Origin of the sequence: Rhodococcus sp. 05-2255-3B1 (assembly GCF_002258545.1) — a bacterium.
GTDB lineage: Bacteria > Actinomycetota > Actinomycetes > Mycobacteriales > Mycobacteriaceae > Rhodococcoides.
The window spans coordinates 281535-337925 of record NZ_NOZC01000031.1; the positions used below are offsets into that span (position 1 = coordinate 281535).

Below are 56391 nucleotides of genomic sequence, written 5' to 3' on the forward strand. Positions count from 1 at the left end.
GGCGAGTCGAACATGCACGTCCCGTTCTGGGTGGGTGCCGCCTGCACCGCTCTCGCCATCGTGGTCCTGGCGACCGGCCGGAAGGTGCTCGCTCATGTCGACGACCACGAACCCGCACCTCACAGCATCGACGAGGCCCGGGCCGTGACGGTCGGCGACTGAAATACCTTCACCTGAACAGGTTTTCGCGGCGGTCGAGATCTTCGGATCTCGACCGCCGTTGGCTTTCGCAATTCTCACTCGTCACATGAGTCCCATCAGTAACACTTTCATAACCAATTCTCAGGTAAAGGCTTGAACGGTTCCCGAGACCGGCCGGTTGGTTTACGGTCACGTCAACACGGTTGTTCGTGTGACTCACCAACTACACCCGTTCCGCGTGGGAGGGCGGGTGCGCGCAGCACTCTGCTGCCACTGACCGAAGGGCCACAATCTCCATGTCGCAGAAGTCGATCGCCAGGTCCAAGAGGGCGCGCCTCGCCGCTGCCGGGGCCGCCATGGCACTGTCCCTCTCCATCGCTGCACCGGGAATTGCCAGTGCGCAGGATCAGACACCCGAAAGCTCCGCAGTCGAGCAGCCGGCCACCGAGGGCGGCACCGAATCCGGAGCTCCCACCACCGAGGAGGGCGCAGCGGTCGAAGGATCCGCCACCGTCGACGCGCAGATCGAAGCACCTGCTCCGGCCGTAACCCCGGAAGACGCCGCAGCCGCAGCGGCCGCAGCCGTCCCGGCCCCCGAGCTACCGTCGACCATCCGCCCGCTGCCCCAGGTCACCGGCGGCGTCGTCTTCAACGACGACGGCACCGCGACGGTCAACCTCGACGTCATCCCGCAGCTGTCCGACGCGGAGAGGCAGGCGATCGCCGACGCCGAAGCGGCCAGCAAGCTTGCCGCCGAAGCATCTGCCGCCGCTCAGGTGCGCCTCGAGACCGCCAAGGCCGCCGACACCGCCGCGAGTAGCGACGCCACCAAGGCCGAGGTCGCTGCAGCCGAGGCCGACGTCAAGGCCAAGGCTGCCGTCACGGCCGCCGCATCGGCCAAGGTCCAAAGCGAGGCCGCGAGTGCTGCGGTCACCGCAGCCAAGAAGGACGCTGCCGAGCTCGAGACCGCGGCCGACGAGGCCAAGGCGGCAGCGGACCAGGCCGCAGCCGACGCGAAGACGGCGGAGGATCTGGCTGTCGAGCTCGAAGCCGCAGCGGTATCGGGCGACCCCGAAGCCACCGCCGCAGCTGCGGCCGCCCGCGCCGACGCGAACGCGAAGGCCGAGCTCGCCGCCAGCGCCAAGGTCGAGGCCGATGCGTCGACCAAGGCCGTCGAGGACTCCCTCCAGGCACTGCAGGACTCGTTCAAGAACTTCAACCTCGCCAAGGTCGCTGCCGCCACCAGGGCCGCAGCTGCCACCGCGGCCAAGTCGCTGGCCTTGCACATCGAGGCTCAGACCGCAGCTGCGGTGGCCGCGATGGCCGAGCAGAACGCCAAGAACCTCGAAGCCGCAGCCGAGGCTGCCGCAGGCGAGGAGACCGAATCGCAGAAGGCTGCAGCCGACGCCCGAACAGCAGCCGATGCGGCCAAGGCCGACGCCGACGCCAAGGCAGAGGCGGCAACCGCAGCCCAGGCCGCACTCGACGCCGCCCCGTCGGACGCGGACATCGCGGCACTGCAGAAGACGGCCGACGACGCCGCGCAGGCAGTTCTGGACGCCGACGCCGCGGTTGTCGCCGCCGATGCAGATCTGGCAGCCAAGACCGAGGCAGCCGCGGCAGCCAAGGCCAAGGCGACGGAGGCCGCGGACGCCCTGGCAGCCGTACAGGCCGACGTCGATGCCGCCAAGGCCGATGCCGACGCGAAGGCCAAGGCCGAGGCCGATCTGAAGGCCGCAGCAGCCGAACTGGCCGCCAGCGGACCGAAATTCGAGTGGACGATCAACCTCGGAAATGTTGTCCGCGAGGACGTTCCGGTCACCGAGATCGACGAGAACACCGTCGTCGTCGACGAGACCGGAGTGTCACTGGTCGGTGTCAGGAACGAGGACGGATCGTTCACCGTCGCGGACTACTTCACCACCGACGAGAACGGTGTCGTCAGCGTTGCCGGCGATCTGCCGCCGGTCGATCTCGCTCTCGGCGATTCCTCCGACGAGGCATCGGGCGGGTCGGACAGCTCGTCCAACACCCCGGTGATCCTGGCCGGAGTCGGCGTGGTCGTGGTCGCGGCAGCAGGCGGAGCGTTCTACCTGCGTCGCCGCAGCTCCACCGATGCCACCTCGTAGAACCCGCTGGCTGTGGACGGCGATCCTGACCCTCGCTCTACTCGTATCAGGTTGTGCGAGTGACGAAGTCGGGATCGCCGCACCCGATCGCTCGCCGGTGCAGTCACAGATCTCGGTGGCCGCACCGGCGAGCGACGTCGCTCCCGCTCAGCCGGACCACATCGAACTCCGATCCTCGGACGGCACGACCTACCTGAGCAGCCCGATCCATCCCGACCCGCTCTACCGCGGCGGCGACAGTGGCCAGGTGCTGAACCCGGTCGACGAACTGCCCGCATGGTGGGCCGAGAGCGGAATGCCGGGAACCGCGACCGAACAAACGGTAGTGGTTGCCGGACATAACTATTCGAAGCGTGACGCCCCGTTCAAGGCGTTGCGGGTAGTCACGCCGGGCGACACCGTCGTGTTGCGCACCCCGAGCGGCACCTTGCAATACACGGTCGAATCGGTCGGCCCTCTACCTAAGGGATCTCTGCTCGCGGACAACGAACTCCGACGCTCGGTACCGGGACGATTGATCCTGGCCAACTGCGACGTCCAGGGCGGCGAACCCACCGACGACAACTTCGTCGTCGTCGCGCAACTCGTTCGCTGACAAGCTCTTTCGGAGCCAGGGGTTACAGGCCGAGGTCCGCCAGGCCGAGGAGGGATCGATATTCGAGACCCTCTGCGGCGATGACCTCGTCCGCCCCGGTCGCCCGATCGACCACCGTGGCCACGCCGACGACCGTCGCTCCCGCGTCCCGCAGAGCCTGCACGGCAGTGAGCGGAGAATTTCCGGTGGTCGTCGTATCCTCCACCACCAGAACACGTTTGCCGACGATGTCCGGACCCTCGATCCGACGCTGCATGCCGTGCGCCTTCGCGGCCTTGCGCACCACGAACGCATCGATCGGACGCCCCTGCGCATGCATGATCGACATCGCCACCGGATCTGCACCCATCGTCAGACCGCCGACCGACACGAAATCCCAGTCGGCAACCAGATCACGCATCAACGAACCGATCAGCGCGCCTGCCCGATGATGCAGAGTCGCGCGACGAAGATCGACGTAGTAGTCGGCTTCCTTGCCCGACGACAACGTCACCTTCCCATGCACGACGGCAAGCTCTTTCACCAAATCGGCCAGTTCCTGCCGGTCCGAATTCGCGGCACTGTCGGCCATGTTCGGATTCCTCTCGTCGCACCACGGATCTTCGATAGGTCGGTACGAACTTACCCACCGACCCGCGCAGGCGCTCCCGCCGGCTCCGCTGATCGTTCTGCCACTAGGCAGCGATCTCGGCCGACTGCTGCTCGTCGAGCAGTTCCTTGGTTTCCACGAACGGTTCCGGTGCGGTCAACGAACGAGCCCTGGCGACGAGCGAGGACGGGAACGTGCCGATCGCCTGCGACAACCGATACGCGTTGTCGTTGTACACCCGCACCGCGCCTGCGATACGGCGCTCGGTGACGTTCAGTTCACCGGCCGGGCCTTGAAACGACCAATTGCCCAACGCGTTCCGACGCGCATCGGCATCGGCGAGCACGGCGTGAAACGCGGCGGACAGGGCGTTCTCGGCGGCGGCCTGCGCCTGCAGACCCAGGCTGCGATCGCGCACGGCCTTGGACCACGAACGTGCACCGCCGAGCTGACGCAGCAGATCAGCGGACAGCCCGGTGGCCTCCGCGGCGGCGAGGAACGGGCCCAACTGCTCGTGACGCCGATCGAGCTCGACATCGACCAGCCGCAGACTCTGCTCCGTCTGATCGCTGTATCGACCGAGTCGACGCACCGCGACCACCACGTAACCGACCACGACAATGAGGACCAGGACTGCCACGACAACACCCGAAGAAACCGTCACGAGGTACGAATTTAGCCGCGTAAGCGCGTCTGCGCCCGTAAACACGCCCGAACTTCGATCACGGCTGATTGCGTCGGCGGTCCGAGTCGAACGGAATCGGACGCGAGACGGGCGGACGTGGCACCGGACGCGACGGATTCGCCCTACTTGCGGCCTGCGGACCGGCAGCATCGGGCCTCGGCGGACGCGGCCTGCGCCCCGGCTCCTGCGGACGCGGCTCCTGCACACGCGGTTCCTGAACACGAGGTTCCTGAACACGGGGTTCCTGGATACGCGGTTCCTGGACACGGGGCTCGGCGGCGCGAGGAGGCCGCACCCTCGGCTCAGGCGTGTTGGGTGCAGGGGTTCTGGGCTCGGCGACGGGCGGCTCCGGGCGTCGAACCGCCTGAATACGGGGTTCGGCCACGCGAGGCCGAGGATTGTGTGCCACGGGTGCTTGCTGCGTGGGTGCCTCGTGCACCGACGGCCTACCGGGATCACTCCGATCATCACCGGGGCGAGCGCCGTAGACCGCGCTTCCGCGAACCGGCGGCAGCACGTGCAACATGCCCGACAGTCTCGCGACCGCGTCGATCGCGGCATCCCAATCGCGACCGACACTGCCGAGCGGCAGTGACCCGAGCGTCCAGTCCTTCTCGCTCCACAGCAGCTGCAGATTCTCCGGGATGGACTCGGTGAACGCTGCCATCCGCTGGTCGCAGACACGCCGAGCGATGTCGACGTCGGTTGCGAACACCACGCGTGGGCCGATGGAACCGAGCAGTTCCATGTCCTCGTCGCGCGGCGGTGGCGTCGAGCGGGGCCGAAGATCGATGTCGACATCCGAACCGACCGAGCGTTGCACGGCCACGATCGTGCCCGTCTCCTCGACGTCGAAGAGAACGAACTCCTCACCGCGTCGAACGCCGGTCACCACTCCGAGAGCCACGTCGAACTCCGGCTTGGACAGGGCAGCGCGCGAGAACCGCGTGACCAGTTCTCGATCGTGCGGTCGGTACTCGTATCCCTGAGCCTTGGCCCACATCTGCCGTACACGTCCGGACCGATCTCGCTTGGACCTGTCGATGTAGAGCAGGGCCACTGCACCCATCAGTGCAATTGCCGCAAGGCCGAACCACATTGCCGTCATCGCGAACCACCTTAATCGACATCGACACCTTCGCCGCCCACCACCGCCGGGGCCTGTGAACCGTCCCTACTGCGACGCGGGTTGCCTAACCACCCAGACTCGGCGTTTCGATGATGACGTTCGCGCGAATCGTTCCGTCCTCGACGGCCTCGCCCTGCACCACGACGAATGCACCGACGGTCAGCGACGCCAGATCGCTACCGGACAACGAGATTATCTGGGTCTGGGGTGTGGTCTGCACCGTGACCGGGGCCCCGTCGAGACCGTCGAGCGTCAGAGTCGAGCCGTCGTTGGCGGTGATCGTTCCCACCGACGAGCCGAGCTGGCCGAGAATCTCGGGAATTCCCCCCGGGATCAGCTCGGGTGTGGTGGCCGTGCCCGATTCGGTGGGCTGCGGCGTGGTCGTGGGCGCAGTCGAGGTGGGCGGCCGGATCGAGGTCGACGGCGCAGTCGCCGTGGTCTCGGGCTCGTCCGATCCCCCGCTCAGGAAGGAAATGCCGAACACCACGACGATGGCGAGAACGACGAGTCCGATGAGCGCCAGAACCCACGGTCGGGGCCCCTTGCTGCCGGAATCGGCGTCGTTCGGTCCTTCGGTGGGAGGTGGGGAACCGTACTCCGGCGGCTGTCCGAACTGCTGAGTGTGGCCGAACTGCTGAGTGTGGCCGTACTGCGCAGTGTCGTAGCCCGGAGCCTGCCCGTACTGCTGGGGTTGCCCGTACTGAGCAGTGTTGTACCCCGGCGCCTGGCCGTAACCCGGGGCCTGACCGTACTGCTGGGTCTGGCCGTAGGCCTGATTCGCCGCAGCCTGCTGCTCGGGGTCGTAAGGCGGAAACGCCTGCGTCGGCTGATACCCCGGCGGATACGCCTGCGGGTCCGGATTCTGGTAGGCCGCGTTCTCGTAGCCCGGGTTCTGATACGCCTGCGTCGGATATGCCTCGGTCGGGTGAGCGCCGTCGGGATTTTGCTGGGTTCCGGAGTACGGCCGACCGTCGTCCTGGGTCGGCTCGGACGACTCCGCCTGGCGTGCCGCGTCCTGATCGCGCTCTCGAGGTGACCGCGGGTCGTCCGGATTCGTCATTCCACGAGCGTACCCACCCGCTGCACCCCGGTCGAAGCACGAAACAGGCCCGCACGAGCAGCGCTCGTGCGGGCCTGTTCGGACAGGCGACCCCGGCTAGCCCAGGATCAGGTGCTCGCCATCCGGGCTGACGTTGACCGACACCACATCGCCGTCGTGGACCTCACCGGCGAGGAGCAACTTCGCCAGTTGATCCCCGATGGCCTGCTGGATCAGTCGACGCAGCGGACGCGCACCGTACAGCGGGTCGTAACCGCGCACCGCGAGCCACATCTTCGCCGGCGACGACACCTCGAGTGTCAGGCGACGAGCCGACAGACGCTTGGCCAGGAAGCCGAGCTGGATGTCGACGATCGACTCGAGCTGATCCTCGGACAACGCGTCGAACACCACCACGTCGTCGAGTCGGTTGACGAACTCGGGCTTGAACGAACGCCGCACCGCGTCCATCACCTGCTCCTTGGTACCGCCGGCACCGAGGTTGGAGGTGAGGATCAGGATCGTGTTGCGGAAGTCGACGGTCCGGCCCTGGCCGTCGGTGAGACGGCCCTCGTCGAGCACTGCGAGCAGGATGTCGAACACGTCGGGGTGTGCCTTCTCGACCTCGTCGAAGAGCACCACCGTGTACGGCCGCCTGCGCACGGCTTCGGTCAACTGTCCGCCGGCCTCGTAGCCCACGTAGCCCGGAGGTGCACCGACGAGCCGAGCGACGGCATGCTTCTCGCTGTACTCACTCATGTCGATGCGCACCATGGCCCGTTCGTCGTCGAACAGGAACTCCGCCAACGCCTTCGCCAGCTCGGTCTTGCCGACGCCGGTGGGGCCGAGGAAGAGGAACGATCCCGTCGGACGGTTGGGATCGGCCACCCCGGCACGGGAGCGCCGGACCGCGTCGGACACCGCTTGTACGGCGTCCTTCTGTCCGACGACTCGCTTGCCTAGTTCGTCCTCCATGCGGAGCAGCTTGGCGGTCTCGCCTTCGAGCATCCGGCCGGCCGGAATTCCGGTCCAGGCCGCGACGACGTCGGCGACGTCGTCCGGTCCCACTTCCTCCTTGAGCATCACCTCGCCCTGAGCAGGAGAGTCCTCGGTCTTGGCGGCGAGCTCCTTCTCGAGCGTCGGGATGCGTCCGTAACGCAGCTCGGCGGCCTTGCCCAGATCGCCGTCGCGTTCGGCGCGGTCGGACTCCCCGCGCAGGTTCTCGAGCTCCTCCTTCAGGACCCGCACCGAGTCGATGGCGTTCTTCTCGTTCTGCCAGCGGGTGCTGAGCCCGGCGAGCTTCTCCTGAAGATCGGCCAGTTCCTGGCGGAGCTTGTCGAGGCGAGCCTTCGACGCGTCGTCGGTCTCCTTCGCCAGGGCCATCTCCTCGATTTCGAGGCGGCGGACGGCCCGCTCCACCTCGTCGATCTCGACGGGGCGCGAGTCGATCTCCATGCGCAGCCGCGACGCGGCCTCGTCGACGAGGTCGATGGCCTTGTCCGGCAGGAAGCGGGCGGTGATGTACCGATCACTGAGCGTTGCCGCAGCGACCAGGGCGGAGTCCGTGATCCGGACGCCGTGGTGCACCTCGTAGCGTTCCTTGAGTCCGCGCAGGATTCCGACGGTGTCCTCGACCGAGGGCTCTCCGACGTAGACCTGTTGGAAGCGTCGTTCGAGGGCAGCGTCCTTCTCGATGTACTTGCGGTACTCCTCGAGGGTCGTCGCACCGACCAGACGCAGTTCGCCGCGGGCCAGCATCGGCTTGATCATGTTGCCCGCGTCCATCGCGGACTCGCCGGTCGCGCCGGCACCGACGATGGTGTGCAGCTCGTCGATGAACGTGATGACCTGGCCCGCGGAGTTCTTGATGTCGTCGAGCACGGCCTTGAGCCGCTCCTCGAACTCACCGCGGAACTTCGCCCCCGCGACCATGGAACCGAGGTCGAGGGAGACGACGGTCTTGCCGCGCAGGCTCTCCGGAACATCGCCTGCCACGACCCGTTGGGCGAGTCCCTCGACGATGGCCGTCTTGCCGACGCCGGGCTCGCCGATGAGCACCGGGTTGTTCTTGGTGCGTCGCGACAGGACCTGCACGACACGCCTGATCTCGGTGTCGCGCCCGATGACGGGATCGAGCTTGCCTTCGCGGGCCAGCGCGGTCAGGTCGGTGCTGTACTTCTCCAGCGCCTGGTAGGTGTTCTCGGGATCTGCGCTGGTGACCCGCGCGCTGCCCCGGACGGCCTGGAAGGCGTCGCGCAATTCGTTGGGTCCGGCTCCGTGGCCGCTCAGAAGCTTGGCTACGTCGTCGTTGCCGGTCGCCAGGCCCACCATGAGGTGCTCGGTCGAGACGAACTCGTCGTCGAGTTCGGTGGCCAGATGCTGCGCGGCGGTGATCGCGGCGAGGGTTTCACGGCCGAGTTGCGGAGTTGTGGTCGAGCCGGATGCCGAGGGCATGCGATCGACGAGGTTCTGCGCTTCTCGACGCACCGTTGCAGGGTCGACGCCGACGGCCTTCAACAAGGGTGTGGCGATGCCGTCGGTCTGATCGAGCAACGCCACCAACAAATGTGCCGGACGAATGTCCGGGTTACCGGCCGCGGATGCGGCCTGCAGGGCAGCAGAAAGCGCTGCCTGCGACTTCGTGGTGGGAGTGAAACTGTCCACCGGTCACCTTCTTTCTCGGATCGGGTTTCGTGACTGTCGCTGGGTACAACCATAGACAAGTTGAGTCTGTTCCGCTCAACCCTGATTTTCTTCGTGCGCGACTCTGCACATTCCGCACCGTGCGCGATACCCTCGATCGGTCTACTTTGGAGACGGTCGACGGCAGTGACCGGTGGGGCAATCGGTGGGGTGGAGGTAGATCGATGCTCGACGCACGCACGATCTCCCTGGTTCGCACCGGATTCAAGTCCGTCGTGGCCGCCCAGGACGGACCGGCGCGGCTGTCTCGGTCCTTCTACGGCCACCTGTTCGCCGAGCACCCCCACTTCCGCGCCCTGTTCCCCGCGTCGATGGATGCGTTGCGTGAACACTTCGTCATGGCGCTCGGGTACGTCTTCGAGCATCTCGACGACCCCGACCGCGTCGAACCGTTCCTCGAGCAGCTCGGCCGGGACCACCGCAAGCACGGAATCTCGGGCGCGCACTTCCGTGCGGGCAGCTCGGCCCTGATCAGCGCGTTCCGCACCTTCGCCGGCAACGAGGTGTGGACCGACGAGGTCGAGACGGCCTGGAACGACACACTCACCGTCGTGAGCGACGCAATGGCCGAAGCCGCCGACAACGACGAACTGCCGCCGTTCTGGAGTGCCACCGTCGTCGAACATCATCGGCTTCTCGACGACCTCGCGGTCGTGCGGCTCAAGACCGACGGCGAAATTCCGTACTTCCCCGGGCAGTACGTCAGTGTGCAGATTCCGCAGCGGCCCAAGCTGTGGCGGTATCTGTCCCCGGCCATCCCCAGCAATCCGTACGGCGAGATCGAGTTCCACGTCCGACGCGTATCCGGGGGCTGGGTGTCGCCGGCGATGGTCACCGAGACCGCGGTCGGTGATCGCTGGTCCATCAGCCCGCCACTGGGCGGGATGCACGTCGATCGCGCGATCCGCGAGGACGTGCTGATGATCGCGGGAGGTACCGGCCTGGCTCCGCTGCGCGCGCAGGTCATGGAGATGGCGCAGCGCAGCAACAATCCGCGGGTGCATCTGTTCGTCAGCGGGACGTATCCGTGCGATCTCTACGATCTGGACACGCTGTGGCAGCTGTCTCTGTCCAATCCGTGGCTGACGGTCGTTCCGGTGACCGAGGAGCTCGAGAATCCGTGGTGGTACTCGGGCACACCTCGCGAACTGCCATGGGGAATGCACCACCGTCTGCACGGCGCGGTGGGCAAGGTGGTGACCCAGTTCGGCTCGTGGGCCGATCGGCAGATTCAGATCTGTGGGTCGCCGTCGATGGTTCGGACAACGATCTACGCCCTCCGCAGGGTCGGCACACCGATGGAGCACATTCAGCACGATCCGTTCTGAATCACGTTGCGCTGCTCGGGTTTCAGCTCGACAAAGACTTCGGCGGCAGATCCTCGACGATTCCGCCCGCCACCAGGCGAGGAGTCCAGGTCTCGGTGATGAGCCTGCCGTCTCCGGTGATGATCGCGTCGGGATCGGGGTCGATCAGAATGGGATAGCCCGCGTCCGCGTCGGCCAGGACGTTCTGCACCAGAAGGTCGTTCTCGATGGTGTAGTGCACGCGAACCGGATGCAGATCCGAGTCGAAAGCCCATGGGCGGCCGATGAAGATCACCGCATCACCGGAATCGTCGAGTACCGACACCGAGCCGTCGTGCTCGAGCCGCAGGCTCCACCGAGGCGGCATGGACGTGACGAACTCGAAGCGGTGGGGCGCTCGGGTGTCGAGCAGGTGGATCATCAGCAGTGCACCGTCCCAGGGATCTCGTTGCGGGACAATCACTTCGAACGATCCACATTCGTAGAACCTGGATCCGAACGGACCCGGGATACCTGCGCCGAGATCGTCTGCGATGGCGAGTTCGAGCCGAACGAATCCGGAGCCGTCCTCGGCGCGGAGCATGATTCCCTCGGACGGGTGCGGCATGGGCGATTCGTCCCGCGGTGCGTAGGACAGCACTGCACGAAGCAGAGGCTCGACCACCTCCGCGTCACCGTCTCGTGAATCGAACGTTCGTCGTCGACGACCGGTCATCTCCACCCCCTCCGCCTGGCAAGACAGTCTGCCACCGAGGCTCCGATCACGCGCCCGATTCTGCGGAAAAGCATTCGTTCGATCCCGTTTCCCCGGGTACCCGGCCGCGCGGACTCGGCCCCGCACGTCACCCCCCTCATGAAACCGATCAGTCCGATTCTGGGACGGATTTCTGCAGGTCAGCCATGATTCGACGGGATCACGACAGCGGCTACTATGAGCCGGTTCGGTCCGTGGCGGACCGATCTGCCCGGGTGGGCAGCGGCTGTATCAGGAAGGCACACACATCCCCGATGTCCGCTGATTTCGCCGCACGTCTGAACCATCTGTTCGCCACGATCCACCCGCCCGGACGCAAGCCACACACCAATGCCGAGGTCGCCGACGCACTCGCCCTGCGCGGGCACCAGATCTCAAAGCCGTACATCTCGCAACTGCGGTCGGGGCAGCGCGTCAATCCGTCCGCCGACACCGTGGCGGCACTCGCCGCGTTCTTCAAGGTCAAGGCCGACTACTTCTTCGACAACATCTATGCGGCCAAGGTCGATCACGACCTCGAACTGCTCACCCAGCTGCAGGGATACGGCCTACGTCGCCTGTCCGCCAGGGCATTCGACCTGTCCGAGGAATCTCAGAACCTGCTCAGCTCGATGGCCGAGAAGCTGCGCGTGAGCGAAGGACTTCCAGCGGTGCCGCCGGACAGCACCGTCTAGGATCCGGCTTTCGAGGCCGATACGGGTCGTTCCGCAGGCTGCACTCCCGCGGCCGCAATTCGCGCCTGCACTTCGGGACGCCTCAGTGGCGGCACCGTCGGCGGTGGCTGACGCCGCTCCGGGAGCGCGTCGAGGAGCCGGTGCGTCGTTGCCGTCACCTCGGCGACGGCAACCTCGAAGGCGTCACGGGTGGCGTCCGAGGTCTTCTGCACACCACTGATCTTGCGGACGTACTGACGCGCGGCCGCTTCGATCTCCTCGTCGGTTGCGTGTGGTTCCAGCCCTCGCAGGGTGGTGATGTTTCGGCACATGCATCGACGATAACCCCGCAGCTCACACCTCGAGAAGACCTGCCACGGCACGTAGACACACCGCACGAACCTGTTCTCGGCTCAGAGTTCTGCGCTCCACCCAGTCCAGGCACACCGCTCGCACGAAGGCCACCCACCCGCGCAGTGCGGTGCGGACAATTTCGTCGTCGCGGAATCCTTCGGGCAGAGCAGCCAGGATCCGCTCCTGCTGGATCTCGAACTCGCGCCTGAGGATGTCGTCGATCCGTCGGTCTCCCAGCAGAGACCCGCGGTTGACGGCGCGGACGCCGTGCGCGTGCTCGTCGGTGTAGGAGATGTATGCATCGAGACCGGCGGCGATCTGCTCGAGGACCGGAAGGGAGGTGTCCGGTGCGGTGAGGTCGAGGTTTCGCTCGGATTCGGTGCGCACGACCTCGACGAAGAATTCACGCTTGGACGGGAAGTAGTGGTACATCAACCCGCGGGAGACGCCTGCGAGGTCGGCGACCTCCTCGATCCACACGTCCTCGTAGGGCCGCTCGGCGAACAGCGCCGAGCCGATCTCGAGTAGCTGCGCACGCCGTTGCGTCGGCGTCATCCGCTTACGGGGTGTGGTCATGGGACTCGAACTTTACTTGACACGGGTTCAACAGTGAGTACGGTCACTATTGGACACCGGTTCAACAGGCTTGTCTCTAAACGATGGAGTGGCGATGTCGACAGAGTTCGCGGTACGAAATGACGCTCTGCCGCATCCCCCGTACCGAGTCCCCGTGCTCGGCGACGTTCTCGGAATCAACCCGCGCACACCGGTTCAGGACTCGACCGCCATGGCCGGCCGCCTGGGCACCATGTTCGAGCGGAGCATCCTCGGCCGACGGTTCGTGTTCGCCTCGGGTGCCGATGTGGTGGGCGAACTGTGCGACGAGAAGCGGTTCGAGAAGTTTCTCCCTCCCGGCGTCGAGAATCTACGCGACATCGGAGCCGACGGTCTGTTCACCGCCTACAACCACGAACCGAATTGGCAACGCGCCCACGATCTGTTGCGTCCGGCGTTCACCGCCGGTGCCATGCGCGGTTATCACGAGATCATGGTCGACGTCGCCGACGATCTGGTTCGGCACTGGGAAGGTTGCGCACGCACCGGGGCGACGACCGACGTGTCCTCGGACATGACGAAGCTGACGCTCGAGACCATCGGTCGCACCGGGTTCAGTTACAGCTTCGGTTCGTTCGACCGAACCGAGCCGCATCCGTTCGTCTCCGCGATGGTCGGCGCACTGACCTACAACCAGCGGCGGGCGTTTCTGAAGGTCCCTGCGTTCGCCAAACCCTTGTTGGCCCGCTCGGATCGCGCGTACGCGCAGAACAAACAGTATTTGGCCGATGTCCTCGCAGACGTCGTCCGAACTCGACGCCGGTCCACCGAGAACTTCGACGACCTGCTGCAGATCATGATGAACGCGGCACGCGACGTCGAAAATCCGAATGCGTTGAGCGAAGCCAACATCGGCTACCAGATTTTGACGTTCTTGATCGCCGGGCACGAGACCACCTCCGGTGCGCTGTCGTTCGCGCTGTACTACCTGGCGACACATCCGGAGGTCTTCGAACGGGCCCGCGCCGAGGTCGACGAGGTCTGGGGTGCGGGCAAGCCCGAGTTCGGGCAGGTCCCCAAGCTACGGTACGTCCGCCGAGTCCTCGACGAATCGTTGCGCCTGTGGCCGACGGTTCCCGCGTTCGGCCGAGGAGCACGGGCCGAGACCACCGTCGGTGACGGCTACCGAATGGCGGCCGGGGACTGGGCGATCGTGCTGGTGACGGCCCTGCATCGCGATCCGGTGTGGGGCGATCGTCCCGGCGAGTTCGACCCGGACAACTTTCTACCCGACCGCATCAGGGCCAGACCGGCTCATGTCTACAAGCCCTTCGGTACCGGTGAACGTGCCTGCATCGGAAGGCAATTCGCCATTCACGAGGCGGTCCTGGTACTCGGAACCATTCTCCAGCGTTTCGATCTGCACGCCGACCCTTCGTACCGGCTTCAGGTCGTGGAGCGACTGACCATGATGCCCACGGGCTTTCGGGTGCAACCGTCGACTCGGCACTAGTCAGTCCGGCAACAGCGGAACCGAGATTCCCGGATCGCGGCCGAGAAGCACCCCACGAGTGAGCGATGTCGATCCGAACTTCTTGTGCACCCCGTCGAGCGCACGGTCGAGAGCCGATGCCTCCGGCGGCGTCCGCACCTGCGATGCGTCGAACTGCAACTCGAGCTGTTCGGCTCCACCCTTGTCGATACTCGAGACGGTGACACCGACGAGGGTGATGCCCTTCTCGGCGATCAGCGGTGCGGCATCACGGAGCAGTTCGAGTGCGGCGTCCAGGATGTCTCGGGTGTCGGCGGTGGCGCGATCGAGCGTGTGTGATCTGGTAGCGCGAGTGAAATCGGCAAACCGTAAGCGCAACATGACCGTTCGACCGGTTCGCTCTGCTGCGCGCATACGGTGCGTGACGCGATCGACGAGCCCGATCAACGAGGCCTCCACCTCGGCCGCGTCGTGCCTGCCGCGTCCGAGTGCCCGCTGCGCGCCGATGGAACTGCGTGACTTCCCGGGTTGGACGCGTCGCGGATCCCGGCCCATGGCGAGCGCGTACAGATGGGCGCCCGCTCCCTTGCCGAGCACCGATGCCAACGACCGCTCGCCGTAGGCTGCGATATCCCCGACGGTCCTGATGTCGAGGACGTGCAGCTTCTCGGCGGTCACTTTGCCTACGCCCCAGAGCCTTTCGATGTTCAGCGGATGCAGGAACTCGAGTTCGCCGCCGGGCGGCACGAGAAGAAGGCCGTCGGGCTTGGCGAAGGCACTGGCCACCTTGGCCAGAAACTTGGTGGTGGCGATCCCGACGGTGATGGGCAGCCCGACCTGCTCGGCGACGTCCCGGCGCAGTTGCCGACCGATCTCGGTCGCACTGCCCGCTATCTTCTGCAAGCCGCCGACGTCGAGAAATGCCTCGTCGATGGAGATGCCCTCCACCAGCGGGGTGGTGTCGTGGAAGACGTCGAACACGTCCTTGCTCGCCTGCGAATAGGCATCCATGCGTGGCGGGACGACGATCGCCTGCGGGCACACGGCGCGGGCCTGCCCACCGCTCATCGCCGTGCGTACCCCGAAGGCCTTGGCCTCGTAGCTGGCGGCGAGCACCACTCCCCCGCCGACGATCACCGGCCTGCCGCGCAACCGCGGGTCGTCACGCTGCTCCACCGAGGCATAGAAGGAGTCCAGATCGGCGTGCATGATGCTCGCCACGGGTCGGCCGCTGGACTCCACGAGTCCATGCTCGCACGGCCCACCGACACCGCACCCGACTCAGCGGCAGACGTGCTCCTCCGCGGCCTGCACGATCGGCTCGGCCCAGGGTTCGCCGGTCCCCTTGTCGTAGGTTGCTCCCAGAGAATCGGTCACCTCTGCGACGGCTTCCTCCTCCGTGAGTCCCTGTTGGGCGCGGGTCTCGCAGAAGCCGGGAATGTAGATACCGAGCGCGAACACCTCGTTGACGGTCGTTCCGATGCCCTGCCCGTAGAGGTCGTCGAACAGTTCGGCCATTCCCGGGGTCTCGAGAAAACCGTCCCGTGCCTCCTGAACATCACGCGACACATCGCTCCCTGCGCCGGAGGACGTCAGCTCGTAGCTGCAGCCGGCGGTCAACGCCATCACGCACAGTGCAGCACTCACCGATGTCCGACCTACTCGCGACTTCACAGGACCACCCCGGCAACCACGTAGGTCAGCGCGGCGACAGCTGCCGCCGCGGGCAGCGTGGTGACCCACGCCGCGAGCATGTTTCCCGCCGTTCCCCAACGCACGGCCGTCGTGCGCTTGGTCGCCCCGACGCCCATGATCGCCGACGAAATGACATGCGTCGTCGATACCGGTGCTCCCAGTCCGATCGAGGCAACGTAGAGAACCGCGGATGCGGTCGCCTCGGCCGCGAAGCCCTGGGGTGGGTCGAGTTCGATGATCTTGCGGCCGAGGGTGCGCATGATCCGCATTCCTCCGGTCGCTGTTCCGACCGCCAGCACCGTCGCGGTGAGGAAATAGCACCACAGAGGAATCGTGTAATCGGCCTGATGACCCGACACCACCAGTGCCAGAACCACGATGCCCATCGTCTTGGCCGCATCCTGCATACCGTGCCCGAAGGCCATGGCTGCGGCCGAGCATGTCTGAGCTCGCCGGAATCCGCGGCTGGTGGCACTGGGAGACGAGCGGCGGAACATCCACAGAATGGCCACCATCGCGGCACTTCCGAGCGCGAAACCGACTGCAGGAGAAACGATCATCGGCAGGATTACCTTGGTCGCGACGCCTCCCCACAGCACTGTCATTCCGCCTGCGAGTGCAGCTCCCACCATGCCGCCCACCAATGCGTGCGAGGACGAGGACGGCAACCCGAACCACCACGTGATCAGATTCCAGGCGATGGCACCGACCAGGGCGCACCCGACCACGAGCAATGCGTCGGATCCGACATCGAGGGCGATGATTCCCTCGCCGACCGTCGAGGCGACCTTCGCACCGAAGAAGGAGCCGAGCAGGTTTCCCACCGCGGCCATGAGCAGAGCCGAACGCAGTGTGAGTGCACGCGTGGACACCGACGTCGCGATGGCATTGGCCGAATCGTGAAAGCCGTTGGTGAAGGTGAACGCCATCGCCAGAGTGATGACAAGAACGAGTGCTACCACCGCGCACTCACGTCTCTTTCAACACGATGGATTCGATGACGTGCGCGACTTTCTCGAAAGCGTCTGCGGCATCTTCGAGTTCGTCGCCCACTCCCTTGAGTTTCATCACGGTCAACGCGTCGAAACGGCCATCGAACAGATCCGCCAGGAATGTCCGATAGGCATGGTCGGCCCGGTTCTCGAGCTCGTTGATCTCGATCCAGTAGCGCTCGAGATCCTTCATCGACGCCAGCCTCGGCATGGCTTCCGCAGTGACTTTCGCCGACCGGTCGAGGATGTCGATCATGTCGTGCATGTGCGGGGTGAGTCGGTCGATCCGGTAGAGCGAGAGCAGATGAGTCGCCGCTTCCATGTGGTCCATCACGTCGTCGAGACTCGAACCCAGGACGTAGATGTCGGTGCGATCGAACGGGGTGATGAAACTCGAATTCAGGGTGCGGAACAGGTCGTGAGTGATGCTGTCTGCTTCGTGCTCGAGATCGACCATGCGACGCGCCACAGCATCGATCTCCGGTGCGGATTCGAGCAGTTCGGTCAACGTCTTGGCTCCGGCGGCCAGCAGTTGAGCCGAGGAGTTGAACAGGTCGTAGAACAGAACGGACTTGGGCTTGAAGCGTGCGAACATCGTGCGGCTCCTAGGGGTGAGTCGGCTACCGGCGAGCGCCGGCGTATGGCTCGAGTAGATCCGACGGCACGCGATGATCGGCATCGGCGGGAAGCACGAGTTCGGGTGCACCGGCGCGTGATCGGGGTGCCATTCCGAATGCCTCGATGGACTGGCAGTACTTCGAGACGCGAATGACGGACATGTTCATGCGAGCCGTCATATCGGTCACCCAGTACGGAACCCGCTCGTTGGCCTTGATCTCCAGGATGGCCAGCTTGGGCGGAATGATGAACCGATTCTCGGCACCGGAGTCGAAGCGGAAGTCGCGGTCGCGTCCGTGCACCTTGTGATCGATGGTTACCCGAAGCCCCAGATCGGCCTCGCGTCCGACGTACGCCTCGCGTAGATAGCCGGTCGTCACCATCGGACGCAGGTCGAGATTGGCGATCAACGTACTGACCTCGTTGACGAACGGGCGTTGACTCGGATCGCAGTCGATCTCCTCACGTCCGTTCAACCACCGCTGAGAAACGTCGTAGGGCAACGAGATTCGACGCTTCTGCGTGACCCTGTTGACGCGCTGCTTGATCTCGATCTGCACCGGTGTGTCGTCCGTGCACTCCGACGGCGCCCCGTACAGGCGCACCCGCACCTTGCGTCGGAACTTCAGGCCCTCGATCTTCTCCCAGTAGAACCGCAGGTCGGTGGTGTCGTAGTACAGCGAGGTGACCGGGTAACCGCCCTTCGGCGAGAACGGATCGGTGTCCATCCGCGCCGTCAGCTCTTCACGGACCTGCGCGACGTCTGCCTCGGCGACGAAGTACTTGATCTCGTACCGGTTGAACGAGTGCAGCTTGCTTGCGGTCTGCTGGTAACCGGTGGGCTCGGTGGTCAGGTCTTCCGGCGACGCACCCTGCTTCTCCAGTGCGGCCTTGGGTCGAAATTTGTCGAACAGACTCATGCGGATTCCTTCTTCCTACGAACGGTGGAACGGAGCGAGCACTACGGCGGGCAAGTCGGCAGCTCCGTCGGCCTCGGACGCGAGCAGCAGTTCACCCGCGTCGGTGAAGGCGACGGCCTCGCCCTGTGGTTGATCGGGGCCCTCGACAACACCGGTTGGAGCGCCCGAGAATGCCGCGGCCACATCGCCGTCGGCGATATCGAAGACGAACAGATCCTTCTTCGTTCGCAGTGCCCCCACAGTGGCATCGGCATCGACGGCCGCCCCGGTGATCGGCCTGCTCGATCCGTCCGGTGCCGTCGCCGACACCGTTCCATTGCGAGCAAGATCGATCAATTGCGGAGAGGCGGTGACGGATTCGGCGCTGCTGTATATCGTGGCGGACGCACCGCCGGAGGCCTTGGTGATCAACACCGGTTGCCCGCTGGGCGTCAGAGCGAACGCCTCGACGTCGTGTGCGCGGTCCGGGTAGCGCAGAGAGACGGAGGTCCGCCGATCGGACCGAACATCGACGCCGATCAGCGTGACGCTGTCGCGGTCACTGTCGTTGTCACCGGTGTCGGCGAGCCACACGATCCCCGCATGATCGACGGCCATGTCCTCGACGTCGACCGTCTCGACCCCGACCTCGACCCACCTCGTGACCTCGCAGGCACGGTCGAGCACCGCCAGCCGGTCGTCGCTGCCGCGATCTCCTATCGCGTATCCGGTATCGCCCGTCCACGCCAGGCCCGAGAGCTCGGACAGTCCCGGATCGGTCGGAGTACACCAGGTCTCGAATGCTGCCGTCGACTCCGGTTGGGTCACCCCGCACGACGCGAGAACCGAGACACCGATCCCACATGCGGCGACAGTCCGACCCACGCGTCGATTCCTGTTGTTCACCCACGCGTCGCCTGACCGCCACGCGAACGAGCGGCGATCGTCACCACCCGGGAGCAACATCGGCTCATGAACGGTCGAACCTCTGTTCCGGAGTTGCTGGTGGCCACGGGTACGGCGCGCACGCTCGCGCAGGCCGCCTCCTTCGTGATGGAGGGCATGGTCCTGCTCAACGGACTGCCGCTGCGCGACCCCCGCCGCGAGGTTTCCCCGGCGGACACCCTGACCCTCCGCTGACCGCCGGGACATCACGACGATCCCGTGACAACAGGATCGTCGGCGAGTGCGTCGATTCGGATCTGCAGCCGTGACTTCAATTCCGCAGCATCCGCGTCGATGTCCTCCTGGGAGAGACCGGCCGACGTGGGAACGGACGCGGCGACCTCGTCGACGATGTCGAGCACCCGGCCACTGGCCCACAACTCGTCGTAGATCGTGCGGAACGCAGTGTCGTACTCGTCGGTGAACTCCGTCGAATCCAAGAACATGTCCTTGAGCGAATTACCCAGCATCGGGCCACCTTCGGGCACGCCCCCGCCTTCCGGGAGCTCCATTCCCTCCGGTGGGGTGAAGCCCTCGGGCAGCTGCGGCATGCCACCGCCTGCCCCTCCGCCACCGGGAATCATCGAGACTTCGTCGTGGGCCCCGGCGGTGGAATCGGAATTCAGAGCCAGATTGAGATCCCACGACACGACGGAGAACTTCTTCGTGTCCAGGTCGTAGTAGAGATAGAAGTTCTTTCCCGGTCCGCCCATGTCGTCGCCGTTGCCCAGCAAGTTCTGCAGTGCAAGATAATTCGCCAGCGAGTCGACGTCGACGTAGTCGGCCAGATGCGCATCGAACTCGGCCTGGTCTGCACCGTCGAGCCACTTCAACAGCGTGATGATCGGTTTCAGGTCCGCTGTCCCGCGGGCATTGATCTGGGTGAACTGCTCTGCATAGGTGGTCTGATCGTCACCCTGATACGTGAAGCTCGCATTCGCTCCGGTCTTGTACAACACCCCGTCGCCGTCCTCCAGAGAATTGGCGTAGTCGTCATCGGGAGCAACGACCACCAGTCGCGTCGTCTCGGCCGAGTCGTTCACCGAGTACGTGGTGTAGGTGAAGTCCTGGGTCGGCTGGCCCGAAGCGTCGGTGATCGCAAGAGAGACCGACTCGTTCAACGCCGGAGTGTACGGCCGCAGCGAGAGCGTGGTGTGACCCTGATACGCCCGCCCCTCGGAGTACTCGGCGAAGTCGATCAGAAACGGAAGATCCTCGGGCGCATCGAAACTGAGCGGTTCACCGAACACACCCATCCCGGCTCCCCCGGGCATTCCCCCGCCCTCGGGCATGGCTGCACCGTCCGCAGGCACGGCTGCACCCTCCGGCATCGCTGCACCCTCGGGCATCGCCGCGCCCTCGGGCATCGCCGCGCCCTCGGGCATGGTTGCGCCGTTCGCAGGGGGTGCTGCGCGGTCCGCGCCGGCATTGCCACCACCGCGTCCCGGCATCGTGCCGTCGTCGTTGCTCAGCGAACTCAGCGTCGAGTTGCCCTTCAGTCGAATACCGACGTCCGAGATCAGAGTCCCGTCGATGGTGATGTCGGCGGGTACCGATTCCTTGACACCCTCGTTCTGGAACGAGTCCTTCAGGGTCTGGTAGTCACCGGCATCGATGTCGAGCGAAATCGAATGCGACACAGTGGGATCGAAGAGGTCGACCGTGCCCTGGACGTTCTCGGTGATCTCCGACGCGATGACGGTTGCATCGCCGGTGATGTACGGGCGGATCCGGGTCGACCCGAACACGGTCGCCATCACCACGACGAACACCAGGAGCGAGGCAGCGATCTTCCAGTGCTGCCGCACCGTCCGAGGAATTCGATGGATCAACCTCCTTCGCAGGGTCGTCGGAGCGGAGGGAAAGTTCGTGTTCGGGTCGGCCACGATCAGATATCCGTCTGGTCGTATCCGGTGAGTACCGAAACCCGTTGTCCGGTATTGACCTCACTGAGGGCAGCGATCAACTCACCGGGCTTCTTGCCGGACCGCAGTTGTGCGGTGAAATACAGCTCGGTCAGTGCGCCCGATCTCACCGATTCGGTACTGACAAGCTCGAACTCCTTGCAGTACTTGATCAGTACGTCCTCGACCAGATCGGTGTAATCGGCGTCGGGTGGCACCTGAACCTTGACGACCTGACGCTGCACATCGAGCTTGAACCAGTCGAACTTGCTCATCACCACCATCACCAGGCAGATCGCGAACGTTGCCGCGATCGCCAACACGTAGAAGCGCGTTCCCGTGGCCATGCCGATCGCCATCACGAGGAAGATGAAGCCGACGTCGCGAGTTTCCTTGATGGCGTTGCGGAATCGGACGACGGACAACGCACCGACGAGGGCGAACGCCCGCGCCACGTTCGATCCGACGACCAGCATGATCAGGCTGATGACCATGCCCACCGTGACGAGAGTTTGTACGTAGGACTGGCTGTACGAGACGTTCTTGTGGGTGAGTCGATAGACCCAGCCGATGATGGTCGACAGGACGAACGACAGTGTCAGAGACACCACGATGTCGAACGTCGAGAACGTTCCGCTCAGGTCTTGAATGTTGAAATTCATCGCATTCCGATCGAGTTGTATCGAATTTCGCACTGGCTACCGGGGGTGGTTCGGCCCGCGCGCCGGCGTAATCCTCGCTGTTTACCGTTTGTTCGGATGCCGTTAACCATAGAGACATTCGGTCCGGAAATTCCATACAGGAAGCTGGCAGTTTCCTGCCAATTCAGCCGTGAGAAGCCTGGCAGCACACAGTCGATCCACGACGAATACCCGACATCCACTTCGGATGTCGGGAAGGGTCATCGTTTCTTATCATGTTGCAGTGCAACAGTTTCGATTGTTCGCTGCAGGCAACGTAACTCCGACCGAACAGGCTCGCGATCAGCGAGCCTCCGAGCGCAGGGCCGGCAGAATGACCTCGTCGATGATTCGGGTTCGGTATTCCGAATCCAAAGGCTTGGCATCGGTCAATGGCCCCGTCATGATCGCGCTGAAAACCATGTATTGCAGAAAATCGGCAGCGGGCGGTCTGGTCGACAATTCCCCCCGCTCCACCGCACGCATGACGACCGACTCGAGGAATCGAGCCTCGGGTTCGAGGAACGTTCTCCGCACCGCTGCCGCCAACTGTTCGTCGACCATCACCGCATGGTGGATCGCCGCGGCGAAACGTTGATCGTGCTCCGCCCCCTCGGACACCCGGTGCATCAGCTCGAGCAGATCTCCACGAAGGTCGCCGGTATCGATGCCGACGAACGGCGGGGGGCCCACCGATTCGATGGCAGCGACCACCAGCTCGGCCTTGCTCGACCACCTCCGATAGAGGGTGGCTTTGCTGCACTGCGCTCGTTCGGCAACCAGGTCCATCGACAGCGAGTCGTAACCGACCTCCCCGAGGCAGAGCAGCGCAGCGTCGAGAAACTCGCCCTCGCGCTCCACACTCACCCTCGACCGACGTGGGGCGTCGCCGTTCATCCGTGCCCCCTCATCGAATCGAAACAGTTTCGTACCGATAATCGATCGTAGCGCTGAGGCATACTTCTGTCACGGGACGCGAGTGCAGGTGACCTACATCACGTCAGTGTGACATTGTTGAAGCCGTCGGATCGGCGTGAACGGCTGGAGAAAATCGTGACGGCCTGGTGGCGGTGGTACGCAGCGCTCGGCGCAGTCGGCTGCGTCGTCTACTTCCTCGTCCCCACGATCGTCTGGGCTCAGTCGGTCTTCGTACTCGTCGGAGCGTCCGCCGTCGCTGCCACCGTGATCGGTACCAGGATGCACCGGCCCGCCAACCGCAGAGCCTGGCTGGCCATCGCCACCGGAACCGCACTGTGGGTGCTCGGCGACATCGTGTTCGAGTGGATCCACGTCACTCGCGGCAGCGTGCCGTATCCCTCGATCGCCGATGCGCTGTACCTCGTCGGCTATCCGATCTACGGTTTCGGCCTGTTTCTGCTGGCCCGCCACAAGTGGCGGGCCAGTGAGCGTGGGCATGTCGCCAACAGTGCCATCATCATGGTGGCCTTCGGACTGCTCACCTGGGTCTTCGCCGTCCAGCCGACGCTCGGCGCGGAAGGAATCTCCGGATTGGGCGGACTCGTCGACGTCGCGTACCCCGCGATGGACATCTTCCTGCTCGGACTGCTGGCCCACTTCGTCGGATCACGACAATGGCGAGCCCTGTCCTACCGACTGCTCACCTGCGCCGTGTTGTTGCTCGTCGTCACCGACACCGTCAACAACTTCGCGATCATGCCCGCGTCCTCGTCCCAGCGGTCGCTGTTCGACGTCGGATGGACCCTGTCCTACGTCCTGATCGGCGTCGCCGCCCTGCACCCGTCGATGCGCCGCATCACCAACCCGAACATCGAATCCGACGCACATCTGATGGCGTCGTTCACCACCCCGACGGTCGTCGTGCTCACTGCGGCCACATTGACCGCACCGATCGTCATGTTCATCGAAGTCGTTCGCGACGAACCGATCGAGCAGTGGGGTTGGGCAGTTCTGCTCTGCGCCGGAGCGTTGGTGATCCTGGTGGTGTTTCGCATCACCGATCTGTTGCGGTTGCTGCACACTCAAACGGTGCAGTTGCGTGCAGTCGCCGACACCGATCACCTCACCGGGTTGGCCAATTTACGCGCCCTGGAACATCAGGTCTGGAGCAATGCCGGCGGATCGACATTGCTGACCGTCGATATCGATCGTTTCAAAGAGATCAACGACACGTTCGGGCGCGGCCTGGGCGACCGGGTTCTCGTGGTGGTCGCCGACCGCCTACGAAGTATCGTCGACGAATCGATTCTGTTGGCACGCTTGGCCGGTGACGAGTTCGCGCTGTGCGGGCCGGCGGAATCGATGGACCCGGCCGCGTTGGCCGAGAAGATTCAACAGCAATTCGCCACGCCTTTCGAGGTGGAGAACATGACTCTGCTGATCGAAGCGAGCGTCGGTGTCGCGTCGAACTCTCCGGCTACCGAGGGCGACGAGGAGACCACACCGGATCGCCTCGTGCAGCGCGCCGACCTCGCCGTCCAGACGGCGAAAGCCGCTCAGTCGCGCGTTGCGTACTACGACCGATCGATGGACCGGGACAAGAGCGAGCAACTCATCATGCTCGGCGAGCTCACCACAGCACTCGAATCGGACCAGCTGCGGCTGCACTACCAGCCTCAGGTCGACCTCAGGACGATGAGCGTCGTCGGCGTGGAAGCACTACTGCGGTGGCATCACCCGAACGGTAACGTCCTGTCCCCCAGCGCATTTCTGCCCACCGCCGAACGTACCGGACTGATCCGGCCGCTGACGAACTACGTTCTCACGCACGCCCTCGCCCAACGCAGGCAATGGCTGGCCGACGGTCTCGACCTGAGCATCGCTCTCAACATCTCGACTCGAAATCTGTTCGACGACACCTTGATCGAGCAGGTGTGCACGGCGCTGACCGAATTCGACTGCCCTCCGTGGCGATTGACGGTGGAAGTGACCGAGACCTCGGCGATGACCGACCCGGTGGGCGCGACGGAGAAGCTGTCGATTCTGCACGCGATGGGTGTGCAGGTCGCCATCGACGACTACGGCACGGGCTACAGCTCACTCGCCTACATCGAGCGGTTGCCGGTCCAGGAGTTGAAGATCGATCGCGCCTTCATCGCCGGCATGGCCCACAATCCCGCACACGCCGCCATCGTGCGCTCGACCGTCGAACTGGCCCGTACTCTGGGATTGTCGGTGACGGCCGAGGGCGTGGAGGACGAGATGACGATGACGGCGTTGCGTGAGCTCCGGTGCGGTCGGGCACAAGGTTTCCACCTCGGCCGGCCCACCTCGGCAGATCGACTGCCCGCCCTCGTCGCCGAGCTCGACGAACGTCTGAGAAGTGTTACAGGAGAACGGATATCATGACCGAGGCAGCCCTGTCGGTGTATGCAGCCATTCGATCTCGCCGCGACGTTCGCGCCGAGTTCGACGGAACCGTCGTCGACGACGAGACGCTGCGCCGCATCCTCGGTGCCGCGCATCAGGCCCCGAGCGTCGGCAACACCCAACCCTGGGACTTCGTGATCGTCCGCAAGCCCGATACCCTGAGCGCCTTCGCCGCCCACGTGGCCGGCTGCCGACAGGACTTCGCGGACAAGCTCGATGCCGAACGCCGAAAGACGTTCGACCCCATCCGTATCGAGGGAATCGAGACGAGCGGAACCGGGGTGGTGGTCACCTACGATCCGGGCCGTGGAGGTCGGCACGTCCTCGGCCGCGACACCGTCGACGACACCGGATTGTTCTCCGCCGTACTGGCCATCGAAAATCTCTGGCTCGCAGCGATAGCCGAGAACGTCGGCGTCGGCTGGGTCTCCTTCTACGACGAGGCTTATCTCACCGAACTGCTCGACATCCCCGCACCGGTTCGCCCCATCGCGTGGCTGTGTGTGGGTCCGGTCGAATCGTTCCAGGAGGTTCCCGATCTGGAGCGCTTCGGGTGGCGCACCCGTCGTCCTCTGGACGACGCCCTGCACTTCGAGCAGTACCGCCGATGATGCGGGCACGCCTGGTGACGGTTGCGGCCGCGCTCCTGTTGGTGACCGGCTGCTCTGCCGACACTGTCGACGAAACCAATCCTCCCGCAACGACTCCGGCGGCCGAGCCGGCACAGGCCCCGGACTCGGCCGACCCGATCGGAACCGTCGTCGCCCTTCCCGGTGCTCCCGAGGGTGTCGTGGTCGGCTCGTCCGGCATCGCAGCTGCCGGGGTACGTGAACCCGACGGCGTGGTGCTGTTCGATGCGGCCACCGGTGTCGTGCGCCAGATGGTCGCGACGACGGGTGCACCGCGCCATCTCTCGCTCGCAGGTCCCGACGGCCCGGTGTTGGTTCCGCTCGAAGGCAGTGACGAACTGCTCGAGATCTCACTCGACGACGGCGCGATCCTGTCGACCGCCACGGGGGTGGGCCGTCAACCACACGACGCCGTGCAGACCTCCGACGGCACCATCGTGGCCACCAACGAAATGGGTGGCGGAGTGATCTTCCTCCGCGACGGGTCGGTGGTGTCGGAGCTTCCGCCCGGGCCCGTCCAACCCGGTGGAGTCGCCGCTCTCGGTCCCTACGCTGCCGTCGCGGACGTGCAGGGCAACGGTGTGTGGGTCTACGACGGTGCGACGCGCAAGGAGGTGGCGCAGGCTCCGATCGGGGTCAAGCTCACGCACGCGGTGACGGTGAATCAGACGGTGGCCGGGTTCGCCGACACCGACGGCGGCACGGTCCTTCTCGCCTCGGTCGACACCGCAGGAGGCATTCGCCAGATCGCGTCGATCGATGCGCCCGGCAACCCGTACGGGCTCGCCGTCGATCCCGAACGCCGGCTGCTGTTCGTGACGCTGACAGCGTCGAATCTCCTGCGGGTGGTCGACGTGTCCGATCCAGCCGCTCCTCGGACTCTGGGCGACGTTCCGACGGTGACGCAGGCCAATTCCGTCGCCGTCGATCCGCGCACCGGGGACGTGCTGGTGACCGGTAGCGACCCCGGTGCGGCGAGTTCGATTCAGATCATCACCCGCGCAGAGTTGCCCGGCGGTTAGCCCTCACCACCCGTAGGAGCCGGGGATTCCCTTGAACGGCCCGACGACATCGTCGGTGATCCAGCCCTCGTAGAACCCGCCTTCCTGTGGTCGCACGGCCTCACCGTCGATCTCGCATTCGACGCGGCTCGGCGAGAAGGCCAGGTAGCCGGCGATGTCGACGAACCGTGGCGTCGGGTTCTCGTAACTCCACGCCGCCGCCGGTGCCACGGCGTCGCCTCCGTGCACATCCCAGTACGTGGCCGCACCCTTCCACTCGCAGTGCGTCGAGCGGGCGTCCGAGGGCGTCAGCGCACCCGGGACCACGTCCGAAGGTGAGATGTACCAGGTCGGTGGGTGGCTCGTCTCGAGCACTCGGTACGCGGCGGTGGTGCGGGCGATCACCTGACCGCCGAGACGGACGACCAGCGATCGGTTGGAGGACTCGAGCCGCGGTGGGCGGGGGTAATCCCACACCGACTCCTGGCCCGGCTTCGGCTTCTCGGGAACGACGGATCTCGGCAAGTTCTGACTCATCCTTCGATGGTGCCACCGGATGTCACGGAGCGTCGACGGGATAGAGATCGTCCACTCGTTCTTCGTCGAGAATCCATCGATCCACCTCGTCGAGCGGCTCGACCGTGCGCACCGAGGTGACGGGAGATTCGGGCACGGATTGCTCGACGCGGACCGGCTGGATGTGCTCCGGCTCGGGGTGGACCGGCTCGGTGTGGACCGGCTCGACGCGCTTCGTCGGCGCGGGTGCCGGCGTCTCGGGGGTGGTGAGTTCGGGCGCAGGTGTCGCCGGTTCGGCTCTCGGTGCGAAGGCCACCTCGTCGACGACGGGTTGTTCGTCGGCGATGCCTGCGGTCTTCGGCAGTTCCGCCGGTACCCGAACGAGGATGCCGAGTCCGTGGGTCGCGGCCAGCAGGCTCACCGGGGCGACGGTCGCAATGGCCGCCGACAGGGCCGGATGCAGCGTGCCGGCGTCGGAGATGAAGGCGTGCATGGCATTTGCGCCGATACTGACCAGAGCGGCCGTGATCAACACGCCCCAGAAGAAGCGTCGACCACTGCGTTGCTCCTCGAATTGGGCGAGCGCGATGACGGAGATGGTGGCCTGCAGGATGGTGCCGTCGACGATCACCGGCCACAGCCAGGACAGTGAGCGTGGAACGCCTGCCATCGTGGCGAGATCCCACAGTGCGGCGAAACTCAGCACGAACGACGCGATTCCGATGACGGTGGTGATGACGACCGCACTGACGAGCGTCGCACGCAGGACCTTGTTCATGGGTCGTCATGGAACACGAGACCACCGACAAGTTCGGTCGAGTCCGCGACGGTCAGGGCTCGAAGGCTCCGCGAACCAGTCCTCGCACACGCGCGCGTTTACCAGCAGCACGCGTAATTACCATGTGCGCGTTGACAATTACGACCGCGTTCGGCACATGCGCGCGCGTCTGCAGCGCACCCGTATGCCCCGGCGGGATCAAGCGGTCCGGATGGCTCCGCGGTAGAAGTCGGCGCGATCGTGCGCGGACATTCCGCCCCACACGCCGTAGGGCTCGTTGGCCTCCAGTGCGTGCTGGCGACATTGTTCGAGTACCGGGCAGCGGCCGCAGACCTGCTTCGCGGACTTCTCGCGCGAGGTGCGGGCGCGACCTCGCTCGCCTTCGGGGTGGAAGAACACGGACGAGTCCAGTCCACGACACAGACCGTCGAGTTGCCAGTCCCAGACATCGGCGTTGGGAACGGGAAGTTGGACCGGCCTGGCGGGTGCGCCTCGCACCATGAGCTGTCTCCTCACTGAAAAGTGAACAAGCTCACTATCTCGCATTCGTCGTACTTTTACAAGTTCTTTCGTCCATTCGTAGTACTTAAAAGCAAGCGCGCTTGCTTGAAACCCGGCGGTCAGTGACTCTCCGACATCCCGGCCCGCGTCTCGAGTTCGACGAGGATGCGCTCGGCGATCTTGGTCGGGGGCGGACCGATGTCGACGACGATGGCGTTCTCGTCGTCGCCCAGCGGCTCGAGGGTGGAGATCTGGGTGTCGAGCAGCGACGACGGCATGAAGTGGTCCATCCGCGCGTTGAGGCGGCCGCTGATCCGATCCTTCGTTCCGGCCAGGTGCACGAAGATCACTCCCGCCCCCTCCCTCGACCCGGCAGCCAGCACGTCCCGATACGTCCGCTTGAGCGCCGAGCACGTCACGATCCCCGATCGCCCCGTGGTGGTGTGGTCGGTGATCCATTCCGCGATCACGTCCAGCCACGGCCATCTGTCCTCGTCGGTCAACGGCTGACCCGACGCCATCTTGGCCACGTTGGCGTCCGGGTGCAGGTCGTCGCCCTCCTGCAGGTCCCATTTCAGTGCACCTGCGAGGATGCCCGCCACCGTGGACTTGCCCGATCCGGACACTCCCATCACCACGAGTACCGGATGATGTGCTCTACCTGTCGTCTGCGATGCCATCCCTCGATACTGCTCCATCGCGCCCGCCTGGATCGGACAGACGCGAGAAACCGGGCAACCCGTGGGACGATCGACCGGACATGAGCGAGACCAACGACTTCCGCCAACTGCACGATTCGGTGCTCGACGAGCTCGGGCGCGACATCGTCAGCGGCGCGATCCCGAGCGGGACCCGAATCTCGGCAGACGACGTCGCCGTGCGGTTCACCGTGTCGCGGACCGTCGTGCGGGAAGTCGTGCGCGTTCTCGAGTCGCTGGGGTTGCTCACGGTGCGTCGTCGCGTCGGAATCACCGTGCAGGGCTCGGAGAACTGGAACTCACTCGACCCGGTGGTGATCCGCTGGCAACTGGCCGGGCCGGCTCGCGCCGAACAGTTGCTACTGCTCAGCGAATTGCGTTCGGGGATCGAACCTTTGGCAGCCAAGCTGGCCGCCCACCGAGCGACACCCGAGCAATGCGGGGCGTTGACCGCCGCCGTCATCGGAATGTCGTCGACGTCGAGAGCAGCCGACTCCGAGGCCTACCTCGAACACGACTGCAATTTTCATCGCACGCTGCTCGCGGCGTCGGGCAATCCGATGTTGCGATCGATGTCCGACATCGTGGTCGAGGTACTCGCCGGACGTACCCGCCATGCCCTGATGTCGAGGCAGGCCGACCCGGAGGCAATTCGTCTGCACGGGGTGGTCGCCTCGTCGATCCAGTCCGGTGACGCCGACGCCGCACAGCGAGCCATGTTGGCCATCGTCACCAAGTCAGCAGCATCGATGTCGGCGGCCTCGGGTGTGACGCCGTCGCCCGGTCTGGTGCCCGACCAGCAGTGATACACCGAGCGCACAAAGCCAGGTACGCCGAGGCGGGGTTCATCGCCTAGATTCGACGGGTGACTGCTCTCGAATTGCCGCTCGAACTTCGCCGCGCACTCGTTGGAGTAGCTCGGACTCCGCGTCTGCTCGTCGCGTCCGATTACGACGGCACCATGGCGCCGATCGTCTCCGACCCGCAGAAGGCGTTCCCACACCCCGAGTCGGTCAGCGCCATGCGCGGGCTCGCTTCCCTGGCCGGAACCAACGCCGCCGTCATCTCCGGACGCGCCCTGCGTGATCTCGCGATCCTCTCGCGGCTGCCGTCCGAGGTGCAGCTGGTAGGCAGCCACGGTAGCGAGTTCGACGCCGGGTTCGTCAACGCCATCGACGACAACGCAAAGAAGCTCCTCACCGTCATCACCGGCGAACTGCAGGCCATCGCCGACGCCCATCCAGGCGTGAGTATCGAGACCAAGCCGGCCAGCGTCGCGTTGCACGTCCGCAACGCCGAGACCGCCGCAGGCGACGAGGCCCTCGCGGCCGTGCGATCCGGCGCGGCTGCGCGGGACGGGGTGCAGGTTACCGAGGGCAAGTCCGTCATCGAGTTGGCGGTCATCGTCACCGACAAGGGCGTCGCGCTCGACATTCTTCGCCACCAGGAAGCCGCTACTGCCGCAGTCTTTTTCGGCGACGACGTCACCGACGAGAAGGCGTTCGGACACCTGCACGGGCCGGACATCGGCGTCAAGATCGGACCGGGAGACACCCTGGCGGAGTTCCGCATCGACAGCACCGAGCAGGTCGCGCTCGCCCTGGCGTTTCTGCTCGAAGAGCGACGCCAGTGGCTCTCGGGAGCCGACGCCCCGCGTATCGAGCGACTGACGATGTTGGCCAGCCCCAATGCCGTTGCACTGCTGACCCCCGACGCCGACGTCACCTGGCTGTGTCATCCCGAACCCGATTCGGCGGCGGTGTTCGCGCACCTGCTCGGCGGCGATCAGGCCGGTCACTTCAGCGTCGGACCCACCCGTACATCGTTGCCGCTGAGCCAGCAATACGTGGACGGCACGATGACGGTGCAGACCAAGTGGGCCAGCCTGCAGGTCACCGACTACCTGCCGCACGACGTCGGCCAGGGTCAGACCGCTCTGACCCGCGTCATCACCGGCAAGGCCACCGCCGTGGTCACCTTCGCGCCGCGTCCGGAGTTCGGAAAGGCCTGGGCGTCACTGGAACCCGACGTCGACGGCCTACGCGTCCTCGGTACCGCGGATCCGATGGTGCTGCGTAGCCCCGGCGTCGTCTGGAACATCGTCTCCGATGGATCCCAGCAAACCGCACACGCCGAGGTCGATCCCTCCAACGGACCGATCGTTCTCGAATTGCGGCTCGGAACGGATGATCTGAGCGAGCACCCGTGGGCCGAGGTGGAGCGTCGTCGGGCATCGGAGGCGTACTGGAAGGACTGGGCCGACGGCCTGGATCTGCCGCCGCTCAAGCGCGATCTGATGAAGCGATCGGCACTGACTCTGCGCGGACTGGTGCACGCCGAGTCCGGTTCGATCATGGCGGCCGCCACCACTTCGCTACCCGAGGATATCGGCGGAGTACGCAACTGGGACTACCGCTACTGCTGGCTGCGCGACGCGGCGCTGACGGCGGCAGCACTGGTCGACGTCGGCTCGACGGCCGAGGCCGAGAACTACCTGTCCTGGATCCACGGAGTACTCGAGTCGGTGTCGGGTCCCGAACGCCTGCACCCGCTATACACCATCTGGGGCCTCGGCCTGCCACCCGAGGCCGTCATCGACGAGCTGCCCGGTTACGCCGGTTCGCGTCCGGTACGGGTGGGAAATGCTGCCAACCAACAGGTTCAGCTCGACGTGTTCGGCCCCATCGTCGAACTGGTGTCCGCCCTCGCCCATGCACGCAAGGCCGCAGGATCGGAACACGTTCTCTCCGAAGATGACTGGGAACTCGTCCGCGCCATGGTCGAAGCCGTCGAACGTCGCTGGTTCGAACCCGACCACGGTATCTGGGAGATCCGCGACAACCCCCGCCACCACGTCTACTCCAAGGTGATGGGCTGGATCACCGTCGATCGCGCCATCCGACTCGCCGAAACATTCGGCCGTACGACGGAACCCGGCTGGGCCCCTCTGCGCGAGACCATCCGAGAGGAAGTACTCGCCAACGGCTGGAACGAGGAGGTGCAGTCCTTCACCGCCGCGTACGACGGCACCGACCTCGACGCCGCGACCCTGTTCATCGGGCTGTCCGGACTGATCGACCCGGCCGACCCGCGCTTCGCGGCCACCGTCACCGCCACCGAAGCCGAACTGCGCAGCGGCTCGACCGTCTACCGATACCGCCACGACGACGGACTCCCCGGCGGCGAAGGCGGCTTCCACCTGTGCGCGGCCTGGCTGGTGGAGGCATACCTTCTGGTGGGACAGCGCGCCGAAGCCGAAGCCCTGTTCGCCCAACTCGTCAGCGCCGCAGGCCCCACCGGACTGCTCAGTGAGGAATACGACCCCATCGCCGAACGATCCCTCGGCAACCATCCCCAGGCCTACAGTCACCTCGGTCTGCTGCGCTGCGCGAGATTGCTCAGCGCCCAGCCTGCTTGACCCCCGCCCCGCCGCACCGCTCCGCTCCGCTCCGCGTCAATGGACCATTGCATACGTCTGAGCCGTGCAATGGTCCATTCACCCACCGGGGTCCGCTGCGTGAATGGCACATTGCATACGTCTGAGGCGTGCAGTGGTCCATTGACGCGAAGGCGAGCGGAGCGAGCGGCGGCGGCGAAGGTCAGGCGATAGCGGGCGGTTGTTCCGGCGGCGGTCCAGCGGTTCGGCCGCGGAAGAGTTCGGTCGGCAGGGTTTCGGCGGCGACGATGCCCGAGTGCGAGGACGAGAGCACCAGTTTGCCCGCTCGACGGCCTTTTTCCTCGGCGTCCTGGCGCACGGTGGTGAGGTTCTCGCGGATGGCGTCGGAGATGCCGTCGAATCCGGTGACCGAGAGTTGGCTCGGCACATCGATTCCGGAGACTCTGGCGAAGTTGAGTGCGCCGAGGGCGATCACGTCGGTGGTGCAGAGCAGCGCGGTGGTTTCGCGGTTTGCCTGGAGGGCTTGGGCGGCGGCGGAGTGGCCGGAGCGCACGGTGTGGTCGAAGCGTTCGACGACGGTGAGGATGTCCGGGTCGAGTCCGGCGTCGATCATGGCGGCTTGGACTCCGGCGATGCGTTCACGCTGGACGTGGAAGTGACTGTCCGCCAACCGTCCCGGGGGTACGACGCCGTCGCGACGGTCGCGTCCGAGCCGCATGCACAGGACGGCGAGGTGCTCGTGCCCCTGTGAGATCAGATGTGCGGCAAGCATTTTCATTGCGCCGCGGTCGTCGATGGCGACGAGGGCGGCTTCGGGGATGTTGCGGGGTTGGTCGCAGACGACGATCGGCAGATGACGTTCGCGAACCGCAGCGAGGTACGGGTCGTCGTCGGCGACGGAGTAGACGACGAACCCGTCGACTCCGGCCTGTTGCACGACGGCGGCGGCCTGCACGTCGTCGCGTTCGGCACCGGCGGGGATGAGCAGTAGTCCCTGTCCGGCGGCCTCGCAGGATTCGGCGAGTCCGGCGAGGAAGCTCATCGCGGCGGGGTCGCGGAAGGAGTAGCTCAGCGCCTCGGTGAGGAGCAGTCCGATGGCGCCGGCCTTGCGGGTGCGCAGTGATCGCGCGACCGGGTCGGGGCCCGCGTAGCCGCGGCGCTTGGCGGCCTGGAGGACGCGTTCGCGAAGTTCGGGGGAAAGCTGATCGGGTCGGTTGTAGGCGTTCGAGACGGTGGTGCGCGATACCTTCAGCTCGGCTGCGATCGACGCCAACGTCGCTTGACGTCGTGGTTCGCTCGACCTGGCCATAACCGGGACGTTAGTCCCACAACGCATCGCAGAGAAACTCGAGGTCGCCTTCGTCCGATTCGAACAAAGGCCAATCGAACGCTAGAGTACAACGGTAACGGTTTCCATTAGCGTCAAGCCTTGCCCTTCAGGAGTACATCGATGTCGTCCATCCGTCGCGCGTCCCGGACCAAACTCACGGCCGCACTCGGCCTGACCTGCGCCGCAGCCCTCACGCTCAGCGCATGCAGCTCAACCGACTCCGCGAGCACCGAGTCTGCCCCGGCCACCCCCGTCGACGGACCGATCACGATCGTCGCGTCGACGAACGTCTGGGGAAGCGTCGCGGAGGCAGTGGCGGGCAACCTGGCCACAGTGACCTCGCTCATCTCCGATCCCTCAGCCGATCCGCACTCCTACGAGGCCAGCCCGGCCGACGCCGCTGCCGTCGCCGAGGCGTCGCTCGTGGTCTACAACGGCGGCGGCTACGACCAGTTCATCGAGGACATCCTCGGATCCGAGGGCAAGGACGTGCCGTCGGTCGATGCGTACACCCTGCTCGACGAGAGCCACGATCACGAGTCCGAGCCCACCTCCGGCGACGCGACGGCCGAAGCAGAGGCAGAGGCAGAGGCAGCGGCAGCGGACGATCACGGCCATTCGCACGGCGAGGTCAACGAACACGTTTGGTACAACGCCGAGGTCGCAGCGCACACCGCCGAGGAGATCGCCGACAAGCTCGGTCAGCTCGACCCCGACAACGCTGCCCAGTACACCGCCAACGCCGAAACGTTCCACGAGCAGGTACACGGCATCACCGACGTGACGGCGAAGATCGCCGCCGATCACCCGGGCGCACCGGTGGCGCAGACCGAGCCGATCGCGCACTACCTGATCGAGGAATCCGAACTCGACGATCGCACTCCCGAGGACTTCAAGGACTCCATCGAGGAGGGCAACGACCCGTCGCCCGCTTCGATCGCCGCGACGCGTGATCTGTTCACCTCGAAGTCCGTCCGCGCTCTGATCTACAACATCCAGACCGAAGATGCTGTGACGCAGGATATTCGCTCCACGAGCGAGGCCGCGGGCATCCCCGTCGTCGAGGTCACCGAGACTCTGCCCGCCGGGATGACGTACATCGAGTGGCAGACCAAGGCAGCGACGGATCTGCAGGCCGCCCTCGCAACGGCCCCTTGAGCCGATCCGACTCCTGATCTCGGACCGGCTGATGGAAAGCTGTAGTACATGCCTGCTGTAGAACTGCGCGATGCCGGACTGGCGTTCGGCGAGCGCACGCTGTGGCAGAACCTGGACCTGACGGTCGAGAAGGGCGAGTTCGTCGCCGTTCTCGGCCCCAACGGATCGGGCAAGACGTCTCTGCTGAAGGTGCTGCTCGGTCAGAATCACCTCACATCCGGCACGGCCGCGATCGACGGCAATCCCGTCCGTCGCGGCCAGTCGGGCGTCGGCTACGTGCCCCAGCAACGAAACATCGACGACGATCTCCCCCTGCGCGGACGCGATCTCGTCGGGCTCGGCTGGGACGGTCATCGGTGGGGCATGGGCCTGCGCGGCATGCGGCAGCGCAAGGAGACGGTGCAGCGCGCGATCGATCAGGTCGACGCCAACTCCTTCGCCGGAGCGCCGGTCGGCTCGATGTCCGGCGGTGAACAGCAGCGGCTGCGTATCGCCCAGGCACTCGTCGGCGATCCGTCGGTCCTGCTGTGCGACGAACCCCTGCTCAGCCTCGACCTCGCCAACCAATCTCTGGTCTCGAGCCTCATCGATCGTCGACGACGGGAGCACGACACCGCAGTTCTGTTCGTGACCCACGAGATCAACCCGATCCTGCCGCTCGTCGATCGCATCGTCTACATCGTCGACGGCCGGTTCCGTATCGGAACGCCGGAGGAAGTCATGACCACCGAGGTGCTCTCCGAGCTGTACGGCACCGAAGTCGAGGTACTGAAAGTTCGCGGCCGGCTCATCGTCGTCGGCACCGGCGACTCGATCGACGCGCTCGGCTCGGCAGGAGCCCACCATCCACCCGTGCCGCACGACAGAGAAGACAAGGCATGAACGAGAAGGTTCTCGACGCATTCTCGAAGATGCTCGACTTCGATACCACCGCAAATCTGCTGACCTACGACTTCGTCCAGCAGGCACTGCTCGCCGCCGCGATCCTCGGATTGCTCGCAGGCGCACTCGGTCCGCTGATCGTCAGCCGCCAGTGGGCGTTCGCGGTGCACGGATCGAGTGAACTCTCGCTCACCGGTGCCTCCGCGGCACTGCTCGTCGGCATCACCGTCGGCCTCGGAGCCATCGTCGGGTCCGTGGTCGCGGCGGTCATGTTCGCCCTGCTCGGCAGCAAGGCCCGCGACCGCGACTCGGTCATCGGCGTGATCATGTCCTTCGGTCTCGGCCTGTCGGTGCTGTTCATCTGGCTCTACCCGGGCCGAACCGGCACCAGCTTCTCGCTGCTCATCGGCCAGATCGTCGGCGTCGGACAGAGCGGTATTCAGCTCCTGCTGGTGTGCGCGGTCCTGGTGTTGATCGTCCTCACCGTGGTCTACCGTCCGCTGCTGTTCGCCAGCACCGACCCCGAGGTGGCGCTGGCCCGCGGCGTCCCCGTCCGCGCACTCTCGGTGGTGTTCGCCGTGCTCGTCGGTGTCGCCTGTGCGCTCGGTGTGCAGATCGTCGGCGCGCTGCTGGTGCTCTCGCTGCTCATCACCCCGGCCGCTGCCGCCGCACGGGTGACGGCAAGCCCGCTGAAGGCGACGCTGCTGTCCATCGTCTTCGCCGAGATCGCCGCCGTCGGCGGCATCCTGCTCTCCCTTGCTCCCGGCCTGCCGGTCTCGACGTTCGTCACCACCATCTCCTTCGTGATCTACCTCGTGTGCCGCGCGATCGGCGGAACCCGCAAGGCCAATTCCGGACGACTGGTCGCCGCCTAGGATGTCGAGGGTGTCCATCGACCTCAACGCCGATCTCGGCGAGAGCTACGGTGCGTGGACTCTCGGCGACGACGACGCGATGCTCGCCCTGGTCTCGAGCGCCAACGTTGCGTGCGGCTTCCATGCCGGTGATCCCACCACTCTGCTGCGGACGTGCCGCTCGGCCGCGACAGCGGCGGTACGAATCGGAGCGCAGGTGGGCTACCACGACCTCGCCGGGTTCGGCAGGCGCTTTCTCGACGTCTCCCCCGCCGACCTGAACGCCGACGTGATCTATCAGATCGGCGCACTCGACGGCCTCGCTCGAGCCTCCGGTTCGGCCGTCGCCTACGTCAAACCGCACGGTGCGCTGTACAACGCGATCGTGCACCACCGCGGCCAGGCAAAGGCCGTGGTCGACGCCGTTCTCGCCTACGACCCCACGCTGCCGGTGCTCGGCCTGCCCGGCTCGGTGTTCCTCGAGGAAGCCGAACGAGCCGGACTGCGCACTGTCGCAGAGGCTTTCGCCGACCGCGCCTACACCCCGCAGGGGGCGCTCGTCTCGCGCTCGGAACCCGGTGCCGTACTGTCCGATCCCGACGCCGTTGCCCAGCGCGTGTTGACCATGATCACCGACGGCACGACCCTGGCTGTCGACGGCACGCGCATCGATGTCGCGGCGGAGTCGATCTGTCTGCACGGCGACTCCCCCGGCGCGGTCGCGATGGCCGCGGCCGTATCGAACCTGTTGCGCGTCAACGGTATCGACATCTCCGCATTTGTCCGATGAGGATTCACCCGGCCGGTGAGGACGCACTGCTGGTCGAATTCGACGGGCTGGACGAGACGATGGCGTACTACCGCTCTCTGACGGCCGACCCACCCGCGGCGGTCGTGGATCTGGTACCAGCCGCACGCACGGTCCTGGTGATGTTCGACGGGCCGAAGCAGCCGGTTCTGAACTGGATCGCGGCCACCGAACCCGCAGTCACGACCACCGACGACCGGTCCGACACCGTGACGATCTCGGTGGTCTACGACGGCGAGGATCTCGACGAGGTTGCCCGACTGGCCGGCCTGTCCACCGCCGACGTCGTTGCCGCCCATGTCGATCAGACGTGGACCGTTGCGTTCGGCGGCTTCGCACCCGGCTTCGGCTATCTCGTCGGCACCGACGCACGACTGCATGTTCCGCGGCGCACGTCGCCGCGCACCAGCATTCCGGCCGGTTCGGTGGGCCTGGCGGGTGAGTTCTCGGGCATCTATCCGCGCTCCTCCCCCGGCGGGTGGCAACTGATCGGACGCACCGACGCTCGGTTGTGGGATCTCGACCGCGATCCACCCGCGCTGCTGCGGCCCGGCACCATCGTCCGATTCGAGCAGGCATGAGAGCCCTGACCGTTCTGCAGACGGGACCACTGTGCACCGTCCAGGATCGCGGACGACCCGGATTCGCGTCGATCGGCGTCGGTCGCTCGGGTGCCGCAGACCGACTCTCGCACGATGCCGCGAACCGGTTGGTGGGCAACGACTCCGACGCCGCCACACTGGAAGTGACCTTCGGTGGCCTGAAACTACGCGCCGAGTTCGACGCTCTCGTGGCCGTCACCGGGGCGCAGGTGAACTGCCGCGTGGACGGCACAGAGCAGGGACTGTTCTCGACCATCACCCTCAGAGCCGGACAGACACTGGAATTGTCCGCGCCCACATGGGGTCTGCGCAGCTACGTTGCCGTACGGGGTGGGATCGACGTTCCGGCAGTCCTGGGCAGTCGGTCGACGGACACGATGTCCGGCATCGGCCCGGCCCCTCTCTCTCCCGGCGATGTTCTGAACGTCGGCAACGGCAGTGCCGAATGGCCTGCTGCAGATTTCGTGCCGCCGCCCACGCTCCACGAGACATTGCACGTGAGGTTCGGGCCGCGTGACGGCTGGTTCACCGAGCACGCCTCGAAGACGCTGGTGCAGCAGCCGTGGACGGTCACACCGGACACCGATCGCGTCGGGATCAGGCTCGACGGATCCGAGCCCCTGGCCCGCGCAATCGACGGTGAATTATCCAGTGAGGGAATGGTTCTCGGGTCTCTGCAGGTTCCCCCGTCAGGGAAGCCCGTGCTGTTTCTCGCCGACCATCCCGTCACAGGCGGATATCCGGTAATCGCCGTCGTGACCGCAGCCGACGTGTCCGTGGCCGCGCAGTTGACTCCCGGCACTCGGGTGCGCTTCCGCGCTATCGGTTGATTCCGGCAGCGGCGGGACAGATTTCACGGATGCTGCGTCGCAATGCATCGGACATCCGGTCGGGCAGTCCGAGCGGACGAACCATGGCATCGGCCTGGTGGAACAGGTGCGTCCATCCGTCGATCAGCTCGATGTCTCGATCGGCGGCGTAGGCCTCGGCGGCGTTGCGCATGTCGGCGTAGACGAAGTCGTACACCGTTGCCGTCGGTGCCAGTTCACCTGTGCCCCAGGCGAGCTGATCCTCCGAGCCGTCTCGTCCGATGGGCGTCGCATTGATCACCAGGTCGTAGGAGCCCAGATCCACTGCTCGATCCGACCAGTCGACGACCGCGACGGAACCGTCGTACCCGTCGAGTTCGGCGACGAGAGCCGCCGCTGCACGACGGTCGACATCCGAGACCACCAGCCTGTCGATGCGGGCGTGCAAGGCGAATGCCGCAGCATGCGCGGCACCACCGGCTCCGAGCAGAAGTACCGATCCGAAGGTACGTCCCGCGGTCGCGGCTCGGACCGCCGCGATGTCGGTGTTCATGGCGAACAGCGCACCCGAACGCAGGAACAGCAGATTTGCCACCCCCGAGACCGTCACATCCGGATCGGCCTCGTCGGCAACCGTTGCGGCCCAGTGCTTCCATGGCATCGTCACGTTCGCAGCATCGGTGCGGCCGCCCCGGAGAGCCTTCTCCACGTCGGGTAGGCCGGCGGCGTCGACGACCTCCCAGGCGTCGTAACTGGACGAGACCTCGGCGATCTCGAACGCACGCGTCCACAGCGCGGGTGACATCGCGGTGGACGCGTGCGAACCGACCAGGGTCAGCGAGCTCATACCGACTTCGAGACACGCTCTGCAACAACACCTTCTGCTGCAGGAGCCTGTACGGAGACGGACGTGACGTCGGAGGAACCCATGTTCTTCATCAGCGCTGCGACCACGGCCGAGATGATGCATCCCAGGGCCAGGTACGCCGCGACGTAGTGCCAGGAGCCGTCGTTCCAGCTCACCAGAGCGGCCGCGATGAACGGGGTGAAGCCACCTGCGATCGCGCTGGCGACCTGATAGCCCACACCGGCACCGCTGTAGCGCAGTTCCGGGCCGAACATCTCGGTGAACAGGGGCTGCTGCACCGAGACCACCATGTCGTGCGAGACGTTGACCAGGATGACGGCGAGGATCACGATGGCGACCACCGAGGCCGCTTGCAGGGAGAGGAAGAACGGCACGGCAGCCAGTGCGCCCACGACGGCACCGGTGACGAAGATCGGCTTGCGGCCGAAGCGGTCGGCGACCGCCGCGTAGGCCGGGATGCTCAGGATGCCGATGGCACCGACCAGCAGCGCGACGTTGAGCATGAACTGGCGCTCGTAGCCCAGTTCGTTGACGGTGTAGCTGAGTGCGAAGGTGGTGACGATGTACATGGTGAACAGCTCGGCCATGCGCAGCGCGATGATCTTGAGGAACGAACCGGGGTGCTCGGTGATCGCCTGGATGACCGGCAGCTTCTTTTTCTCACCGCTCTCCTCGACTGCCTGCTCGAACACGGGCGATTCCTCGACACCGGATCGGATCCACAGGCCGAACAGTACGAGCACCGCGCTGGCCAGGAACGGTACGCGCCAGCCCCAGCTGGTGAAGGCGTCGTCGCTGAGCAGGTTGCTCATGATGGTGACCGCGCCGGTGGCGAGGATGAGGCCGACGGAGTAGCCGACCTGGACGCCACTGCTGTAGAACGCCTTCTTCTTCGCCGGCGCACTCTCGACGGCCATCAGCGATGCTCCGCCCCATTCGCCGCCGACGGCGAAGCCCTGGATCGCGCGCAGCAGCACCAGCAGCAGCGGCGCGAACCAGCCGATGGACTCGAAGTTGGGAACCAGACCGATCAGGGCCGTTGCGACGCCCATCAGCAACATGGTCCAGATCAGCATCCGCTTGCGTCCGAGGCGGTCACCGAAGTGGCCGAAGAAAATTCCGCCGAGGGGCCGGAAGAGGAAACCGACACCGAAGGTCGCGAACGCGGCCATCACGCCCACTGCGGGCGAGACGCTCGGAAAGAACTGGGAGTTGAACACCAGCGCGGCGATGATGCCGTACAGCAGGAAGTCGTACCACTCGACCACGGCACCGACGAAGCTGCCGATGGCAGCTTTCCGTGCTCTGGATCCGTCCGCGACTGCGACGTCAACGTTCACTTGTCGGCCCTTCGATTTTGTGCGCATAGCGCACAGTTGTTTGTTATTCGCACAACTGTAACCAGAGGCAGCTCTTGTGGTCAAGACCACAAGCACGGAGCGGTGTGATGCAGCGCGATCAGGGCGATGAGGCAGACTCGAACCATGACGGCCGAGATCGCCCCCGACGACCAACGCCCCGCCTGGTTCGTGCAGTCACTCGAACGAGGCCTGAGCGTGCTGCAGTGCTTCGACGACGCACATCCCGCCCGCACTCTGACCGAGGTCGCCGGGGCCGTCGGAGTCACACGAGCTACGGCCCGCCGACTGCTGCTGACGCTGGCCGAACTGGGATTCGTCCGCCAGGACGGCCGTCGGTTCACCCTCACCCCACGAGTGATGAACCTGGGCTTCACGTTCCTGTCCGGAATGGACCTGCCGCGTCTGGCCGAACCCCACATCGAAACGCTCGCACGACAATTGGGCGAAACGACTTCGGTGGCGATCCTCGACGGATTCGACATCGTCTACGTCGCGCGCGTTCCGTCGTCGCGCATGCTGCGGGTCGTCATCACATTGGGCACTCGATTCCCCGCGCACGCAACGTCTTCGGGTCGAGTGCTGCTCGCAGCGCTGCCCGAGAGCGAGCTGGAGCGTTACTTCGCCGACGCGCCCATCGAAGCCCTCACCCCGCGCACGCTCGTCGATCGAGACGCACTGCGTGCCGAGATCGACCGAGTGCGCGCAGCCGGGTGGTCCGAGGTGGTCGACGAACTGGATGTCGGAATGCGTGCTGCTGCAGTGCCTTTGCGGAACAGCAACGGCACCGTCGTGGCCGCGCTGAACACGTCACTGCACGCGAGGAATTACACCGACACCGACATGGTCCAGACCGTGATCCCGGCGATGCACGACACCGCCGCCCGCATCAGAACCTAGGTCTACCCGCGGCGTTGCCGAGCTATGTCGGCCAGCACGACGCCTGCGGCGACGGACGCGTTGAGCGATTCCACCGGCCCCGCCATCGGGATCGACAGAATGTGATCGCAGGTCTCGCTGACAAGACGCGACAGGCCCTTGCCCTCGGAACCGACGACGATGACGACCGGCCCCTTACCGTCGAAGGTGTCGAGTTCGGTGTCGCCGCCCGCGTCGAGACCGACGACGGTGACACCCTTGGACTGCCAATCCTTCAGTGTGCGAGTCAGATTCACTGCTCGCGCGATGGGCAGGCGAGCTGCGGCACCGGCACTGGTTCGCCATGCCACTGCCGACACGCTCGCGCTGCGCCGCTGCGGAATCACCACGCCGTGACCGCCGAAAGCGGCCACCGAACGCACGACGGCACCGAGGTTGCGCGGGTCGGTGATGTTGTCGAGAGCCACGAGCAGAGCCGGCTCCTGGTGCGTGCGCGCGTTCGAGATCAGATCGTCGGGGTGCGCGTAGCGGTACGGCGGCACCTGCAGGGCCAGGCCCTGGTGCAATCCGTTGGCGCTGAGCTTGTCCAGATCCGAGCGAGGAACTTCGAGGATGGAGATCCGCGCATCGCCTGCGCGCTGCACGGCTTCCTTGAGGCGATCGTCGCTGTCGGTACCGACGGCAACCCACAGTGCGGTGGCGGGCACGCCTGCCCGCAGGCACTCCACGACCGGGTTGCGGCCCAATACCACCTCGGGACCGTCTTCGGCCTTGCGTCCGGCCGGCCTGCCACCCGCGCGGCCACCGGTGCTGCCGCCACGATTCTGCGCGGACTTCTCGGCGAGCTTGGCCCGACGCGCGGCGGGATGCTTGGTGCGCTCGGAGGCGGGAGGCGTCGCCCCACGACCCTCGAGGCCCTTACGACGCTTGCCGCCGGAACCGGCGACCTGCCCCTTCTTGGTGCCGTCCTTGCGGATCGCGCCGCGCCTACTCGAATTGCCTGCCATCACAAACCTGCTTCGTCGGTCTTGCTCGTACCCAGCGACCATTCGGGCCCGTTGGGTGTATCTGTCACGTCGACTCCGGCCTTCGCCAGTCGTGTCCGTATGTCGTCGGCAGTGGCCCAGTCCTTGGCCGCCTTCGCCGATGCTCGACGCTCCAGCTCGGCCTCGACCAACACGCCGAGAGCGCCGAGGGCGGCCGAGTCGGAACCGCTGTCGCGGCTCCAATGCGGATCGAGCGGATCGACACCGAGGATGTCGAGCATCGCTCGCACGCTGCCCGCGTACTCCGCCGCAGCCGTTAGATCGCCGGACTCGAGTGCGGTGTTGCCGAGTGTGACGGTGGCGTGAATCTCGGCCAACGCCTTGGGAACTCCGAGGTCGTCGTCGAGGGCCTCGGCGAACCCGGCGGTCCACTTGCCCATCGGTACCTCACCGGCACGTTCGACGGCTCGACGGACGAACCCTTCGATTCCCCGGTACGTCACGGCGGCGGTCTCGAGAGCGGTGTCGGAGTACTCGAGCATCGACCGATAGTGCGCACCACCGAGGTAGAACCGAAGCTCTTGCGGCCGAACCCTCTCGAGTACGTTCGGTACCGAGAGAACGTTGCCGAGAGACTTCGACATCTTCTCCCCGCCCATCGTCACCCACCCGTTGTGCAGCCAGTACTGCGAGAAGCCGTCACCGGCCGCCATGGACTGCGCCCGCTCGTTCTCGTGGTGCGGGAACACCAGATCGAGGCCGCCGCAATGAATGTCGAACTCCGAGCCGAGGTAGTTCTCTGCCATCGCCGAGCATTCGAGATGCCAGCCCGGGCGGCCGGGACCCCACGGCGTCGGCCACGACGGCTCGCCGGGCTTCGCGCCCTTCCACAGCGTGAAGTCGCGGGGATCACGCTTGCCCTCGGCGACGCTCTCACCCTGGTGCACGTCGTCGAGCTTGTGCCCGGACAGTGCGCCGTAGCTCGGGAAGCTCTGCACGTCGAAGTAGACGTCACCGCACGAATCGGCGTAGGCGTGGCCGCGTTCGATCAGGCGCTCGATCATCTGCACCATCTGGGTGATGTGCCCGGTCGCGCGCGGCTCCGCCGACGGCGGCAGCACCCCGAGCCGGTCGTACGCCCACGTGAAGGATCGCTCGTAGGTAGCAGCCCACTCCCACCACGGACGGCCGGCATCGCGTGCCTTGTTGAGGATCTTGTCGTCGATGTCGGTGACGTTGCGTACGAACGCCACGTCGTAATCGTGCGCCAGCAACCAGCGGCGCAGTACGTCGAAGGCGACGCCGCTGCGCACGTGGCCGATATGCGGTTCGCCCTGCACCGTCGCCCCACACAGGTACACCGATACATGGCCAGGGACCAAGGGGGTGAATTCCCGCAGGGCCCTCGTCTCGGTGTCATGCAGGCGAAGGGTCACGACCAGCAATGCTACCGGTGGTTTTACCTCGTCATGACAAGTGCGGTCGCGATGGCCGCGATTCCTTCACCACGACCGGTCAACCCCAGCCCGTCGGTGGTGGTCGCAGACACCGATACCGGCGCACCGAGCACCCGCGAAAGAACTTCCTGAGCCTCGACACGGCGCGGTCCGATCTTGGGCCGATTGCCGATGATCTGCACCGCAGCGTTGCCGATCGCGAAACCGTCCTCGTCGAGCAGCCGCTTGACCTCGGTCAACATGGCGGCTCCACTGACCCCGTCCCATTCCGGACGCCCGGTCCCGAACACCGATCCGAGATCACCCAGCCCCGCCGCGGACAGCAATGCGTCGCACAGGGCGTGCGAGGCCACGTCGCCGTCGGAATGCCCGTCGAGTCCGTCCGCATCGGTGAACAGCAAACCCGCCAGCCAACAGGGCCGACCGGGAGCGATGGGATGGACGTCGGTTCCGATGCCGACTCTCATAGCGCGCCTCTCACAGCAGGGCCTGTGCCAGTAGTAGGTCGTGTGGAGTGGTGATCTTGAACGCGAGTGCGTCGCCGACGATGGAGTGCACCGTCTCGCCGATGCGCTCGACGAGGCCCGCGTCGTCGGTGGAGATGTCGGATGCGGCGTCGTACGCCCGGCGCAGGACGTCGGCGTCGAATCCCTGCGGAGTCTGCACCGAGCGCAGACTCGCGCGGTCCGGGGTACCGACCACCGCGCCCATGATGTCGACTTCCTTGATGGTGTCGACGACCGGGAGGACGGGGATGACGGCGGAGCGTCCGGCCCGCACCTCGGCCACGACGCGGGCGATCAGCGTCGGTGGGGTGAGGGCACGGGCTGCGTCGTGGACGAGTACGACGGCCGCATCGCCGACAGCGGCCAGACCGGCGCGCACCGAATCGGTGCGCTCGAGCCCTCCGGCCACGACGACGACATCGTCGCCGACATGACGACGGGCCGCGTCGAGCAGATCGGCCGGCACGATGACGACGATGCGATCGACGGCCCCCGAGGCCCGAAGACCGTCCACGGACCGTGTCAGGAGAGAATCGGTGCCCAGACAGACGAATGCCTTCGGCTCGTCGTGTCCGAGCCGAAGGCCTTTGCCTGCTGCGGGTACCAGGGCGACCACGTCGCCTGAAGTACCGTTCACTCTAGGAAGCTGTAGCGAGAACTTCGTCGAGCATGGTGTCGGCCTTGGCCTGATCCGTTCCCTCGGCAAGTGCGAGCTCGCCGACCAGGATCTGACGCGCCTTGGCGAGCATGCGCTTCTCGCCTGCCGACAGGCCGCGGTCCTGCTCACGTCGCCAGAGATCACGGACGACCTCGGCAACCTTGTTCACGTCACCGGACGCGAGCTTCTCCAAGTTGGCCTTGTAGCGGCGCGACCAGTTGGTGGGCTCTTCGGTGTGCGGCGCGCGAAGCACCTGGAAGACTTTGTCGAGACCTTCTTGCCCGACGACGTCGCGAACGCCTACGTATTCTGCGTTGTCCGCGGGAACTCGAACGGTGAGGTCGCCTTGCGCGACCTTGAGAACCAGATACTCTCTCGGTTCACCCTTGATGGTGCGTGTCTCTATCGCTTCGATCAGCGCCGCTCCGTGATGGGGGTAAACGACGGTGTCTCCGACCTTGAAAATCATGTGACAAGTGCCCCTTTCGATTTACCCAGAATACCACGGCTCATATCAACGGTGCAGGTCAGGGGCATAGTGGTGCCGAATCAGGGGTTGACACAGACCGATCAACGTGTATCCGGGGCCACATTTTCACGTGCGTCACTGCGCCGTCCTCACACTCGGCAGGCACCCTCACCTGGCGTCATCGGGCCACCGGCAGACCCCACGAGCGGCCGGCGGACGAGAACTACTACTCTCCCTAGTGGACGAGATGGACCGAGCCGGCCCGGCACCACATGGAGGACGACCGAAGTGACTGCATTCGACGCTGCGACACCGCTTGGCCGCCATCGCAGGACGGCCGCTGCCCTCGCTCTTCTCGCCGGTGGCGCGCTCGCCCTCACCGCGTGCGGCGCAGGTCAGATCTCCCAGACGGCCACTCAGGTCGCCGCGGTCAACGGCAACTCCGTCGACGTCGGCGACATCCAGCTGCGCAACGTGCACGTGGTGTACCCCGATTCGCAGGAGTACAGCATCGAGCCCGGCGGCACCGTCGAGCTCGGTTTCACGGCCATCAACTCCAACCCGGGTGTGGCCGACGAGCTGACCGGCATCTCCTCCCCCGAGGCCGAGGTCACCATCGTCGACGAGGCGGAATCGGGCAGCACCGAGATCGCTCCGCTGACCGCGCTCGGCGCAGGTACGCCCGCGGACGTTCAGCTCGACGATCCGCTGCTGCCGATCCAGCTGATCAAGGTCGAGATGGCAGACATCTCCGAGAACGTTCGGCCGGGCCTGACCTTGCCGGTCGCGTTCGAGTTCGCCAACGCGGGCGAGGTCGTCGTCAACGTTCCCGTCGATGCCGGCCACGAGCTCGAGCGCGACGAGTCCGCGGTGACCGAGCACAGCGAAGGCGAGTAGCCGCCGCCCCGACCCTGTCGGTGCCCATCGTTAGGCTCGCGGCGTGGTCAAACTGAAGTCGAGCTACCGCTGCTCCGCGTGCCGTCACTCGGTCTCCAAATGGGTCGGTCGCTGCCCCGAGTGCGGTGACTGGGGCTCGATGGACGAAGTCCAGGCCACCGCTGCTCCGCTCGCCACACGCGCAGGCGCATCGGCCCTTCGTTCGGGCGGTGGGGCCATGATTCCCACCACGCCCGCTGCAGCTCTGACGACAATCAGCAGTGCCACCTCGCAGGCCAACACCACCGGAATCGACGAGTTCGATCGTGTTCTGGGTGGCGGCCTCGTCCCCGGTTCGGTCGTGCTCCTCGCCGGCGAGCCCGGAGTCGGCAAGTCGACGCTGTTGCTGGAGGTGGTGCATCGGTGGGCCCGATCGGCGCCCGATCGTCGAGCGCTCTACGTCACGGGCGAGGAGTCGGCGGGTCAGGTGAGGTTGCGTGCCGATCGGACCGGCGCGGTACACGAGCGCGTCTTCCTCGCCGCCGAGTCCGACCTCGCCACCGTCTTCGGCCACGTCGAGCAGGTCGAGCCGAGCCTGCTGATCGTCGATTCCGTGCAGACGATGCTCGCCGCGGACGTCGACGGCGTCATCGGCGGTGTCACGCAGGTTCGCGCCATCACGAGCGCGCTGACCACGCTGGCCAAGACGACCGGGGTTGCGGTGCTGCTCGTCGGGCACGTCACGAAGGAGGGCGCGGTGGCAGGTCCGCGCTCGCTCGAGCACCTCGTCGACGTGGTCCTCAACTTCGAGGGTGACAAGCACTCGACTCTGCGGATGATCCGCGGCGTCAAGAATCGGTTCGGCGCATCCGACGAGGTCGGCTGCTTCGAGCTGCGCGAAACCGGGATCGTCGGCATCAGTGATCCGTCCGGGCTGTTCCTGCATCATCGGGGCGACGCCGTGCCCGGCACTGCCGTCACCGTCACGATGGACGGCAAACGGCCGCTGTTGGCCGAGCTGCAAGCACTGATCGTGGACACCGCGATGCCGTCGCCCCGGCGCGCGGTCAGCGGGCTCGATCACGCCCGCGTGGCGATGATCCTGGCCGTGTTGGAACGCCGCTGCGGGGTCAAGGTGTCCAAGGCGGAGGTCTATGCGGCGACGGTCGGCGGCATGCGCACCAGCGAACCGTCCGCCGATCTCGCGCTGGCTGCGGCCGTGGCGTCGGCGGTCCGCGATCAGCCGCTGCCCCCGGGCATGGTGATTCTGGGCGAGGTGGGGCTGGCAGGCGAGGTGCGCCGCGTCGCCGGACTGGGTCGCCGTCTAGCCGAGGCCGCGCGGTTGGGCTTCAACTACGCCATCGTCCCCGAGGACGCAGGCCCCATACCGGACGGCATCAAGGTCAAGACCGTCACCAACGTCGGCGAGGCGTTGACCTACACGCGTATGCGGCCCGTATGACACCGGGCAGTATTCTTTGTCGGGCTGCCTGCACGTAGTTGCGCAGTACTCTTTATCCGCAGACATGCATCGCCCGCACGGGCAGCAACCACGCCGCACGCCGAGACGACACGAGGGGGTTGGCCATGGAGGGCACCACGCCGTCCCCAGCGTTGCGCGAGACCATCGCCCGGCTCGCACCGGGAACCGCCCTGCGCGACGGTCTCGAGCGAATTCTGCGCGGCCGCACCGGCGGCCTGATCGTCCTCGGATACGACGACGAGGTCGAGGCCATCTGCGACGGCGGATTCGAGCTCGATGTCGAGTTCGCGCCGACCAGACTTCGCGAGCTGTCGAAAATGGATGGCGCAGTAGTACTTTCGACCGACGGCAAACGAATCGTCCGGGCCAATGTGCAGCTCGTACCGGACCACAAGATCCCCACCGTCGAATCCGGCACCCGGCACCGCGCCGCCGAGCGAACCGCCATGCAAACCGGCTATCCCGTCGTCTCGGTGAGCCAGTCGATGAGCATCGTCAGCGTCTACATCGGCGGCGTCAGGCACGTCGTGGAGGGCTCGGCCACCATCCTCTCGCGCGCCAATCAGGCCGTCGCGACCCTCGAGCGCTACAAGGCCAGGCTCGACGACAACACTCGTCAACTCTCTGTCGTCGAGATCGAGGACTTCGTGACCCTGCGCGATGCCCTGACCGTCGCGCAGCGCCTCGAGATGGTGCGGCGAGTGTCGGTGGAGATCGAACAGAACGTCCTGGAACTCGGCACCGACGGCAGGCAACTCGCGCTCCAGCTCGAAGAGTTGTTGGGCGACAACGACGTCGATCGCCAACTGATCGTCCGTGACTACCTCGCCGGGAACGAACCGTCGAGCACCACCGGAGTCGAGAAGGCACTCGCCGCACTGGACAAGCTGACCGACGTCGATCTGCTGGATCTGACGACGCTGGCCCGAGCCTTCGGATATCCCGCGACCATCGAGGCCCTCGACACCCCGATGAGCCCCCGTGGGTACCGGGTGCTCACCCGAGTTCCGCGGTTGCAGTTCAGCCAGATTCACCGACTCGTCGGCGCGTTCGGCACCCTCCAGGGGCTACTCGCGGCCACCTCGGCCGACCTGCAATCCGTGGACGGCATAGGTGGACTGTGGGCCCGTCACATCCGCGAAGGCCTCTCCAGATTGGCCGAGGCCTCGATCTCGGGACCGTACGACTAGGACGCCTTCTTCTTCGTCCCAGGCAGGAAACCTGCATCGATCACGGCCTTCACGTACGGTCGTGCGCTCGTGATCAACTCCTCGGCATCGGGGACGTCTCTCCACACGGCCGACGCCATGATGTCGGTGCGATCCTCGATGTGCTGATCGAGCGCGACGCCGTCATCGGTCAACGTCTCGCCCTCGGCGGAGACGGTGAGCAGTCCACGGGCCGCGAGTCGTTCTGCGGCAGAACCCCATTCGCTCTCGGACCATTCCCGGGTGAGCTGCGTGATGCGCTTGCCGAGCGCCCGACGGCCGGGCTGCGGGTTCGGCCGGTCGGCCTCGTGGAAGACGGCCGCCTCCGTTGGGTCGAGTTCTGCGTCGATCAGCGCGGCGAGGTGGCCGTCACCGCGCCATTCGCGCAGGACGGTGATCGAGTGCCAGAGGGCCAGATGCGGTACCTCCGGTCGAGCGGCGGAGTGCCACGCCGCGGCGAGCGGTCGACCCGCGAACGAGGCGGTGTCGCCGATATCGCCCAGACGCCCAGCCAACTCGGTGAGCGCAGGGTCGTCCGCCAGGGAGCCGAGAGCCGTGCCGAGAACGGAGTCGAGCAGGGCCCACCGACGATCGGACACCGTCTCCAGTCCGACGGCCACGGCGGCAGGCCACGCACGCTCGATCAGTACCGGATTGAAGTTGTAGAACGCAGCAGCGACGACACTCGGCGCGCACGGACCCATCGGAGCAGCCCGAGCTCCGACGTACCAGGCGTGCCCGTCGAGGCCGGTGTCCTCGTACGCCGATCCCAGTTCGGGATTGAAGTACGCGGTGACGTGGAAGGGTTCGAGCGTCTTGTAGGCCGCTCGGGCGAGTGCTGTCGAGGTGGTCATGAGAGTCGACCGTACTCAGCCGGTGATGTTGAACGGCTCCGGCGCGCTCTTGAGCTCGCCGAGCTGGGCGATCGCCTGGTAGGCACCGACGCCGACCGGGATGCGCTCTTCGCCGCAGCCGGGAACCGAATTGGTACCCGACCACTTGACGGTGAAGCCGGCCTGTTCGCCGGGCTTGAAGGTGCGCAGATCCGAAGCAGCGTTGGGGAAGCAGTCGATGTTGGACCAGATGCGCTGATTGTCGAGGGTGTAGACGAGCGCCTGCTGCAGACCGGCACCGACGTCGCGCTGACATTCGGTGGAGCCGATGTTGGTGATGACCACGGTGAACACGGGCTCTTCGCCCAGCCGGTAGGTGGCCTGCTCCGGCGTCACCTTGATCGCGAGCGACTGATCCGAGCACTGATTGGCGATCACCGGAGCCGGCGCGCCGCTGGTGGTCGCAGCTGCGCCACCACCGGCAGCGGAGTCGGTGGCTCCACCCGAGCCGCCGGAACCACCTGATCCACCCGAACCGCCACCGGAGCCACCTGCACCGGCGGAATCCGCATCGGAGGCAGAGGAGCTGGGTGACGGCAGAGCCGAGGACGTCGCCGGAGCCGCAACGACACCTGCAGGAGCGGCCTCGGTGTCGTCGGAACCGCCACTGAGCGAGGCGATGAACCACACGATCAATCCGAGGACGACAACGGCCGCACCGATGGCGAGCGCACGGCGTCGCCAGTAGATTTCGGGAGGCAAAGGCCCGGTCGGTTCCAACACGAATCAACCGTATGCGGCCGAGGCCACGCTATCCCTGAGCCCACGCGGCGTGTCGCGTCAGCGAACTCACCGAGATGGGATCGGAGTGGTTCAGGCTGGTATTTCGCCGATGTCGCCGATCACCTCACGCAACTGCGCATGACCCTTCGACAGTTGGTAGGTGAGCCCGACGATCGCGAGCTCTCCGGCTTCGACCTTCTCGGCGACGATTCGGGAACGCTGCATCAGCAGATTTCCGGTTTCCTCGACGTGGCGGGCCTCGAACTCGTCGACGGCATGGTAGCCGTCACGGCGGGCCGAGAGCACCGACGGGGTGACGCGTTCGACGACGTCGCGGATGTAGCCACCGGGTACGTCGCCACTCTCGAGGGCGTCGACGGTCGCCTTGACTGCACCGCAATGATCGTGGCCGAGCACCACGATCAGCGGCGCCTTCAGCACCGCGACGCCGTACTCGATCGAGCCCAGAACCGCAGAGTCGACGACATGGCCTGCCGTGCGCACCACGAACATGTCACCGAGGCCCTGATCGAAGATGATCTCTGCAGCAACACGCGAGTCCGCGCAGCCGAAGAGGATGGCACCGGGATGCTGAGCGCTCTCGAGGCGGGCGCGATCCTCGATACCCTGCGACGGGTGCAGGACCTCTCCGGAGACAAACCGTTGGTTGCCTTCCTTGAGTGACTTCCAGGCAGCGATCGGATTCGAAGCAGGCATGGGTTTCATTGTGCACGTGGATCGAGTTACCGGCGAGTCGGGTTGACTACTGTTGGGACCGATCACAGACACGACGAGAAGGGCGACCACTTGCCGATCGATGCCGACGCACTGCTCGGGTGGTTCGACACCGACGGACGCGACCTGCCGTGGCGAAGGCCCGGCGTCAGCGCGTGGCAGATCCTGATGAGCGAGATCATGCTGCAGCAGACGCCGGTGGTGCGGGTCGCGCCCATCTGGGAGCAGTGGGTGCAGCGTTGGCCGGTGCCGTCGGCGATGGCCGCGTCCTCGCAGGCCGAAGTGCTCCGCGCGTGGGGCAAGTTGGGCTATCCGCGTCGAGCACTGCGGTTGCACGAGTGCTCCCGGGTGCTCGTGCAAGAGTACGGCGACGAGGTGCCCACCGACGTCGAGACTCTGTTGGGTCTGCCGGGCATCGGCGCATACACCGCAAGGGCGGTCGCGACTTTCGCCTACGGTCAGCGAGTTCCTGTGGTGGACACCAATGTTCGACGCGTCGTCGCGCGTGCGATGCACGGCAATGCCGAGCCCGGAAATCCCTCGACCTCGCGGGATCTGGCCGACGTCGAACAGCTGCTCCCCGAGAGCGTCCCGCGCGCCGCCCGCTACTCGGCGGCGTTGATGGAACTGGGCGCACTGATCTGTACAGCCAAGAATCCGGCCTGCCTGCTGTGCCCACTGCCGGAGTGCGCCTGGATCGAGGCAGGCAGGCCCGCGCACACCGGCCCGGCCAAGAAGGTCCAGAAGTTCGCGGGGACGGATCGTCAGGTGCGCGGCAAGCTCATGTCGGTGCTGCGCGAGAGCACCGGACCGGTCGAGCGCGCCCAACTCGACATCGTCTGGCCTTCCGACCCGGCCCAACGCGATCGAGCTCTCGATTCATTGCTGACCGACGGCTTGATCGAACAAACCGAATCGGGATTGTTCGCCCTCGCGGGCGAGGGTTCGGACGGCTAGGACGCCAGGAACTCCACCAGCGCAGCATTGACCGCATCGGGGCGTTCGAGGTATCCGAAGTGACCGGTGTCGGCGATTTCGATGTACTGCGCACCGGGTATCGCGGCGGCGACGTCGCGGCACTGCTGCACCGGAATCATGCGATCGTCGGCGAATCCGATCACCAGAGATTTCGCCCTGATCGCCCGGTACGCCGCCAATCGGTCCGTCCCTGAACGCATTTCGAGTCCGATCTGCGCACGCATACCCGCAGTCTTTCTGCCACCGGAGTATTCGAGGATCGCCAGCCAATCACCGATCGCCGAGTCGTCGGCGAGGGTCTTCGGCGAAAAGTTCTGCATCGCAGTCATCGCCGCCCGATACGACGCGGGGAGTTCGACCCCGGCGTCGTGAAGATCCTTCTCACCCTTCGACATCTGCGCACGAAAAGTGGTGGTCTTGCCGAAGGTGGCCATCATCACTGCATGCGACACCAGATCCGGCCGGGCCAAGGCCAGTTCCTGCGTCACGCGCGCTCCCATCGAGGTGCCCACGACGCGTGCAGGCCCGCCACCGAGGTGTTCGATGAGGGCAGCGGTGTCGGCGACCAGATCGTCGAGCGTCATTCCGCTCGCGCACTCGGAAGACGGTGCGATACCCCGATTGTCGAAGGTCACCACCCGATACCCCTGCTTCACCAGCACCGGAACCTGATGGGTTCGCCACACGCGTCCCGGGCTACCGGTACCCATCACCAACACCACCAGCGGACCGTCGCCGGTGACGTCGTAGTTGAGGTCGATTCCGTTGAGCTTCGCGAGCGGCATTCGGATCATCCTAGTGCGCGCAGGAACTCCTGCACCGCCGTGCGATACCCCTCGGGTGCCTCGTCGTGAATCAGGTGCGCCGCCTTCTCGATCCGCACGTACGCCGATCCGGGCTTGCCCGAGTGCATTCGCTGCATCTGACCGGCCGGGGTGATGGTGTGTTCACCTTCGATCAGCAACACCGGAGCGTCGACGGCATCCCACTCGTCCCAGAAGTGTCGAGTCCCCCACTCCTGCGAGATCGCCTCGAAGACGTCCACCTCACCGTGCAGGTGCCAGCCATCGTCACTTCGCACGAAGGAATCCAGAAAGTATTGTCCCGCAACATCTCCGAAGAACGCCAGCACCGCATCGGCGTCGGGAAAGGGTTGCGGCCACGCCCGCATCATCGCTGCCCAATCATCGGCGGTCCGTCCCCTGAAATCCGGAGAGATGTCCTCGACCACCATGGCGGAAACCAGGTCGGGGCGCTCGGCGGCGGCACACCAACCGTGCAGTGCGCCCATCGAATGGCCGATCAACACACTGGGACCCAATGCCTCGAGATGCTCGAGCAGGTCGGCCACGAAGAACTCGGTCGTGAGCTCGGTCGGCGCAGGACGACGATGCCCCGGCGCATCGTAGGAGTGCACATGCCCGAATTCTCGAAGCCACGGAACCTGCCGCCGCCAGGTGGCGGCGCTGCCCATCAGCCCGTGCAGCAGCAGAATCGAACGGCCGGATCCACCCTCGTCGTAGAGCATCACCACCGAGCATATCGGCGGAGTAATCTCGCGGGCATGGCCATTGTGAAGATCAATGCGATCGACGTACCCGAGGGCGCGGGCCCCGAACTCGAGAAGCGCTTCGCCGCGCGCGCCGGGTCGGTCGACGGCTCCCCGGGTTTCCTCGGGTTCCAACTGCTGCGGCCGGTCAAGGGCGAGTCGCGATACTTCGTCGTCACCCAATGGGAGGACGAGGAGTCGTTCCAGGCATGGTCGGCGGGACCGTCTCGGGAGGCTCACGCCGGAGCCAGTTCTGCGAAGCCGGTCTCGTCCGGAGCATCCCTGCTCGAATTCGAGGTCGTACTGGACGTGCCTGCCGCGTCCTGAAGAGCGCACGCGTCCGCTCAGATGCGTTCGCGGGCGAGCTCCCATTCGAGTCTCGTCGGCATCTGCGAATCCAGTTTCGCCACAGCTTCGGCCAGGAACTCGGCCGGCATCGGCCTGCCGAGGAAGTAGCCCTGAGCACCGTCGCAGCCCAATTCTCGGAGCGCGTCCAACGTGCCCGCGTCCTCGACTCCCTCGGCCATCACCCGCACCCCGAGACTTCGAGCCAGGTCGATGGTCGAGCGCACGATCGATGCGTCGGTCTCTTCGGTTTTCATCTTCGACACGAACGAGCGGTCGATCTTGAGAGTCTGCACCGGCAGAGTCTGCAGATAGGCCAACGAGCTGTAGCCGGTGCCGTAGTCGTCGATCGCGATGGTGACGCCGAGGCCACGAAGGGACGTCAATGCGTTCACCGAGCGCACCGGATCGGTCATCGCCGTTGTCTCGGTGACCTCGAACTCCAGGGCATGCGCGGGAACCGAATGTTTCGCCAGCGCGGCCGCGACCTGTTCGGTGAGCGTCTCGTCCAGTAGGTTTCTCACCGAAAGATTCACCGAGACAGACAAATTGACTCCACGTCGACGCAGCTCGCTGCACTGAGCCAAGGCCTCGTCGAGCACGAGGGCGGTGATGGCGGGCAACATACCGGTGCGCTCGGCGTCGGGCAGGAACATCGACGGTCCGATCAGACCCTCACGTGGGTGCTGCCACCGCAATAACGCCTCGACGCGATCGACACTGCCGGATTCCAGATCCAGGCAAGGCTGAAAGAACACTCGAAGCTGGTGGTCACCGATGGCCTTGTCGAGTTCGCCCAGCAACCGCATGTGATCGTGTCGGTCGCGATCCATGTCGGGTTCGTAGCGACCGATACGAGTGTGGCCCGCCTTCGCGGCAGTCAGGGCCACGTGCGCCCGCTGCAGCATCGATTCGCCGTCTATCGACACGGTCGCCGAACCCGAACCCGAGGCCGCCGGGCAGACTTCTATGGCTGCGATTCCGACCGTCGCGTCGAGTGCCACGTTGATGTCGTGCACGAACATCGTTCTACTGACTGCGAACTGGAGTTGCTCGGCAGTGTCCGATACGTCGATCTGGCCGGGACGCCTGCGCATGGCGACGACGAACTGATCCCCACCGAGCCGTCCGACGAGGTCGTCGGATCGCACCGATGCGACCAGGCGATGACCGATCTCGCGCAGGACACTGTCTCCTACGCTGTACCCGAAGGTCTCGTTGATCTGCGCGAAGCGGTCGATGTCCACCACG

Annotated in this window: 59 protein-coding genes (2 of these 59 running past the window's edge); 24 read left to right on the plus strand and 35 right to left on the minus strand. The window is 65.7% G+C overall.

All coding sequences use genetic code 11. The features are described from left to right. The 3 genes from CH249_RS18750 to CH249_RS18760 form a co-directional block, all read left to right on the plus strand. On the plus strand, positions 1 to 162 hold the end of the coding sequence (locus CH249_RS18750; protein WP_094630977.1) for an MFS transporter. 1065 nt of this gene lie to the left of the window's left edge; the window shows 162 of its 1227 coding nt (coding positions 1066-1227); the start codon falls outside the window, past its left edge; it ends in the stop codon at positions 160 to 162. 275 nt (positions 163 to 437) lie between these two features. Continuing rightward, positions 438 to 2270 carry a hypothetical protein gene (locus CH249_RS18755; protein ID WP_094681967.1) on the plus strand — a complete coding sequence of 611 codons (1833 nt, stop codon included), beginning with the start codon at positions 438 to 440 and terminating at the stop codon, positions 2268 to 2270. Further along, positions 2257 to 2865: a class F sortase gene (locus CH249_RS18760; protein WP_094681968.1), complete on the plus strand. Its 609-nt coding sequence runs from the start codon at positions 2257 to 2259 to the stop codon at positions 2863 to 2865. Before CH249_RS18755 ends, CH249_RS18760 begins: the two co-directional genes overlap by 14 nt. A gap of 22 nt (positions 2866 to 2887) precedes the next feature. On the opposite strand, the gene pyrE is transcribed toward CH249_RS18760, so the two are convergent. From pyrE to clpB, 5 genes are all read right to left on the minus strand, one after another. Further along, positions 2888 to 3436: an orotate phosphoribosyltransferase gene (gene pyrE / locus CH249_RS18765; RefSeq protein ID WP_032397163.1), complete on the minus strand. Its 549-nt coding sequence runs from the start codon at positions 3434 to 3436 to the stop codon at positions 2888 to 2890. A gap of 103 nt (positions 3437 to 3539) precedes the next feature. Then, positions 3540 to 4118 carry a LemA family protein gene (locus tag CH249_RS18770; RefSeq protein ID WP_032397164.1) on the minus strand — a complete coding sequence of 193 codons (579 nt, stop codon included), beginning with the start codon at positions 4116 to 4118 and terminating at the stop codon, positions 3540 to 3542. 58 nt (positions 4119 to 4176) lie between these two features. Next, positions 4177 to 5247 carry a hypothetical protein gene (locus tag CH249_RS18775; RefSeq protein WP_094646768.1) on the minus strand — a complete coding sequence of 357 codons (1071 nt, stop codon included), beginning with the start codon at positions 5245 to 5247 and terminating at the stop codon, positions 4177 to 4179. Positions 5248 to 5332: 85 nt separating this feature from the next. Continuing rightward, a complete protein-coding gene (locus CH249_RS18780) occupies positions 5333 to 6328 on the minus strand; it encodes a DUF5666 domain-containing protein (protein ID WP_094681969.1) in 996 nt (331 codons plus the stop codon). A gap of 96 nt (positions 6329 to 6424) precedes the next feature. Further along, a complete protein-coding gene (gene clpB / locus CH249_RS18785; RefSeq protein ID WP_032397165.1) occupies positions 6425 to 8971 on the minus strand; it encodes an ATP-dependent chaperone ClpB in 2547 nt (848 codons plus the stop codon). Between the two features lie 203 nt (positions 8972 to 9174). On the opposite strand from clpB, the gene CH249_RS18790 reads away from it, so the two are divergent. After that, positions 9175 to 10338 carry a globin domain-containing protein gene (locus CH249_RS18790; RefSeq protein WP_094681970.1) on the plus strand — a complete coding sequence of 388 codons (1164 nt, stop codon included), beginning with the start codon at positions 9175 to 9177 and terminating at the stop codon, positions 10336 to 10338. 22 nt (positions 10339 to 10360) lie between these two features. On the opposite strand, the gene CH249_RS18795 is transcribed toward CH249_RS18790, so the two are convergent. Continuing rightward, the gene (locus tag CH249_RS18795) at positions 10361 to 11032 is read right to left on the minus strand and encodes a hypothetical protein (RefSeq protein WP_143544543.1); all 672 of its coding nucleotides are present in this window, start codon (positions 11030 to 11032) and stop codon (positions 10361 to 10363) included. Positions 11033 to 11325: 293 nt separating this feature from the next. Between CH249_RS18795 and CH249_RS18800 the strand changes: the two genes are divergently transcribed. Next, a complete protein-coding gene (locus CH249_RS18800) occupies positions 11326 to 11745 on the plus strand; it encodes a helix-turn-helix domain-containing protein (RefSeq protein WP_032397406.1) in 420 nt (139 codons plus the stop codon). Here the strand turns inward: CH249_RS18800 and CH249_RS18805 are convergent. Further along, positions 11742 to 12056 (minus strand): DUF2277 domain-containing protein, encoded by a 315-nt coding sequence (locus CH249_RS18805; RefSeq protein ID WP_045198644.1) that lies wholly within the window; start codon positions 12054 to 12056, stop codon positions 11742 to 11744. The two genes, CH249_RS18800 and CH249_RS18805, sit on opposite strands and share 4 nt — an antisense overlap. A gap of 22 nt (positions 12057 to 12078) precedes the next feature. Beyond that, positions 12079 to 12654: a TetR/AcrR family transcriptional regulator gene (locus CH249_RS18810; RefSeq protein WP_045198642.1), complete on the minus strand. Its 576-nt coding sequence runs from the start codon at positions 12652 to 12654 to the stop codon at positions 12079 to 12081. Positions 12655 to 12748: 94 nt separating this feature from the next. Here CH249_RS18810 and CH249_RS18815 point away from each other — a divergent pair, with 94 nt between their 5' ends. Further along, entirely contained in the window at positions 12749 to 14146 is a 1398-nt protein-coding gene (locus tag CH249_RS18815; protein ID WP_094646871.1) for a cytochrome P450, read from the plus strand. Here the strand turns inward: CH249_RS18815 and dinB are convergent, their stop codons facing one another. The 6 genes from dinB to CH249_RS18845 all read right to left on the minus strand — a co-directional run bounded on the left by dinB (position 14147) and on the right by CH249_RS18845 (position 19214). Then, on the minus strand, positions 14147 to 15334 hold the full coding sequence (gene dinB, locus CH249_RS18820; RefSeq protein ID WP_179272863.1) for a DNA polymerase IV: 1188 nt from the start codon (positions 15332 to 15334) through the stop codon (positions 14147 to 14149). It abuts the gene before it with no gap. 72 nt (positions 15335 to 15406) lie between these two features. Further along, positions 15407 to 15772, minus strand: coding sequence for a hypothetical protein (locus tag CH249_RS18825; protein WP_143544545.1), 366 nt, complete (start codon positions 15770 to 15772; stop codon positions 15407 to 15409). 23 nt (positions 15773 to 15795) lie between these two features. Beyond that, a complete protein-coding gene (locus tag CH249_RS18830) occupies positions 15796 to 16782 on the minus strand; it encodes an inorganic phosphate transporter (RefSeq protein ID WP_032397171.1) in 987 nt (328 codons plus the stop codon). 7 nt (positions 16783 to 16789) lie between these two features. After that, entirely contained in the window at positions 16790 to 17407 is a 618-nt protein-coding gene (locus tag CH249_RS18835) for a DUF47 domain-containing protein (protein ID WP_094646763.1), read from the minus strand. A gap of 25 nt (positions 17408 to 17432) precedes the next feature. Next, positions 17433 to 18350, minus strand: a complete 918-nt coding sequence (locus CH249_RS18840) for a polyphosphate polymerase domain-containing protein (RefSeq protein ID WP_032397173.1) — start codon at positions 18348 to 18350, stop codon at positions 17433 to 17435. A gap of 15 nt (positions 18351 to 18365) precedes the next feature. Then, positions 18366 to 19214 (minus strand): hypothetical protein, encoded by an 849-nt coding sequence (locus CH249_RS18845; RefSeq protein WP_143544547.1) that lies wholly within the window; start codon positions 19212 to 19214, stop codon positions 18366 to 18368. An 87-nt stretch (positions 19215 to 19301) separates the two neighbouring features. Here CH249_RS18845 and CH249_RS28025 point away from each other — a divergent pair, with 87 nt between their 5' ends. Continuing rightward, positions 19302 to 19469 (plus strand): hypothetical protein, encoded by a 168-nt coding sequence (locus tag CH249_RS28025; RefSeq protein WP_155290818.1) that lies wholly within the window; start codon positions 19302 to 19304, stop codon positions 19467 to 19469. 11 nt (positions 19470 to 19480) lie between these two features. On the opposite strand, the gene CH249_RS18850 is transcribed toward CH249_RS28025, so the two are convergent. The 3 genes from CH249_RS18850 to CH249_RS18860 all read right to left on the minus strand — a co-directional run bounded on the left by CH249_RS18850 (position 19481) and on the right by CH249_RS18860 (position 22755). Continuing rightward, a complete protein-coding gene (locus CH249_RS18850; protein WP_094682002.1) occupies positions 19481 to 21118 on the minus strand; it encodes a CotH kinase family protein in 1638 nt (545 codons plus the stop codon). Between the two features lie 44 nt (positions 21119 to 21162). Further along, complete coding sequence (locus CH249_RS18855; RefSeq protein WP_094681971.1) at positions 21163 to 21840, minus strand: DUF4956 domain-containing protein; 678 nt, start codon at positions 21838 to 21840, stop codon at positions 21163 to 21165. Positions 21841 to 22161: 321 nt separating this feature from the next. Further along, complete coding sequence (locus CH249_RS18860; protein WP_094630989.1) at positions 22162 to 22755, minus strand: TetR/AcrR family transcriptional regulator; 594 nt, start codon at positions 22753 to 22755, stop codon at positions 22162 to 22164. A 156-nt stretch (positions 22756 to 22911) separates the two neighbouring features. Here CH249_RS18860 and CH249_RS18865 point away from each other — a divergent pair, with 156 nt between their 5' ends. From CH249_RS18865 to CH249_RS18875, 3 genes are read left to right on the plus strand one after another with little or no spacing between them, the layout of a single operon-like run. After that, a complete protein-coding gene (locus tag CH249_RS18865) occupies positions 22912 to 25185 on the plus strand; it encodes a bifunctional diguanylate cyclase/phosphodiesterase (protein WP_094681972.1) in 2274 nt (757 codons plus the stop codon). Between the two features lie 11 nt (positions 25186 to 25196). Beyond that, positions 25197 to 25817, plus strand: a complete 621-nt coding sequence (gene bluB / locus CH249_RS18870; RefSeq protein ID WP_179273151.1) for a 5,6-dimethylbenzimidazole synthase — start codon at positions 25197 to 25199, stop codon at positions 25815 to 25817. Then, positions 25814 to 26857, plus strand: coding sequence for a hypothetical protein (locus CH249_RS18875; protein ID WP_256988369.1), 1044 nt, complete (start codon positions 25814 to 25816; stop codon positions 26855 to 26857). Before bluB ends, CH249_RS18875 begins: the two co-directional genes overlap by 4 nt. A 3-nt stretch (positions 26858 to 26860) precedes the next feature. On the opposite strand, the gene CH249_RS18880 is transcribed toward CH249_RS18875, so the two are convergent. The 4 genes from CH249_RS18880 to CH249_RS18895 form a co-directional block, all read right to left on the minus strand. Further along, positions 26861 to 27373 (minus strand): DUF427 domain-containing protein, encoded by a 513-nt coding sequence (locus CH249_RS18880; RefSeq protein WP_032397179.1) that lies wholly within the window; start codon positions 27371 to 27373, stop codon positions 26861 to 26863. Between the two features lie 22 nt (positions 27374 to 27395). After that, positions 27396 to 28130 (minus strand): DUF2637 domain-containing protein, encoded by a 735-nt coding sequence (locus CH249_RS18885; protein ID WP_094646757.1) that lies wholly within the window; start codon positions 28128 to 28130, stop codon positions 27396 to 27398. A gap of 198 nt (positions 28131 to 28328) precedes the next feature. After that, positions 28329 to 28631: a WhiB family transcriptional regulator gene (locus CH249_RS18890; RefSeq protein WP_032397411.1), complete on the minus strand. Its 303-nt coding sequence runs from the start codon at positions 28629 to 28631 to the stop codon at positions 28329 to 28331. Between the two features lie 119 nt (positions 28632 to 28750). Beyond that, positions 28751 to 29311, minus strand: coding sequence for a gluconokinase (locus tag CH249_RS18895; protein ID WP_094681974.1), 561 nt, complete (start codon positions 29309 to 29311; stop codon positions 28751 to 28753). An 80-nt stretch (positions 29312 to 29391) separates the two neighbouring features. On the opposite strand from CH249_RS18895, the gene CH249_RS18900 reads away from it, so the two are divergent. Together CH249_RS18900 and otsB are read left to right on the plus strand one after the other, a co-directional pair. Continuing rightward, a complete protein-coding gene (locus tag CH249_RS18900; protein ID WP_032397182.1) occupies positions 29392 to 30135 on the plus strand; it encodes a FadR/GntR family transcriptional regulator in 744 nt (247 codons plus the stop codon). A gap of 59 nt (positions 30136 to 30194) precedes the next feature. Beyond that, positions 30195 to 32747, plus strand: coding sequence for a trehalose-phosphatase (gene otsB, locus CH249_RS18905; protein ID WP_094681975.1), 2553 nt, complete (start codon positions 30195 to 30197; stop codon positions 32745 to 32747). Positions 32748 to 32928: 181 nt separating this feature from the next. Here otsB and CH249_RS18910 read toward each other — a convergent pair whose 3' ends face one another. Beyond that, positions 32929 to 34035 (minus strand): LacI family DNA-binding transcriptional regulator, encoded by a 1107-nt coding sequence (locus CH249_RS18910; protein WP_032397184.1) that lies wholly within the window; start codon positions 34033 to 34035, stop codon positions 32929 to 32931. Positions 34036 to 34176: 141 nt separating this feature from the next. Between CH249_RS18910 and CH249_RS18915 the strand changes: the two genes are divergently transcribed. From CH249_RS18915 to CH249_RS18940, 6 genes are read left to right on the plus strand one after another with little or no spacing between them, the layout of a single operon-like run. Beyond that, the gene (locus tag CH249_RS18915) at positions 34177 to 35214 is read left to right on the plus strand and encodes a metal ABC transporter solute-binding protein, Zn/Mn family (RefSeq protein WP_094681976.1); all 1038 of its coding nucleotides are present in this window, start codon (positions 34177 to 34179) and stop codon (positions 35212 to 35214) included. A gap of 48 nt (positions 35215 to 35262) precedes the next feature. Then, a complete protein-coding gene (locus CH249_RS18920) occupies positions 35263 to 36096 on the plus strand; it encodes a metal ABC transporter ATP-binding protein (protein WP_032397185.1) in 834 nt (277 codons plus the stop codon). Then, on the plus strand, positions 36093 to 36971 hold the full coding sequence (locus CH249_RS18925) for a metal ABC transporter permease (protein WP_032397186.1): 879 nt from the start codon (positions 36093 to 36095) through the stop codon (positions 36969 to 36971). The genes CH249_RS18920 and CH249_RS18925 overlap by 4 nt, the downstream gene beginning before the upstream one ends. A 1-nt stretch (position 36972) precedes the next feature. Further along, positions 36973 to 37740, plus strand: coding sequence for a LamB/YcsF family protein (locus CH249_RS18930; RefSeq protein WP_094681977.1), 768 nt, complete (start codon positions 36973 to 36975; stop codon positions 37738 to 37740). Beyond that, entirely contained in the window at positions 37737 to 38339 is a 603-nt protein-coding gene (gene pxpB / locus CH249_RS18935) for a 5-oxoprolinase subunit PxpB (RefSeq protein ID WP_094681978.1), read from the plus strand. The genes CH249_RS18930 and pxpB overlap by 4 nt, the downstream gene beginning before the upstream one ends. Continuing rightward, on the plus strand, positions 38336 to 39190 hold the full coding sequence (locus tag CH249_RS18940) for a biotin-dependent carboxyltransferase family protein (protein WP_094646752.1): 855 nt from the start codon (positions 38336 to 38338) through the stop codon (positions 39188 to 39190). The genes pxpB and CH249_RS18940 overlap by 4 nt, the downstream gene beginning before the upstream one ends. Here CH249_RS18940 and CH249_RS18945 read toward each other — a convergent pair. Then, a complete protein-coding gene (locus CH249_RS18945) occupies positions 39180 to 40016 on the minus strand; it encodes a shikimate dehydrogenase (protein ID WP_094646751.1) in 837 nt (278 codons plus the stop codon). The genes CH249_RS18940 and CH249_RS18945 overlap by 11 nt on opposite strands. Then, entirely contained in the window at positions 40013 to 41377 is a 1365-nt protein-coding gene (shiA, locus tag CH249_RS18950) for a shikimate transporter (protein WP_230596973.1), read from the minus strand. Before shiA ends, CH249_RS18945 begins: the two co-directional genes overlap by 4 nt. Positions 41378 to 41521: 144 nt before the next feature. On the opposite strand from shiA, the gene CH249_RS18955 reads away from it, so the two are divergent. Continuing rightward, positions 41522 to 42295 carry an IclR family transcriptional regulator C-terminal domain-containing protein gene (locus CH249_RS18955; RefSeq protein WP_052050010.1) on the plus strand — a complete coding sequence of 258 codons (774 nt, stop codon included), beginning with the start codon at positions 41522 to 41524 and terminating at the stop codon, positions 42293 to 42295. A gap of 2 nt (positions 42296 to 42297) precedes the next feature. Here the strand turns inward: CH249_RS18955 and rlmB are convergent, their stop codons facing one another. From rlmB to CH249_RS18980, 5 genes are read right to left on the minus strand one after another with little or no spacing between them, the layout of a single operon-like run. Then, a complete protein-coding gene (gene rlmB, locus CH249_RS18960; protein ID WP_032397190.1) occupies positions 42298 to 43281 on the minus strand; it encodes a 23S rRNA (guanosine(2251)-2'-O)-methyltransferase RlmB in 984 nt (327 codons plus the stop codon). Then, the gene (gene cysS / locus CH249_RS18965) at positions 43281 to 44696 is read right to left on the minus strand and encodes a cysteine--tRNA ligase (RefSeq protein WP_045200901.1); all 1416 of its coding nucleotides are present in this window, start codon (positions 44694 to 44696) and stop codon (positions 43281 to 43283) included. The genes rlmB and cysS overlap by 1 nt, the downstream gene beginning before the upstream one ends. Before the next feature lie 23 nt (positions 44697 to 44719). Beyond that, on the minus strand, positions 44720 to 45184 hold the full coding sequence (ispF, locus tag CH249_RS18970) for a 2-C-methyl-D-erythritol 2,4-cyclodiphosphate synthase (protein ID WP_032397191.1): 465 nt from the start codon (positions 45182 to 45184) through the stop codon (positions 44720 to 44722). Positions 45185 to 45194: 10 nt separating this feature from the next. Continuing rightward, positions 45195 to 45860, minus strand: a complete 666-nt coding sequence (ispD, locus tag CH249_RS18975; protein WP_094646750.1) for a 2-C-methyl-D-erythritol 4-phosphate cytidylyltransferase — start codon at positions 45858 to 45860, stop codon at positions 45195 to 45197. A 1-nt stretch (position 45861) separates the two neighbouring features. Then, positions 45862 to 46350, minus strand: a complete 489-nt coding sequence (locus CH249_RS18980; protein ID WP_027494344.1) for a CarD family transcriptional regulator — start codon at positions 46348 to 46350, stop codon at positions 45862 to 45864. 288 nt (positions 46351 to 46638) lie between these two features. Between CH249_RS18980 and CH249_RS18985 the strand changes: the two genes are divergently transcribed. The 3 genes from CH249_RS18985 to disA all read left to right on the plus strand — a co-directional run bounded on the left by CH249_RS18985 (position 46639) and on the right by disA (position 49899). After that, on the plus strand, positions 46639 to 47247 hold the full coding sequence (locus CH249_RS18985) for a hypothetical protein (protein WP_094681979.1): 609 nt from the start codon (positions 46639 to 46641) through the stop codon (positions 47245 to 47247). Between the two features lie 43 nt (positions 47248 to 47290). Then, the gene (radA, locus tag CH249_RS18990) at positions 47291 to 48688 is read left to right on the plus strand and encodes a DNA repair protein RadA (RefSeq protein ID WP_032397194.1); all 1398 of its coding nucleotides are present in this window, start codon (positions 47291 to 47293) and stop codon (positions 48686 to 48688) included. 125 nt (positions 48689 to 48813) lie between these two features. Beyond that, complete coding sequence (gene disA, locus CH249_RS18995; RefSeq protein ID WP_032397195.1) at positions 48814 to 49899, plus strand: DNA integrity scanning diadenylate cyclase DisA; 1086 nt, start codon at positions 48814 to 48816, stop codon at positions 49897 to 49899. Here disA and CH249_RS19000 read toward each other — a convergent pair. The 3 genes from CH249_RS19000 to CH249_RS19010 form a co-directional block, all read right to left on the minus strand. Further along, positions 49896 to 50771: a hypothetical protein gene (locus tag CH249_RS19000; protein ID WP_032397196.1), complete on the minus strand. Its 876-nt coding sequence runs from the start codon at positions 50769 to 50771 to the stop codon at positions 49896 to 49898. The two genes, disA and CH249_RS19000, sit on opposite strands and share 4 nt — an antisense overlap. A 15-nt stretch (positions 50772 to 50786) precedes the next feature. Continuing rightward, positions 50787 to 51533, minus strand: coding sequence for a hypothetical protein (locus tag CH249_RS19005; RefSeq protein WP_094681980.1), 747 nt, complete (start codon positions 51531 to 51533; stop codon positions 50787 to 50789). A gap of 90 nt (positions 51534 to 51623) precedes the next feature. Further along, on the minus strand, positions 51624 to 52250 hold the full coding sequence (locus CH249_RS19010; RefSeq protein ID WP_032397417.1) for a carbonic anhydrase: 627 nt from the start codon (positions 52248 to 52250) through the stop codon (positions 51624 to 51626). Between the two features lie 90 nt (positions 52251 to 52340). Here CH249_RS19010 and CH249_RS19015 point away from each other — a divergent pair, with 90 nt between their 5' ends. Continuing rightward, a complete protein-coding gene (locus tag CH249_RS19015; protein WP_094681981.1) occupies positions 52341 to 53225 on the plus strand; it encodes an A/G-specific adenine glycosylase in 885 nt (294 codons plus the stop codon). Here CH249_RS19015 and CH249_RS19020 read toward each other — a convergent pair. Then, positions 53222 to 54031, minus strand: coding sequence for an alpha/beta fold hydrolase (locus CH249_RS19020; RefSeq protein WP_094682003.1), 810 nt, complete (start codon positions 54029 to 54031; stop codon positions 53222 to 53224). The genes CH249_RS19015 and CH249_RS19020 overlap by 4 nt on opposite strands. A gap of 5 nt (positions 54032 to 54036) precedes the next feature. Then, positions 54037 to 54774: an alpha/beta fold hydrolase gene (locus CH249_RS19025; RefSeq protein ID WP_094646744.1), complete on the minus strand. Its 738-nt coding sequence runs from the start codon at positions 54772 to 54774 to the stop codon at positions 54037 to 54039. A 36-nt stretch (positions 54775 to 54810) separates the two neighbouring features. Here CH249_RS19025 and CH249_RS19030 point away from each other — a divergent pair, with 36 nt between their 5' ends. Next, positions 54811 to 55122 (plus strand): antibiotic biosynthesis monooxygenase, encoded by a 312-nt coding sequence (locus CH249_RS19030; protein ID WP_045198600.1) that lies wholly within the window; start codon positions 54811 to 54813, stop codon positions 55120 to 55122. A gap of 17 nt (positions 55123 to 55139) precedes the next feature. Here CH249_RS19030 and CH249_RS19035 read toward each other — a convergent pair whose 3' ends face one another. After that, positions 55140 to 56391: the 3' portion of a bifunctional diguanylate cyclase/phosphodiesterase gene (locus CH249_RS19035; RefSeq protein WP_094681982.1), read on the minus strand. The gene runs 1055 nt beyond the window's last position; 1252 of the gene's 2307 nt are visible here — the last part of the coding sequence; the start codon falls outside the window, past its right edge; it ends in the stop codon at positions 55140 to 55142.

What these genes read in the sequence shown, in the direction of transcription:
- CH249_RS18755 (WP_094681967.1), top strand. Translation starts at nt 438, where the DNA reads ATGTCGCAGAAGTCGATCGCCAGGTCCAAGAGGGCGCGCCTCGCCGCT.
- CH249_RS18760 (WP_094681968.1), top strand. Translation starts at nt 2,257, where the DNA reads ATGCCACCTCGTAGAACCCGCTGGCTGTGGACGGCGATCCTGACCCTC.
- pyrE (WP_032397163.1), bottom strand. Translation starts at nt 3,436, where the DNA reads ATGGCCGACAGTGCCGCGAATTCGGACCGGCAGGAACTGGCCGATTTG.
- CH249_RS18775 (WP_094646768.1), bottom strand. Translation starts at nt 5,247, where the DNA reads ATGACGGCAATGTGGTTCGGCCTTGCGGCAATTGCACTGATGGGTGCA.
- CH249_RS18780 (WP_094681969.1), bottom strand. Translation starts at nt 6,328, where the DNA reads ATGACGAATCCGGACGACCCGCGGTCACCTCGAGAGCGCGATCAGGAC.
- CH249_RS18790 (WP_094681970.1), top strand. Translation starts at nt 9,175, where the DNA reads ATGCTCGACGCACGCACGATCTCCCTGGTTCGCACCGGATTCAAGTCC.
- CH249_RS18795 (WP_143544543.1), bottom strand. Translation starts at nt 11,032, where the DNA reads ATGACCGGTCGTCGACGACGAACGTTCGATTCACGAGACGGTGACGCG.
- CH249_RS18800 (WP_032397406.1), top strand. Translation starts at nt 11,326, where the DNA reads ATGTCCGCTGATTTCGCCGCACGTCTGAACCATCTGTTCGCCACGATC.
- CH249_RS18805 (WP_045198644.1), bottom strand. Translation starts at nt 12,056, where the DNA reads ATGTGCCGAAACATCACCACCCTGCGAGGGCTGGAACCACACGCAACC.
- CH249_RS18810 (WP_045198642.1), bottom strand. Translation starts at nt 12,654, where the DNA reads ATGACCACACCCCGTAAGCGGATGACGCCGACGCAACGGCGTGCGCAG.
- CH249_RS18815 (WP_094646871.1), top strand. Translation starts at nt 12,749, where the DNA reads ATGTCGACAGAGTTCGCGGTACGAAATGACGCTCTGCCGCATCCCCCG.
- dinB (WP_179272863.1), bottom strand. Translation starts at nt 15,334, where the DNA reads ATGCACGCCGATCTGGACTCCTTCTATGCCTCGGTGGAGCAGCGTGAC.
- CH249_RS18835 (WP_094646763.1), bottom strand. Translation starts at nt 17,407, where the DNA reads ATGTTCGCACGCTTCAAGCCCAAGTCCGTTCTGTTCTACGACCTGTTC.
- CH249_RS18840 (WP_032397173.1), bottom strand. Translation starts at nt 18,350, where the DNA reads ATGAGTCTGTTCGACAAATTTCGACCCAAGGCCGCACTGGAGAAGCAG.
- CH249_RS28025 (WP_155290818.1), top strand. Translation starts at nt 19,302, where the DNA reads ATGAACGGTCGAACCTCTGTTCCGGAGTTGCTGGTGGCCACGGGTACG.
- CH249_RS18855 (WP_094681971.1), bottom strand. Translation starts at nt 21,840, where the DNA reads ATGAATTTCAACATTCAAGACCTGAGCGGAACGTTCTCGACGTTCGAC.
- CH249_RS18860 (WP_094630989.1), bottom strand. Translation starts at nt 22,755, where the DNA reads ATGAACGGCGACGCCCCACGTCGGTCGAGGGTGAGTGTGGAGCGCGAG.
- CH249_RS18875 (WP_256988369.1), top strand. Translation starts at nt 25,814, where the DNA reads ATGATGCGGGCACGCCTGGTGACGGTTGCGGCCGCGCTCCTGTTGGTG.
- CH249_RS18880 (WP_032397179.1), bottom strand. Translation starts at nt 27,373, where the DNA reads ATGAGTCAGAACTTGCCGAGATCCGTCGTTCCCGAGAAGCCGAAGCCG.
- CH249_RS18885 (WP_094646757.1), bottom strand. Translation starts at nt 28,130, where the DNA reads ATGAACAAGGTCCTGCGTGCGACGCTCGTCAGTGCGGTCGTCATCACC.
- CH249_RS18890 (WP_032397411.1), bottom strand. Translation starts at nt 28,631, where the DNA reads ATGGTGCGAGGCGCACCCGCCAGGCCGGTCCAACTTCCCGTTCCCAAC.
- CH249_RS18895 (WP_094681974.1), bottom strand. Translation starts at nt 29,311, where the DNA reads ATGGCATCGCAGACGACAGGTAGAGCACATCATCCGGTACTCGTGGTG.
- CH249_RS18900 (WP_032397182.1), top strand. Translation starts at nt 29,392, where the DNA reads ATGAGCGAGACCAACGACTTCCGCCAACTGCACGATTCGGTGCTCGAC.
- CH249_RS18910 (WP_032397184.1), bottom strand. Translation starts at nt 34,035, where the DNA reads ATGGCCAGGTCGAGCGAACCACGACGTCAAGCGACGTTGGCGTCGATC.
- CH249_RS18915 (WP_094681976.1), top strand. Translation starts at nt 34,177, where the DNA reads ATGTCGTCCATCCGTCGCGCGTCCCGGACCAAACTCACGGCCGCACTC.
- CH249_RS18920 (WP_032397185.1), top strand. Translation starts at nt 35,263, where the DNA reads ATGCCTGCTGTAGAACTGCGCGATGCCGGACTGGCGTTCGGCGAGCGC.
- CH249_RS18925 (WP_032397186.1), top strand. Translation starts at nt 36,093, where the DNA reads ATGAACGAGAAGGTTCTCGACGCATTCTCGAAGATGCTCGACTTCGAT.
- CH249_RS18930 (WP_094681977.1), top strand. Translation starts at nt 36,973, where the DNA reads ATGTCGAGGGTGTCCATCGACCTCAACGCCGATCTCGGCGAGAGCTAC.
- pxpB (WP_094681978.1), top strand. Translation starts at nt 37,737, where the DNA reads ATGAGGATTCACCCGGCCGGTGAGGACGCACTGCTGGTCGAATTCGAC.
- CH249_RS18940 (WP_094646752.1), top strand. Translation starts at nt 38,336, where the DNA reads ATGAGAGCCCTGACCGTTCTGCAGACGGGACCACTGTGCACCGTCCAG.
- CH249_RS18945 (WP_094646751.1), bottom strand. Translation starts at nt 40,016, where the DNA reads ATGAGCTCGCTGACCCTGGTCGGTTCGCACGCGTCCACCGCGATGTCA.
- CH249_RS18955 (WP_052050010.1), top strand. Translation starts at nt 41,522, where the DNA reads ATGACGGCCGAGATCGCCCCCGACGACCAACGCCCCGCCTGGTTCGTG.
- rlmB (WP_032397190.1), bottom strand. Translation starts at nt 43,281, where the DNA reads ATGGCAGGCAATTCGAGTAGGCGCGGCGCGATCCGCAAGGACGGCACC.
- ispF (WP_032397191.1), bottom strand. Translation starts at nt 45,184, where the DNA reads ATGAGAGTCGGCATCGGAACCGACGTCCATCCCATCGCTCCCGGTCGG.
- CH249_RS18980 (WP_027494344.1), bottom strand. Translation starts at nt 46,350, where the DNA reads ATGATTTTCAAGGTCGGAGACACCGTCGTTTACCCCCATCACGGAGCG.
- disA (WP_032397195.1), top strand. Translation starts at nt 48,814, where the DNA reads ATGGAGGGCACCACGCCGTCCCCAGCGTTGCGCGAGACCATCGCCCGG.
- CH249_RS19000 (WP_032397196.1), bottom strand. Translation starts at nt 50,771, where the DNA reads ATGACCACCTCGACAGCACTCGCCCGAGCGGCCTACAAGACGCTCGAA.
- CH249_RS19010 (WP_032397417.1), bottom strand. Translation starts at nt 52,250, where the DNA reads ATGCCTGCTTCGAATCCGATCGCTGCCTGGAAGTCACTCAAGGAAGGC.
- CH249_RS19020 (WP_094682003.1), bottom strand. Translation starts at nt 54,031, where the DNA reads ATGCCGCTCGCGAAGCTCAACGGAATCGACCTCAACTACGACGTCACC.
- CH249_RS19025 (WP_094646744.1), bottom strand. Translation starts at nt 54,774, where the DNA reads ATGCTCTACGACGAGGGTGGATCCGGCCGTTCGATTCTGCTGCTGCAC.
- CH249_RS19030 (WP_045198600.1), top strand. Translation starts at nt 54,811, where the DNA reads ATGGCCATTGTGAAGATCAATGCGATCGACGTACCCGAGGGCGCGGGC.